Source organism: Vogesella perlucida, assembly GCF_979366545.1.
The window spans coordinates 1-54,662 of the sequence record NZ_CEETRO010000014.1 but is presented as its reverse complement, the minus strand read 5'-3'; the positions used below and the strand labels follow the sequence as shown (position 1 = coordinate 54,662).

Annotated in this window: 57 protein-coding genes and 1 other RNA gene (1 of these 58 running past the window's edge); 17 read left to right on the top strand and 41 right to left on the bottom strand. The window is 61.6% G+C overall.

All coding sequences use genetic code 11. From position 1 onward, the window contains the following. The 21 genes from ACZ9XP_RS16820 to ACZ9XP_RS16720 all read right to left on the bottom strand — a co-directional run. Positions 1-449: the 5' portion of a DUF2163 domain-containing protein gene (locus tag ACZ9XP_RS16820; RefSeq protein WP_147687945.1), read on the bottom strand. It extends 406 nt beyond the left edge of the window; 449 of the gene's 855 nt are visible here — the first part of the coding sequence; it begins with the start codon at positions 447-449; its stop codon lies beyond the left edge, outside the window. Positions 450-452: 3 nt separating this feature from the next. After that, positions 453-1,049, bottom strand: a complete 597-nt coding sequence (locus ACZ9XP_RS16815; protein ID WP_465188844.1) for a DUF2460 domain-containing protein — start codon at positions 1,047-1,049, stop codon at positions 453-455. Beyond that, positions 1,046-4,339 carry a tape measure protein gene (locus ACZ9XP_RS16810; RefSeq protein WP_465188843.1) on the bottom strand — a complete coding sequence of 1,098 codons (3,294 nt, stop codon included), beginning with the start codon at positions 4,337-4,339 and terminating at the stop codon, positions 1,046-1,048. The genes ACZ9XP_RS16815 and ACZ9XP_RS16810 overlap by 4 nt, the downstream gene beginning before the upstream one ends. Then, a complete protein-coding gene (locus ACZ9XP_RS16805) occupies positions 4,336-4,764 on the bottom strand; it encodes a M15 family metallopeptidase (RefSeq protein WP_465188842.1) in 429 nt (142 codons plus the stop codon). Before ACZ9XP_RS16805 ends, ACZ9XP_RS16810 begins: the two co-directional genes overlap by 4 nt. Then, the gene (locus ACZ9XP_RS16800) at positions 4,754-5,038 is read right to left on the bottom strand and encodes a phage holin family protein (protein WP_147687949.1); all 285 of its coding nucleotides are present in this window, start codon (positions 5,036-5,038) and stop codon (positions 4,754-4,756) included. Before ACZ9XP_RS16800 ends, ACZ9XP_RS16805 begins: the two co-directional genes overlap by 11 nt. Positions 5,039-5,100: 62 nt before the next feature. Next, a complete protein-coding gene (gene bamE / locus ACZ9XP_RS16795; protein ID WP_147687950.1) occupies positions 5,101-5,379 on the bottom strand; it encodes an outer membrane protein assembly factor BamE domain-containing protein in 279 nt (92 codons plus the stop codon). Positions 5,380-5,427: 48 nt separating this feature from the next. Then, positions 5,428-5,568, bottom strand: coding sequence for a hypothetical protein (locus tag ACZ9XP_RS16790; protein WP_465188841.1), 141 nt, complete (start codon positions 5,566-5,568; stop codon positions 5,428-5,430). 92 nt (positions 5,569-5,660) lie between these two features. Continuing rightward, positions 5,661-5,981, bottom strand: coding sequence for a hypothetical protein (locus ACZ9XP_RS16785; protein WP_147687952.1), 321 nt, complete (start codon positions 5,979-5,981; stop codon positions 5,661-5,663). 3 nt (positions 5,982-5,984) lie between these two features. Further along, entirely contained in the window at positions 5,985-6,758 is a 774-nt protein-coding gene (locus ACZ9XP_RS16780) for a hypothetical protein (RefSeq protein ID WP_147687953.1), read from the bottom strand. 63 nt (positions 6,759-6,821) lie between these two features. Further along, positions 6,822-7,253: a hypothetical protein gene (locus tag ACZ9XP_RS16775; RefSeq protein ID WP_147687954.1), complete on the bottom strand. Its 432-nt coding sequence runs from the start codon at positions 7,251-7,253 to the stop codon at positions 6,822-6,824. Continuing rightward, complete coding sequence (locus ACZ9XP_RS16770; RefSeq protein ID WP_465188840.1) at positions 7,250-7,735, bottom strand: HK97 gp10 family phage protein; 486 nt, start codon at positions 7,733-7,735, stop codon at positions 7,250-7,252. The genes ACZ9XP_RS16775 and ACZ9XP_RS16770 overlap by 4 nt, the downstream gene beginning before the upstream one ends. Then, positions 7,732-8,253: a head-tail connector protein gene (locus tag ACZ9XP_RS16765; RefSeq protein ID WP_147687956.1), complete on the bottom strand. Its 522-nt coding sequence runs from the start codon at positions 8,251-8,253 to the stop codon at positions 7,732-7,734. The genes ACZ9XP_RS16770 and ACZ9XP_RS16765 overlap by 4 nt, the downstream gene beginning before the upstream one ends. A gap of 2 nt (positions 8,254-8,255) precedes the next feature. After that, positions 8,256-8,483: a hypothetical protein gene (locus tag ACZ9XP_RS16760; protein WP_147687957.1), complete on the bottom strand. Its 228-nt coding sequence runs from the start codon at positions 8,481-8,483 to the stop codon at positions 8,256-8,258. A gap of 45 nt (positions 8,484-8,528) precedes the next feature. Next, a complete protein-coding gene (locus ACZ9XP_RS16755; protein ID WP_465188839.1) occupies positions 8,529-10,058 on the bottom strand; it encodes a hypothetical protein in 1,530 nt (509 codons plus the stop codon). 69 nt (positions 10,059-10,127) lie between these two features. Further along, positions 10,128-11,018, bottom strand: coding sequence for an HK97 family phage prohead protease (locus tag ACZ9XP_RS16750; protein WP_465188838.1), 891 nt, complete (start codon positions 11,016-11,018; stop codon positions 10,128-10,130). 387 nt (positions 11,019-11,405) lie between these two features. Next, positions 11,406-14,075 (bottom strand): phage portal protein, encoded by a 2,670-nt coding sequence (locus ACZ9XP_RS16745; protein WP_465188837.1) that lies wholly within the window; start codon positions 14,073-14,075, stop codon positions 11,406-11,408. Then, positions 14,048-15,529, bottom strand: a complete 1,482-nt coding sequence (terL, locus tag ACZ9XP_RS16740) for a phage terminase large subunit (protein WP_465188836.1) — start codon at positions 15,527-15,529, stop codon at positions 14,048-14,050. Before terL ends, ACZ9XP_RS16745 begins: the two co-directional genes overlap by 28 nt. Beyond that, a complete protein-coding gene (locus tag ACZ9XP_RS16735) occupies positions 15,519-15,953 on the bottom strand; it encodes a hypothetical protein (RefSeq protein WP_465188835.1) in 435 nt (144 codons plus the stop codon). Before ACZ9XP_RS16735 ends, terL begins: the two co-directional genes overlap by 11 nt. A 22-nt stretch (positions 15,954-15,975) precedes the next feature. Next, the gene (locus ACZ9XP_RS16730) at positions 15,976-16,245 is read right to left on the bottom strand and encodes a hypothetical protein (RefSeq protein ID WP_465188834.1); all 270 of its coding nucleotides are present in this window, start codon (positions 16,243-16,245) and stop codon (positions 15,976-15,978) included. A 193-nt stretch (positions 16,246-16,438) separates the two neighbouring features. Then, positions 16,439-17,257, bottom strand: coding sequence for a hypothetical protein (locus ACZ9XP_RS16725; protein ID WP_465188833.1), 819 nt, complete (start codon positions 17,255-17,257; stop codon positions 16,439-16,441). Positions 17,258-17,322: 65 nt separating this feature from the next. After that, positions 17,323-18,372, bottom strand: a complete 1,050-nt coding sequence (locus tag ACZ9XP_RS16720) for an HNH endonuclease (protein ID WP_465188832.1) — start codon at positions 18,370-18,372, stop codon at positions 17,323-17,325. Positions 18,373-18,543: 171 nt separating this feature from the next. On the opposite strand from ACZ9XP_RS16720, the gene ACZ9XP_RS16715 reads away from it, so the two are divergent. After that, complete coding sequence (locus ACZ9XP_RS16715) at positions 18,544-18,969, top strand: LexA family protein (RefSeq protein ID WP_465188831.1); 426 nt, start codon at positions 18,544-18,546, stop codon at positions 18,967-18,969. Positions 18,970-18,971: 2 nt separating this feature from the next. Beyond that, a complete protein-coding gene (locus ACZ9XP_RS16710; RefSeq protein WP_465188830.1) occupies positions 18,972-20,234 on the top strand; it encodes a Y-family DNA polymerase in 1,263 nt (420 codons plus the stop codon). A 165-nt stretch (positions 20,235-20,399) separates the two neighbouring features. Here the strand turns inward: ACZ9XP_RS16710 and ACZ9XP_RS16705 are convergent, their stop codons facing one another. From ACZ9XP_RS16705 to ACZ9XP_RS16665, 9 genes are all read right to left on the bottom strand, one after another. Further along, positions 20,400-21,485 carry an HNH endonuclease family protein gene (locus ACZ9XP_RS16705; protein WP_465188829.1) on the bottom strand — a complete coding sequence of 362 codons (1,086 nt, stop codon included), beginning with the start codon at positions 21,483-21,485 and terminating at the stop codon, positions 20,400-20,402. Further along, positions 21,485-22,585 (bottom strand): adenine-specific methyltransferase EcoRI family protein, encoded by a 1,101-nt coding sequence (locus ACZ9XP_RS16700; RefSeq protein ID WP_465188828.1) that lies wholly within the window; start codon positions 22,583-22,585, stop codon positions 21,485-21,487. The genes ACZ9XP_RS16705 and ACZ9XP_RS16700 overlap by 1 nt, the downstream gene beginning before the upstream one ends. Positions 22,586-23,112: 527 nt before the next feature. Beyond that, on the bottom strand, positions 23,113-23,352 hold the full coding sequence (locus ACZ9XP_RS16695; RefSeq protein ID WP_465188827.1) for a hypothetical protein: 240 nt from the start codon (positions 23,350-23,352) through the stop codon (positions 23,113-23,115). Next, positions 23,349-23,726, bottom strand: coding sequence for a hypothetical protein (locus tag ACZ9XP_RS16690; RefSeq protein WP_465188826.1), 378 nt, complete (start codon positions 23,724-23,726; stop codon positions 23,349-23,351). Before ACZ9XP_RS16690 ends, ACZ9XP_RS16695 begins: the two co-directional genes overlap by 4 nt. Next, positions 23,723-24,151: a RusA family crossover junction endodeoxyribonuclease gene (locus tag ACZ9XP_RS16685; protein WP_465188825.1), complete on the bottom strand. Its 429-nt coding sequence runs from the start codon at positions 24,149-24,151 to the stop codon at positions 23,723-23,725. The genes ACZ9XP_RS16690 and ACZ9XP_RS16685 overlap by 4 nt, the downstream gene beginning before the upstream one ends. Continuing rightward, on the bottom strand, positions 24,148-24,753 hold the full coding sequence (locus tag ACZ9XP_RS16680; protein WP_465188824.1) for a hypothetical protein: 606 nt from the start codon (positions 24,751-24,753) through the stop codon (positions 24,148-24,150). Before ACZ9XP_RS16680 ends, ACZ9XP_RS16685 begins: the two co-directional genes overlap by 4 nt. Further along, entirely contained in the window at positions 24,737-25,636 is a 900-nt protein-coding gene (locus ACZ9XP_RS16675) for a hypothetical protein (RefSeq protein ID WP_465188823.1), read from the bottom strand. The genes ACZ9XP_RS16680 and ACZ9XP_RS16675 overlap by 17 nt, the downstream gene beginning before the upstream one ends. A gap of 5 nt (positions 25,637-25,641) precedes the next feature. Further along, positions 25,642-26,103 carry a phage regulatory CII family protein gene (locus tag ACZ9XP_RS16670; RefSeq protein ID WP_465188822.1) on the bottom strand — a complete coding sequence of 154 codons (462 nt, stop codon included), beginning with the start codon at positions 26,101-26,103 and terminating at the stop codon, positions 25,642-25,644. A gap of 54 nt (positions 26,104-26,157) precedes the next feature. Further along, positions 26,158-26,382, bottom strand: a complete 225-nt coding sequence (locus ACZ9XP_RS16665; RefSeq protein WP_465188821.1) for a hypothetical protein — start codon at positions 26,380-26,382, stop codon at positions 26,158-26,160. A 43-nt stretch (positions 26,383-26,425) separates the two neighbouring features. On the opposite strand from ACZ9XP_RS16665, the gene ACZ9XP_RS16660 reads away from it, so the two are divergent. Next, positions 26,426-26,896 carry a helix-turn-helix domain-containing protein gene (locus tag ACZ9XP_RS16660; protein ID WP_465188820.1) on the top strand — a complete coding sequence of 157 codons (471 nt, stop codon included), beginning with the start codon at positions 26,426-26,428 and terminating at the stop codon, positions 26,894-26,896. A 25-nt stretch (positions 26,897-26,921) separates the two neighbouring features. Here the strand turns inward: ACZ9XP_RS16660 and ACZ9XP_RS16655 are convergent, their stop codons facing one another. The 5 genes from ACZ9XP_RS16655 to ACZ9XP_RS16635 all read right to left on the bottom strand — a co-directional run bounded on the left by ACZ9XP_RS16655 (position 26,922) and on the right by ACZ9XP_RS16635 (position 29,270). Next, positions 26,922-27,095, bottom strand: a complete 174-nt coding sequence (locus ACZ9XP_RS16655; protein ID WP_465188819.1) for a hypothetical protein — start codon at positions 27,093-27,095, stop codon at positions 26,922-26,924. A gap of 84 nt (positions 27,096-27,179) precedes the next feature. Next, on the bottom strand, positions 27,180-27,500 hold the full coding sequence (locus tag ACZ9XP_RS16650; protein ID WP_465188818.1) for a helix-turn-helix domain-containing protein: 321 nt from the start codon (positions 27,498-27,500) through the stop codon (positions 27,180-27,182). A gap of 245 nt (positions 27,501-27,745) precedes the next feature. After that, positions 27,746-28,030: an XRE family transcriptional regulator gene (locus ACZ9XP_RS16645; protein ID WP_465188817.1), complete on the bottom strand. Its 285-nt coding sequence runs from the start codon at positions 28,028-28,030 to the stop codon at positions 27,746-27,748. A 30-nt stretch (positions 28,031-28,060) separates the two neighbouring features. Continuing rightward, the gene (locus ACZ9XP_RS16640) at positions 28,061-28,690 is read right to left on the bottom strand and encodes a hypothetical protein (protein WP_465188816.1); all 630 of its coding nucleotides are present in this window, start codon (positions 28,688-28,690) and stop codon (positions 28,061-28,063) included. A 49-nt stretch (positions 28,691-28,739) separates the two neighbouring features. After that, complete coding sequence (locus tag ACZ9XP_RS16635) at positions 28,740-29,270, bottom strand: hypothetical protein (protein WP_465188815.1); 531 nt, start codon at positions 29,268-29,270, stop codon at positions 28,740-28,742. A 503-nt stretch (positions 29,271-29,773) separates the two neighbouring features. On the opposite strand from ACZ9XP_RS16635, the gene ACZ9XP_RS16630 reads away from it, so the two are divergent. The 8 genes from ACZ9XP_RS16630 to ACZ9XP_RS16595 all read left to right on the top strand — a co-directional run bounded on the left by ACZ9XP_RS16630 (position 29,774) and on the right by ACZ9XP_RS16595 (position 35,084). Next, complete coding sequence (locus ACZ9XP_RS16630) at positions 29,774-29,974, top strand: hypothetical protein (protein ID WP_465188814.1); 201 nt, start codon at positions 29,774-29,776, stop codon at positions 29,972-29,974. Between the two features lie 8 nt (positions 29,975-29,982). Then, complete coding sequence (locus tag ACZ9XP_RS16625; protein WP_465188813.1) at positions 29,983-30,261, top strand: hypothetical protein; 279 nt, start codon at positions 29,983-29,985, stop codon at positions 30,259-30,261. Positions 30,262-30,352: 91 nt separating this feature from the next. Then, the gene (locus tag ACZ9XP_RS16620; protein WP_465188812.1) at positions 30,353-30,679 is read left to right on the top strand and encodes a hypothetical protein; all 327 of its coding nucleotides are present in this window, start codon (positions 30,353-30,355) and stop codon (positions 30,677-30,679) included. Next, positions 30,676-31,518 (top strand): RecT family recombinase, encoded by an 843-nt coding sequence (locus ACZ9XP_RS16615; RefSeq protein WP_465188811.1) that lies wholly within the window; start codon positions 30,676-30,678, stop codon positions 31,516-31,518. The genes ACZ9XP_RS16620 and ACZ9XP_RS16615 overlap by 4 nt, the downstream gene beginning before the upstream one ends. Then, positions 31,505-33,148, top strand: coding sequence for a YqaJ viral recombinase family protein (locus ACZ9XP_RS16610; protein WP_465188810.1), 1,644 nt, complete (start codon positions 31,505-31,507; stop codon positions 33,146-33,148). The genes ACZ9XP_RS16615 and ACZ9XP_RS16610 overlap by 14 nt, the downstream gene beginning before the upstream one ends. A gap of 30 nt (positions 33,149-33,178) precedes the next feature. Beyond that, positions 33,179-33,664 carry a hypothetical protein gene (locus tag ACZ9XP_RS16605; RefSeq protein ID WP_465188809.1) on the top strand — a complete coding sequence of 162 codons (486 nt, stop codon included), beginning with the start codon at positions 33,179-33,181 and terminating at the stop codon, positions 33,662-33,664. 44 nt (positions 33,665-33,708) lie between these two features. Continuing rightward, a complete protein-coding gene (locus tag ACZ9XP_RS16600; protein ID WP_465188808.1) occupies positions 33,709-33,918 on the top strand; it encodes an excisionase in 210 nt (69 codons plus the stop codon). Beyond that, positions 33,876-35,084 (top strand): Arm DNA-binding domain-containing protein, encoded by a 1,209-nt coding sequence (locus tag ACZ9XP_RS16595; RefSeq protein WP_465188807.1) that lies wholly within the window; start codon positions 33,876-33,878, stop codon positions 35,082-35,084. Before ACZ9XP_RS16600 ends, ACZ9XP_RS16595 begins: the two co-directional genes overlap by 43 nt. A gap of 150 nt (positions 35,085-35,234) precedes the next feature. Here the strand turns inward: ACZ9XP_RS16595 and ssrA are convergent. Then, positions 35,235-35,596, bottom strand: a transfer-messenger RNA (tmRNA) gene (gene ssrA / locus ACZ9XP_RS16590). A 54-nt stretch (positions 35,597-35,650) separates the two neighbouring features. Further along, positions 35,651-36,508: a hypothetical protein gene (locus ACZ9XP_RS16585; protein ID WP_147687989.1), complete on the bottom strand. Its 858-nt coding sequence runs from the start codon at positions 36,506-36,508 to the stop codon at positions 35,651-35,653. A 115-nt stretch (positions 36,509-36,623) separates the two neighbouring features. Here ACZ9XP_RS16585 and typA point away from each other — a divergent pair, with 115 nt between their 5' ends. Continuing rightward, the gene (gene typA, locus ACZ9XP_RS16580) at positions 36,624-38,438 is read left to right on the top strand and encodes a translational GTPase TypA (protein ID WP_147687990.1); all 1,815 of its coding nucleotides are present in this window, start codon (positions 36,624-36,626) and stop codon (positions 38,436-38,438) included. 240 nt (positions 38,439-38,678) lie between these two features. Here the strand turns inward: typA and ACZ9XP_RS16575 are convergent, their stop codons facing one another. The 4 genes from ACZ9XP_RS16575 to ilvA all read right to left on the bottom strand — a co-directional run bounded on the left by ACZ9XP_RS16575 (position 38,679) and on the right by ilvA (position 44,198). Further along, positions 38,679-40,277 (bottom strand): diguanylate cyclase domain-containing protein, encoded by a 1,599-nt coding sequence (locus tag ACZ9XP_RS16575; RefSeq protein ID WP_147687991.1) that lies wholly within the window; start codon positions 40,275-40,277, stop codon positions 38,679-38,681. Between the two features lie 2 nt (positions 40,278-40,279). Continuing rightward, positions 40,280-41,848, bottom strand: coding sequence for a FecR family protein (locus ACZ9XP_RS16570; protein ID WP_465188806.1), 1,569 nt, complete (start codon positions 41,846-41,848; stop codon positions 40,280-40,282). A 104-nt stretch (positions 41,849-41,952) separates the two neighbouring features. Continuing rightward, a complete protein-coding gene (locus ACZ9XP_RS16565) occupies positions 41,953-42,600 on the bottom strand; it encodes an HAD-IA family hydrolase (protein WP_147687993.1) in 648 nt (215 codons plus the stop codon). Between the two features lie 68 nt (positions 42,601-42,668). After that, entirely contained in the window at positions 42,669-44,198 is a 1,530-nt protein-coding gene (gene ilvA / locus ACZ9XP_RS16560; RefSeq protein WP_147687994.1) for a threonine ammonia-lyase, biosynthetic, read from the bottom strand. A gap of 216 nt (positions 44,199-44,414) precedes the next feature. Between ilvA and ACZ9XP_RS16555 the strand changes: the two genes are divergently transcribed. From ACZ9XP_RS16555 to ACZ9XP_RS16535, 5 genes are all read left to right on the top strand, one after another. Further along, positions 44,415-45,557: a D-alanyl-D-alanine carboxypeptidase family protein gene (locus tag ACZ9XP_RS16555; RefSeq protein WP_147687995.1), complete on the top strand. Its 1,143-nt coding sequence runs from the start codon at positions 44,415-44,417 to the stop codon at positions 45,555-45,557. A 56-nt stretch (positions 45,558-45,613) separates the two neighbouring features. Beyond that, on the top strand, positions 45,614-45,892 hold the full coding sequence (locus ACZ9XP_RS16550; protein WP_026107877.1) for an HP0495 family protein: 279 nt from the start codon (positions 45,614-45,616) through the stop codon (positions 45,890-45,892). Between the two features lie 3 nt (positions 45,893-45,895). Further along, a complete protein-coding gene (gene lipB, locus ACZ9XP_RS16545; protein WP_147687996.1) occupies positions 45,896-46,519 on the top strand; it encodes a lipoyl(octanoyl) transferase LipB in 624 nt (207 codons plus the stop codon). Next, positions 46,516-47,487, top strand: coding sequence for a lipoyl synthase (gene lipA, locus ACZ9XP_RS16540; protein ID WP_147687997.1), 972 nt, complete (start codon positions 46,516-46,518; stop codon positions 47,485-47,487). The genes lipB and lipA overlap by 4 nt, the downstream gene beginning before the upstream one ends. Before the next feature lie 374 nt (positions 47,488-47,861). Beyond that, positions 47,862-54,662: two-partner secretion domain-containing protein (locus tag ACZ9XP_RS16535; protein ID WP_465188805.1), on the top strand; the 6,801-nt coding region annotated here is incomplete at its 3' end.

Here is a 54,662-nt window from a genome sequence, read left to right as displayed (position 1 = left end):
AGCGTGAGCAGCGCGTTTTTCACTGTCAGGCTCAGCTCTGTACGCCCGGTGTCTACCTCGGCTACCACGCCCTGGAACATGGCGACACTACCGCCGTTGCTGCCGGCCCAGTCGTCCAGAAACAGCCGGTCCAGCCGCACGCTGGCCCCGTCCAGTGCACCGCTGCGTGCGGCCTGCAGCCAGGGGGTCTCGCGAATCAGGTGGTGCTCGTTGGCCAGCAGGGTGATATCCAGCGTGTCCACCTCCAGCCCCAGCGTTAGCCGGGTACGCCCGCGTTTGATCAGCGGGCCGTCGTGTACGTAGGTCAGGCCGTCCACGGTTAAGGACACGTCTGCGCTGGTATAGCGCAGCGTGGTGCCATTGGTGAGCGTGAAGGTATACAGGTCGGCCATATAAAACGTCCGGCTGGTTTCCAGCAGGGCGCGCAGTGCAGGGCTGGCAGTTTTCATGGTTCATACCTTGTTGCCGGTGGCGCCGATCAGCTCCAGCCGTTTCATGTCCCATAGCTCGGTCATGAATTTGTTGTACTCGGTCACATCCGTGGTAAAGCGGCAGCGGTAGTAAAAGCTGCCACTCCAGCGCACCTCGGCACCGAGTAGCGGCGCACTGCGAAACAGCAATATGCCGGTGGGGCTCAGGTTGTAGTGCGTGCCGGGGTACTGGACGACGCCGCCGGCGGTGACAGTGGTGATGGCATTCACGTTTTCCACCGGCTCGACAAAGCCGCCCAGGGTGCGCAGCAGCTGGAACCGGGTGCGGTTGCCATCGCCGGTGCCCAGCAGCTGGTTGCTGGCGCGATTGTCGTCCGGGTCGGTAAACAGGAAGCTGTCCCAGCTGCCGCGCCGTGCCAGGAAAAAACCCAGCAACTGCTCGTACTCCTGGCGGCGCAGTACCTCGTAGGCCAGCTTGAAGGTGTACTTGGGGTAAGCGCTGAAATTGGCGCGCAGCTCGCGCCCGCTGGCGGCCACCTGCACCCGCGTGGTGAACTGTGGTGCCTTGCTGACGCCCCAGGCCAGGCCGGGGAACATGGGCAGGATGGCGTTGCTCATGCCGGTTTCCAGTTGTGGCGGTGCAGCCGGCTTAGCTCTTCGGCAATGGTGCGTGCGTTGTCACGGATCTGCTCGCGCGACAGGCGGCCGCTGTTGTCGTTGTAATGCACGGCGTAGCTGTCACCCGCGTTGCCGTTGCTAGCGGTGCCGGCCTCGCCGCTGCGGCCGGCGGCCATGTCGCGGATGGCGTTGGCGTAGGGGCGCGGCAGCACCATTTCTTCTTCGTGCAGCTGGGTGATCGGGTTAAGTCCGCGCGGGATGCTGTAGCCGCCGGAGGCGGATTTGATACTGGACTTGGCGCCCATCACCATGGCCATGGTGGCGGCAAAGACACCGGCCGCCATGGCCCAGCCCACGTAAGGGATGGCGGCGACCGAGGCGGCGGCACCGGAGGCGGCTTCTGCAGCGTTGGCACCGACAACGACGGTGGCTTCGGCACCCTTGATAGTCTTGGTTGCACCGGAGGCCGTGGCAACGGCGCCTGATCGGGCAGTTTCCCCGGCGACCACGGCACCTGTTTTGGCTAATTCTGTTGCCGTGGCTTCCGTGGCTTCCTTCTTGAGTAGCCCCAGCTTTTGTGCCAGTTCACGCCCTAGCCACCCTTGTTTGATGGCAAACATCGCTGCCTGGTGCACGCCTTCCTGTGCTACCTCGCGGGTGTACTTCGCCGCCAGCTCGGCGGCAGGGCGCAGCACCAGATGCTGCAGCATAATGCGGCCGATCTCAGCCCATACCTGCTGTACCGCTTGCTTGAATGACAGGGTGCCTTGCAGCATGCGCTCCAGCCCTTGCTGGTACAGCTGACCGGTGTCGCCCTCGATGCCTTCCCAGCGCTGCTGGCCGGGTGCCGCCTGTTCGGCGCCGCTTTGCCCGCGTATCGCGGCCAGCCGTGCCTGGTGTTCGCGTTCGGCTTCCTCCAGGCTGGCATCCAGCCGGCGTTTCTCGGCGATATTGTGATCGGGGTCGCGTTCCATCTCGGCGATACGGGCCTCGATGGCGGCTTTCTGGATGGCCAGGCGCCGTTGTTCAAAGCCGATCAGCGCGGCCTCCTGCTGGCTGTGCGACAGGCCGTTTAGCGCTGCCTCGCGCTGCAAGGCGGCCTCGTCTGCGGCCAGCGCATCGTGATTGGCGCGGGTCTGGATGTCGATCTCGGCCAGCGCCAGCTCGTGTGCGTTTTTGGCCCCGTCTCGCGCGATGGCCAGTTTCACGCGCTGGTGCTGGCGCAGTACCTGCTCGTATTCCTGGCTGCGCGGTTTGGCGATGGCCAGTTTTTGCGCCCAGAACTCGGCTTCCTGCTGCTGCGACAGCTGGCCACCGCTGCTTTCCGCGTCCAGCCGTTGCTTGTCCAGCTGGGTTTGCCAGTTGCCAAAGCGCGAAGTCTCGGCACTGCCCTGGCGGCCACCGCGGCGGCCGGTAGCTTTACCACCGGACAGGGTGAGTTTGGGCGCTGACGGCAGGGCACTTTTTGGCACGGCGCTACGCTGGCCACCCTCGTTGCTGTAGCTGGCGCCTGGGGCGGTGGCGGCCTGTGCCGCTTTTACATCGTCCAGCCCCTTTTGGTACTGCAGCATGCGCCCTCGGGCATTGTCCACGGCCTGAGTCAGTCCGTGCTGGTTACGCGTTAGGTTTCCGCCGGTTGTTTGCTCCTTGAGTTTCAGCCGGTTGTATTCGTCGGTGGCCTCACGCAGGCCCTGTCGCATGCGCGACACGTCGATATCATTGAGCGATTGCTTGATGTCTGCCGCCGCCTGGCGCGATTTGGCCGCCGCATTACCCGCCGCGGAGGCGACAGCATCCCAATGCGTTACCAGTGCAATCAGGCCGATGATGGCAATGCCCAGCGGCCCGCCCAATGCCGCCATCACGGCGGCAAACCCGCGTGCGGCCAACCCTGCCAGTGTGGTAGCACGCTCGAAAGCGATTTGTGCGGTTGCCGCTGCGGCGGTACTGGCCGCTGCGTTGACGGTGGCAGTATTCAACGCCGCAGTGGCCACGGCCGCACGGGCGGTGGCGGCCTGGCGGGCATCCAGTGCGGCGGTCAGTTCGGTTTGCGCCTGGGCGGTCAGGCGGGTACGGGTAGCCAGGTCGGTTTCGGCCTGAGCCTGACGTAGCGCTGCCTGCCATGATTCGACTTGTGCGGCGGCGCGGCGCAGTGAGGTCTGCGCGGCCACGTGCTCGCTCTCTGCCAGCAGCTGCGTTTGCCGTGCGGCCACGCTAGCGGCATTGGCTGCCGCGAGGTCCGCTGCGGCTTTCTCCTTGGCGGCGGACATGGCGGCGACGCGCTTCTGCATTTCCTCGGTGAGCTGCCCGACGATCTGGCTACCCGCTTGCGCCGCTTTTACCGTCAGATAGGCTTCGGCGAGAAAACGCAGCTGTTCGCCGTACTCGCTGACGAACTCGGCGGTACTCATCAGCCCATCACCAACGGCTTTCAGGCTGCTGGCAATGTCGGCGGACCATTGCGCCAGCGTGCCGTTGCTGTCCAGCCGCTCAAACGCGGCATTCAGTTCGCCCAGCATCTGTTTTAGCGGTTCCAGTGCGCCGTCCTGGCGCAGGCGGTTTAGTGCGCCTTCCATATTGTCGACAAAGTTGGACCACATGCCGGACAAACTCTGCATCTGCGCCACGGCGGCGCCATCTGCGCTGCGGCCGATCTCGTCGATCAGCGCTTTGATCACGTCGCGGCCTAGCGCGCCTTTTTCGGACAGCGCCTGGATCTCGGCGGTGGTCTTGCCGGTGACCTTGGCCAGCATGTCCCATACCGGTACGCCGGCCTCCAGCAGCTGCATGGCTTCCTCGCCTTGCAGCTTGCCCTTGGTCCAGGCCTGACCCAGCGCCAGCGAAATGCGTTGCAGCGTTTCGAAGCCGCCGCCGGTCTTGGCGGCCTGGTCGGCAATGGCCTGCAGGCTGCCGTCCATCGGGTCCAGCCCCATGTTTTTCAGCAGCATGAAGCTCTGGGTGACTTCGCTGACCTGATACGGGGTGTCCTTGGCAAACTTCTGAATCCAGGCAAAGGCTTCCTGGCCTTGCGCGGCACTGCCCATGACCGAATCCAGGCGGATTTGCAGCTGCTCGAACGCCGACATGGTGCTGACCGCCTGCTGTGCCAGCGCGCCCAGAGTCAGCCCGCCGATCAGCCCCTGCAGCCGGCTGAATGTCTGGCCGATGCCGGCAAATTGCTGCTGCAGCTGGCTCATGGATTCGGCAATGACGCGGTTAGCCCGCGCCATGCCGTCCTGCAGGCCGTCGGTGCGGGCACCGATGCGGACTTCGATATCGTTCTGGCTCATGGCTTGCCTCCGGGCAGGGTTTTGCCGGCGCGGAAGTCGGCCAGCGTCAGGCCGCCGGTGTACTGGCAGTGCGCCAGCTCGCGAAAGCGGCGCCAGCGGCCGGCCCATTCCAGCCCGGCAGCCTCGGCCAGCACGCCGCAGCGGGTAAACAGCGCGGTGTCCTGCCACTGTGCCTTGCCGTTGACCAGTGGCACGAAATCGAAGGCTACGCGCCAGTTGTGCCAGCTTTCGCCCGCGCGGGCGTAGGTAACGATATTGCCGGGGGTGGTGCGGCCCTGGGCGTACAGCGCCGCCTGGCTGGCAGCGTCGCGGTAGGTGCTGGTAATCAGCACGTCAATGCCGGCAGCACGGCAGCGGGCGACAAAATCACGGCAGCGGGCGGCCACGGCAGGGTGCAGGTCGTTGAGGTCGCGGCTATTGATCATGGTTCAGGTGCTCCATACGGTGTTTCAGCCATAGCTCCATGAACTGCGCGCCGAGTATGCCCAGCCCCGAGCCGATACCCACCAGCACCGGCAGCGGCATGGCAGGGAACTGCAGCAGTGCCACGCCTGCCACCATGCTGGCGCCACTGCCCAGGATGGCGCGGCCAAGGATAAGGCGCATGGTGAGCCGCTCCGGGCCCACCAGCAGCTTGCCGATACCCAGTGCGGCGCCAATGATCAGCAGGTACAGCACGCCTTTTTCGGGTTCTTGCATACGGCCTCCAGAATGAAAAAACCCGCCTCTGGGGCGGGTTGGATGATGTGAACCGTGGGCGGTCAGTAGCCGTCCGGTATCGGTGGTACCGAGGTGGCCTTGCGGTCGGTAAAGTGCACGCTGAATGTCTTCATGCCGGTAAAGGCATTGCTATCCACCCAGACATAGACCTGTGTGTTGTTATCGCGCCAGCTGGCGGTGGTGGGTTGCCCCATGATCTCCACGACCTGCTTGGTCGTCATGCCCAGCTTTACCTGGCGGGCACTTTCCCAGCTGAAGGGCGTACCGGCACAGCCGAGCAGGGCAGCGCAAAGCGATATCAAGGCGAGTAACCGTTTCATGGCGTATTCCTGTGGGATAACAGGGTGATCGTAGCCATCATGCAGGGCTCAAGAGAACGCCGACAGCGCTTGCAATAAATCCTCCTCCGGTTTCGTTGTATCGCTTTCGCTGCGCCCGCTGCCTTTGTAGCCGACAAAGCCTTTCACCAGCAGGTGCAGCGGCGGGTTGTCCTGCCAGTAGGCGTTCATGGCGGCCAGCCTTGGCAGGTCCAGCTGTTGGCCAACGTCGTCCCAGTGCCAGCCGGTACAGGCGATGAGGTGAGCGTACAGCTCACCCCAGTTCAGGCTTCCCCCGGCGTGTCGGCCTCCTGCGCCTGGCGCTTCAGGCCGGACACGTCCATCACGGCTTCCATCACTTCGGCCATATTGGCCAGGTCTACCATCTCGGCGACCTGCTCGCGGGTGATGTTCGGGTAATTGCGGCTCAGCGCGGCGGTGGTGGCGTCCAGCACGGCTGCCACGCTGGCCGCATCGATACCGCCACTGAACTGCGCCAGCTGGTCTTGCAGCTGCTCCAGCGCGGCCAGGTTCAGCGGCGGTATCACCCAGTTGCGGCCACCCAGGTGCAGGGTGATGCCTTTCACTTTCACGGTGTCGGCCATGGTTTACTCGCTCAGGCTGTAGTTCATCACGCGGCCCACGGGGTCGGCGAAGGCGTCAAAGTCGAAGTCCGGTACCAGAAAATCGTCCTGTTTGGTGGACAGGGCCAGCTTGCCGGCGATGCAGCTGTACAGGGTGATTTTCATGCTCTTGCCCTGGTAGGGCAGGAACAGGTCGGCGGTGAAGGTGGGGGCAGAGCCCATGGGCAGGTTCATTACGGTGGACTGGGTCGCGCCACCGGCGCTGGCGCCGGCCACGGTGTACTCGTAATTGATGAAGACGGTACGGCCGGTATCGGCGGCGGCAAAGGTGTACAGGCCGGCAGGGGTCACGCTGTACTGGCCGCTGGCCGGTGCATTGGCCACACGCGCCAGTGGTAGCCCCTTGTCGCTGATGACACCCATGTCGCGGCTGAAACTGCCGCTACCCGGCGGGGTGACGGTGAGCTGGTAGGGGCTGGCCGGTACGGTACGCCCGCTGGTGTCGTAGGCCACGGCCACCAGGCCGCTGGTGAGCGTCTGGCCAAACAGCACGCTGTTGAACAGGGCGCCGAACAGCTGGGCAAATTTGCACTTGCCGCCGATCTTGCCCTTGCCGCGCCCCACTGCCACCGGAAACTGGTTCTGGCCGTGCAGGGTCTTGTTTTCAAAGTTGATGTCGATGCTGCCTTCCTGCATCACCCCGATCATGATGGGGGTAGGGTTGGCGAGGGCGTTGCCCAGTGCGTCGGTTTGCGGGGTGGCCCAGAGCATGCCCGAGCCAAAGCCGTATTGCGCCATGGTGTTCTCCTGAAAGAAAAGCCCGGCGTGTGCCGGGCTGTAAGGGTTGGCCGCATGGGGAAGTCAGGTGGCCAGGATGCGGATGGGGACGATGGCCACGGCCTGGTCGCCCAGCGTGCCTTCGTCGGTGTCGATATCGCCTTCTATCCAGCAGTGTTCGGCCAGGCCGCCCAGGGTCTGGGTGCGCTGCAGCGGGCCGGCGGGGGCCAGTGCTGCCTCGATGGCATCCAGCAGCGGGTTGAGCTGGCTACCGGGCACGCCATGGCTGCCGGTACGCACGTACAGGTACACGTCGGCATGCAGTAGCCATTTGGTGGGCACGCCGCGTGCCGGGTCGCCGGGGGTGGCGTTTTGCCGCCCCTGGGCCAGAAACAGCGCGGGCTGCTCGCTGGGCCCCACGTCGGACCAGTGGCGCAGGCGCCGGCTGCGCGTTACCACGCCGGGTACTTGTTCCAGCAAGGCAAACAGCGCGCTGTACAGGGCTTCGCGCTTCATCGCCGCAGGCCTTGTGCCACAGCAGCCTGCAGTGTCTGGCGGATCGCCGGTGCCATGTCCTGCAGGGCGCTACGCAGGAAAGAGCGGGGCGGCACACTGATGTGGCGGCTGTGTTCGCGCACGGTGATGCTGCGCGGCGAGCGTAGCGCCCGGCCCCAGGCCTGCGTGATGGTACGCAGGTGCTGGCGTACGCTTTCACTGCCGTTAAAGCCCAGCTCGTGGCGGCGGCCGTAGGCCACATTGGTACCGACATAGCCGGCAATCTGCAGCGGGTCACGCTGTTCAAGGCGCTGGTTGATGCTGCGACGCAGCCGGCCGGTGCGGACCTGCAGCACCTGACCGCTGAGTTTGCCGGCCTTCACCTCGCGCAGCAGTTGCAGGGTCAGACGGCCGATGCTGCTGGCCAAGCGTTGCTGTACCTGCGGGTGGATGCTGGCCAGGTAGCGCCGGGCTGCTTCGTCTTCGATGCGGGCATGGATCATAGCGGTACCACGTCTCGGTAGCGGATCAGCACGGCGCGGGCGGCCGGGCTGAGTTCGCCGATGAAAAAAGTCACCGTTTCGCCGGCCAGGCTTTTGGACTGGTGGCCGATGCGGTCGCGTTCACGGTAGCGCAGCGCCACCAGGTCGATGACGGCCTGCTCGATATCGGGCGGGATGCTGGCGTAGCCGGCGCTGTAGCGCAGCTGCACCGGGCAGCCGCGTGCAAAAACGCCGCTGCGCCGGTTCAGCCAGCGCCCTTGGGTGAACACCTCGCCCGGTGGCAGGTGCTGCCCGGCCACCGTTACCGCGTACAGCTCGCATGGCGGGTAGTGCGCCAGTAGCAGCCGGTGCTGGCCGCTACCCGTGCGCTCTTCGCTGTACGTCTGCAGTCGTAGCGTGCGGCCAACCCAGCCTTCGACAAAGGCACTAGCCGCCTCGATCAGGCGGGTCAGCAGCGCGTCGTCGTCCGGGGTGGTCAGATTCAGCCACTGCTTCACGTTGCCTAGCGTGGTCAGCATGCTTACTCCGGCGCTTTGCCAGCCTCGGCCTTGCGTGGGGCCTTGGCGGTTGCTGGCGCTGTCTCGGCTTCGGCTGCTGGCCGTGCTGTCTGGACGGGAGTAAAGCCGTGCGGCAGCAGCAGCGCCGCCTGGCCATCGGGTACCGTGATCTGGCCGTTCTCGTCCACGTTGTATTGCTCGCCGCCAACGCTGACGGAAACGGTGCCTTCTGGGGTCTGGAAAGTTGCCATGATGTGCTCCAAAGCAAGATGGCCCGTTTGTGGGCCGTTGGGGGATTAGCCGTTACCGATATTGGTGATGACGCCCATGCTGAACGGGGCGTAGTGCTGCAGCACGCCATCGGCGTACACGCCGTATTCATAACGGCGGCTACGAAGGGGCCATTCGATCTGGTAGTAGTCCTGGCGCATGCGCATCTGCACGATGTTGCCCACGTTGGCCAGCGGGTAGGGCAGGCGCTCGGTAAAGAAAAACACCGTGCCGGCGGGCATATTGGGGTGCACGCGCAGGTTCACGCGCTGGCCGGTGATCTTGTTCAGGTAGTCGCCCACCACCATGCCGGCAGACAGCGTGGCGGGGTTGGCCGCATCGGTGGTCAGGCGCAGCAGGGGGGCGCCGCCGTTGGCGATGATCTTCTTGCTGATGTTCAGCAGCTCCTGCGTGCTGACGTACAGGGTGGAGGGGCTCAGGCGGTAGCGGCTGTAAAACCAGCTGAAAGCTTCTTCGAACTCCGTAATGCCGCCGGCACCGTCGCTGCTGAGTGGGGTACCGTTCATCCACTGTCCACTCGGCATGATCTTGATATAGCTACCGGAGCCGGGCTTGAAGGCCTGTACCAGCAGGCCGTCAAAATCCAGCGTGCTGGTAGAGTGATCGCCGCCGCCCAGTTCGCTGGCGGCTTGTGCGCCAGTGGGCGGGGCTGCTTTCAAGAAGGTGCAGTTGACGGTAGATAGCTCGGCCAGACGTTCCTGTCCGGGGCTGCCCAGATACCAGGCGTAACCTACGGCGCCCGGTACCGGGGTCACGCTGACACTCATCATGCCTTGCGGCGGGCCCTGGTACAGGACCGTTGCGGCTTGTGATGGCTGGGCCGAACCCCCGCCAAAGGTTTCGACGGTGCCGTCAGCGTTCTGGCGTTGAACCAGACCGGGTACGCGGCTGGTGGCCGGGTCGAATGCTTGCCCGATGGCACCGTTATTGGGGCCGGATACGTCCAGCCAGGCCTGCAGGCCCAGGGCTACGCAGATCACCGACCAGGTGCCCTGGGCCAATTCGCCCTGGCCGTAGTAGGCCACCGCAGTGGGGGTTGGCGTCACGCCCAGCGGCAGCGAGGTATTGCCGCCCAGGATCAGGCGTTCTTCTTCCACCATGGTGGCTTCCAGCGTCTGGCTTACCGCCAGTGCTTTGACGTCTTCGTAGTTCTTGCTGGCATAGTTGGCCTCGAAGGTGACGTTGTTTTCCAGGCCGTAGCCGCGGTAGGCGGCAAAGTAGTCTGCGGTCTGGTGCTGGATAACCCCGCCACGGCGCCCTTCGGACACGCCAGCGCGCTGGTTGCCGATATTGATGCCGTTGATCACTTTCCAGTTGGACTGGGTGGCGAAGCCGCCGCCAACGCGCGGGATGCTGTTACGCAGCGGGGTCATGATCGGGTACAGCTTCTTGGATGGCGCTTCCAGGTCATAGGCCTGCAGGCCGGTGGTGGGGCTGCCGGGCTGGATGAAGGCTTTCAGGATGTCGTCCGGCAGGGTTTTCATCTGCGCGGTCTTCATCAGGTCCAGGGTGTCTTGCGTGGTTTGTGCAGTCATGGCGCTAGGCTCCGGTGCATGAAAAAACCCGCCGGCGGCGGGTGTGTCGGGGTGGGGTGGCGGGGCCGCTCATGCGGCTTTGCCGGCGTGAATCATCTTGATCAGGCTGGCGGCATCGTTCACGCTGCCGTCGCCGTTTTGCACCGGGCTGACCGCAGGGGCGGCCTCGCCCAGGTCGTCGCCCTTGGCGATGGCTTTCAGCACGGCGGGGGACGGGGCGGGCTCGGCGGCCAGCTTGGCCAGCTGCTGTTTCAGGTCGTCGCGTTCATCCTGCATCTGGCGCAGGCTGCTTTTGGCCAGGTCCAGCTCGGCGGCCAGCTTGGCCAGCGGTGCGGGGGCGGGGGTGGCCAGCTTGTCTGCAGTGTCCGGTTCGTCGTCCCCGGCAGCACCCAGCGACTTCAACAGGGTAAAGATCTGGTTCAGCGTGGCCTGGTCGCGTGCGTTGTTGCGGCGGCCGGCTTTTTGCGCCTCGTCCGCAGCGGTGCTAGTCGTTTCCTTGTCGTCCGCGGGCTCGATGCCGTCGGCCTTGTAGCAGGTAATCACCGCGTCAGGGTTGGCCGGGCGGTCTACCAGGCTGATTTCGGTCAGGCGCAGGCCGGTGATGGTGGTTTTTTTCAGCTCGTCGCGCGCGGTAACGCGCCCGCCAATGCTGAAACCCTTGTACACCCCCGCGTTCACCTTGCGGATGGCCTCGCTGTCCACGATATGGGCGCAGATATTGGTGACACCGTCGTCGCCCACCTCTATGGCCAGCGCGGTACCGGCGGCCTTGGGCTGGTGCATCTCGCGTACCGCGCCAAAGCGCATGTAGTCGGGCAGGGCGGCTTTCATCGCGGTAGCGGTAATGGTTTCGCCGTCGCTGTCTTCGCTTTCGCTGGAGGCCACACCCCATACCAGCAGCGTGCCGTCCTCCTGCGCCTCGATCTTGCTGATCTCGCCGTAGCGGATTTTGTGCTTCATGTTATTGACTCCAAAGGAAAAAGCCGCCAAAGGGCGGCTTGCGGTACGGGCAGGGCTGCGCCATAATGCAATGGCTGAACATGAGACCCTCTCCAAATCTCCGAGTGGCTGCTAGGCGAAAGCCGACCAGGTGAAGCGGAAGCTGAGCTCCGCCGTGAACAGCGCCCCAAGGCCGACTATCTGTCGGCCTTTGGTTTTTCTTTCGTCCGATACGGGGATGACGGACGACTTGCAATCGCCTGCACGGTGGTCAATAATGCAAGTGAATTTGCTGAGGGTGGAACAGCCTACCACCGCGCCAGTCACCAGGCTGGTAACTAAGGGTCCGTCAGGATTCCCCAAGAGATACAGGATGGCATCTGTCACAGATTCAATACCAAAGCCCGCTTATTGCGGGCTTTTGGTTTTTCTGAGCGTGCCATTTAACAGGTGTCCATCCAGCTGGCTCTGTTTCAATCCATATGCCGATGCACCAGGGTAATCACCGTGAGTATCTTTTCCGCCGACGATAGCGATGATGATTGCGGGTTTTCCGTTACTCAGTCCGCCTACCTTTTTTACCAGCATGATCTTTCCCGGGTGCTTAGGGTGCTCGCCGATGTAATCCGGCCGGTTGATGCATGCCGCCATGTGTTTCATCACCGCTTGATAGTCGTCTGCATGTTTGGACTGCAACTTCTCGTGCATTTTCGCGCTGAAACGTACTTTGCCGGGCGTCAGGTTTTTACCTAGCGTGGCATTGATCAGCGAAACGGGCGCAGGCCCTGCAATGAATGGCCCCGTGCTGGCAAACCGCCCGCGGGCATCACGCGGCTGGCGCGGGTTGTAGCCCTTGGCCAGCAGTTCTACTTCGTCTAGCAGCAGAGGCAGTACGTCACAGCGGCAGTTGGGGTGCGCCGGTGCGGTACCGCGGCCATGGGCGAAGGTCTGGTCCAGGGCAATCTGCTCGCCGTCCATAGCGGCGCAGTCGGGGCAGCAGCCACTGGCGGTTTGCCATTGCAGCCGGCTGACCAGCCCGCTGGCGCGGTAGGCAGCCAGGTTGCCCTCGGCGTCGGCAAAGGCGCATTCGGTGCGGGCGATCATCGCGGCGCGGGCCTCGCCGAGTGCCGGCGCCGCCTGTAGCGCCTCGGCCAGCGTGTCGCTGCTCCAGCCTTCCTGCGTGGCCTGTATCACCAGTGCGTTGACGGCGCGCCGTGTGGTGCTGTCGATGCGCCAGCGCGCGTCGGGGTTGTCTACCCACTGCCCGGCGACCTCGCGCATGCCCACCAGCTCGGCGGCGCGTTGCGCGGCGTAGGCGATGGCCTCGTTGCTGGCCTGGGTCAGCACGCTGTCGGGCAGGGCGTCGGTATCCAGCTGTAGCTGGCCAAAGCCTGCCACCACGCCATCACGCGCCAGCGCTTGCAGCTGCTTGCGTACCCGCTTGCCCAGCAGGGTGCGGTAGGCGTCGCTGATGATGTCCTCAAAGCGCTGGCTATGCCGTGCAGGCCCGCCTTCTTCCTTGCCCAGCTCATCGCCGCGCGCGGCGGCGGCCAGGCGGTTTGCCAGCTGGCGGTGGCAGTGTTCAATAATCCGGCTCAGTGCCGTGCGCGCCCGAATGACCGCCGCCCGTTCGCGGGGTATCGGGCGCAGGGGCTTTTTTAGCGGGTCGGCCCGTTTGTTTGCTGCCTCGCCCGGCGGGGCGCTGCCGCGCTTGGGCGGTACCGGCTTGCCGTCCTTGTCCTTGGCGTCGGGTTTCTCACCGTCTGGCTGTGCCGGCGGCGGCTGCAGGTCGGCTTTCTGCTCGGCGGTCATTGGCGGCAGGCCAAAGCGGCGGTTACGTATCTCGTCGGGGTGCAGCACCTTGGCCTCGACATAGTTCTTGTCGATCTGCGCCTGCTCCAGCGGTTTGATGGCCTCTTCTTCCTGCCATACGAATTCCAGCCCGGGTTGGCCGCAGTGCAGCGCCAGGATCTGGTCCAGCAGTGCTTTCACCCATTGCTGCAGCGGGGCCAGGCCTTCGGCCAGCGCGGCTTCCTGCCCGGTTTGTGCCGTGGCACGGTTCATCTCCTTGACGAACGGTTGCGGGCTCACCGAAAACGCGTAGCAGACAATGCGTGCCAGCCATTCGTCCATCTCGTCTTTCAGCGCGGCGGCCTTGGTATTGAATGGCTCCACGCCCTTGGGCACAAAGCGCGTCTTGCGCCGCTCGGCGCTGTCGCCACTCAGCACGCTGTTCCACCAGTCCTCGAACTGGCGGATCTGCTCGGCCTGCCAGGTTTCCGGTACCTGGAATATCAGGTCCGGCGTGCTGCCCTCGGTATAGAACGACAGCTGGTGCGCCTGGCGCCGTAGCGCGATGTTGACGCTGACGATCACCTGCTCCACCGGGCTGTAGCCGTACACCTTGTGCGTGCGCGGGTTGCGCGGCAGGTAAAGCAGCTGCTCGCGCGTGTAGTCCACTGCGGGCAGGCCCTTCAATATCTGCTGATAGGCCGGTTGCGGTGGTAGCGGGGTACGGCCGTACTGGTCCAGCACCCGCTTGATGGTGGCACCGTCCATCGGCTCCAGCGCGTACAGCTCGCCGCCACGCGTCTGGCGCGGGTACAGCGTGGCCGCGTCGATCACCAACAGGTCTTCCAGCAGCATGCGCAGCCAGGTGTGCCAGTCGTGCTCTTTGTCCGGTGACTGGAAAAAAGCGATCAACGCCTGGCAGCGGGCATCCGGCGCGCTGGCTGGCGTGGCCGGTGCATTGGCGCTTTCGCGCGGCTTGATCGTCCATTTCAGCTTGGCCAGCTGGTCCTTGCGGCTTTCGATCACCAGCCGCATCAGGTCGTAGCTGTCTGCCAGCGCCCGCATCTGGGCAAAGCTGATGGCTTCTTCCTGGCGCGGCCGGCTGTGCAGGTTGTAGCCGGTGGGGTAGTCCAGCTGGCGGCCGGCCACCTCGGGCGGTGCCACGGCGGGCAGCGGGTCCTGCGGGCCGAACCAGTCCGGCACCTTGCCGGTGACGGCGTAACGTACCCCGGCGGCAACGCGGGCGACCAGGCCCGGCTCTATCGGGGTCTTGAGTGGTTCAGCCATGCGTTGGTTTCCTGTTGCGCTGCGTCTCCGGCCGCCCGCGTCTCGGTGTCGGCGGCCACTTGCTGCAGGTAGTCCAGCAGGCCGGTATTGCCGCCGAACAGTTCATGGAAGGCACGCGACAGCGCGTCTACCTGGTCATCGTTGCTACCGTTGGGAAACACGCGCAGCTCGCTTACCAGCGCATCGTTCCACGGTGCGCGCAGCATCATCACGTTGCCCACGTTCACCTGCGCGGCAAACGGCTCGGCGCGTGTCACCTTGTCGCCGGTTTCCACCGACGAGCTCACCGCCTTGCCAGCCAGCAGCCGGGTGAAGGCCGCCACCTGGCTTTTGCCGGCCTGGCCCGGGTCCTGCGGGATGCTGATGCGCACCTCGTTGCCGTCGCGGTTGGCCGTGTGTTTCAGCGTGGCCTCTACCTCGTGCGGTGCGCCCTGCATGCGCACGATGTCGCCAATGATGAAGCGGTTGTCCGGCGTGATACCCAGCCGCGCGCCCACGGTCCAGTCGGGCGCGTAGCCGGGCTTGGGCACGCTGGCGGCCAGATCCCAGCCGCGTACCCAGCGTGTGCCGGCCGGTACCGCGTCCACCACCGGTATGGCATCGGGGCGAAAGGTATTGCCCTCGCCAGGCGATGGCACCTGCTGGTACTGGCCGGCAAACACGTAGGCGTTGGCCTGGCGTAGGGTGGCCAGCCGCTCGGCGCTGTGTTTGGCGGGCCATAGCGCGCTGCCATCCGGCTGTAGCGCGGCCAGCTTCAGTACCGTCCAGTTTTCGCCGTTGCCGCCCTCGGCCAGCCAGCCCGCCAGGTCGCGCTCGTGCAGGCGCTGCATGATCACGATGATGGGCGTATGCGGGCTGTTGCAGCGGCTTTCCAGCGTGTTCTGGAACCAGTCGATCACCCCCGCGCGAATGGTGTCCGAGCGCGCCTCGTCCGCCTTGTGCGGGTCATCCACGATGATGCAGCCGCCAAACCCCTCGCGCAGCTTGCCCGCGCCAAAGCCGGTAATGGTGCCGCCCGCGCCGGTGGCGTACATCACGCCGCCGTGGGTGGTAGACCAGTGCGCGCCGGCATCGCTGTTCAGCGCCACGCCCGGGAACACGCCGGCGTAGGCTTCGTGCTGCATCAGCGTACGGGCGTTCACGCTGTTGTTACGCGCCAGCGGTGTGGCATAGCTCACATGGATGAACTCGCTATCCGGCGCCTTGCCCATTGCCCAGGCAACAAAGTTCACCACCGCCAGCTCGGTCTTGCTGTAGCGCGGCGGGATGTTGATGATCAGCCGCCGGCACTCGCCGCGAAACACCTGCATCAGCGCATCGCATACCGCACGGTGGTGCCAGTTGTGCTGCCAGCGGTAGCCCTTGCGGCGCTGGAACAGGTAGCGGCTGAAAAAATACAGGTCTTCCTGCGCCTCCAGCCGGATGGCCAGCTGGCGGGCGGCGTCAGAACTCATCCAGGATCTGGCTTCTGGCAGTACGGTATTCCTCAAGGGATACATCCGCATGCTGCAGCGGACCACCGCCCGGGCCCGTGAGCTCTTTCCTGACCCGATCGGCGTACTTGTCCGGGTCGCGGGCCTTCAGCAGGAAAATCAGCAGGGTGTCGCTGTACTCGCGCACCGTGCCGACCTTCACCCCTTGATAAAACACCGGCTTCAAAGTGCCATCCTTGGCACGGCGTACCGCTTCGTCCTCAAGGGCGGCAGTGCCAAGATCCACAGCCTGATGCCAGGCATCACCAAAAGCCGGATCAACCCGTTTCGCTTCATAGAGGGATTGCCGGCTGATCTTCACCCGTCTGGCAGCTGCAGACACATTGGCGGTCTCGGATAGCCGCTCAAGGAATGCCGCCTTCTTTTCAGGTGTCAGTTTTGTCATGCCAGCCATGCGCCGGGCTCCCTCAGAACTGAATCGCGCCCTTGGCCTTGAGCTTGGTGTATACCGCCCGGCCCAGCGCCTCGAAAGCGGTTTCACCTTCAGTAGGCAGCGTCTGTAGCACTTCGCGTGCCTCGTCCGCGCCCAGGTAATGCGGCTGCTGCGCTACCGGCGTAAACGCCTCGTTGGCGATAAAGCCCACGCTGACCGTGGCGGACATCGAGCCATCCGGGTTAACGCTGATCGGCATGATGTTGAACACCATGGGCTGCTCGATGGGGGTGAACTTGAACATGGCACGCTCCAAAAGCAAAACCCCGCAGGGCGAACCATGCGGGGTAGGGTAGAAGTACAGCGGGCGCAACTTGCCCGTCACACCGTCAAGATACCAGAGCCTTGGTTTTGTTGGGGCGAAGGCGGGCCGGGCGCATATATGCGGTATATCGCCAGCAAAAAATACTGCTCGAGTTTTATATTTTAAGGCCTTGTTAGGCTAGGTCGGATACATTGTAGAAGTACACCTTCCAGCGACTTTCAAGTACTATACATTCTTCTAGTAACATGCAGAGGTTTCTTGCGAATTCGGTTTTTTTGTTATGAGTGGTGATGAGTTCCTGATTATTTGGTTTATTATTATTTACTTCCCACTCTACTTCATTGGCAATTATTAGCGCTGATTGAAATGCAGCTCCATTTTTGCACTCATAGTTAAGTGGTTTTTGCAGGATTGAATAGATTTGATTTAGCTTTGATCTTGCAGGTGGGTCATTTAGGAATAGTTCCGTGCTGTTTATTATGCTGGATATAATGGCTGCGTACTTTCCATCTGCTACGATTTTTCTTTCGTCCATAAACTCCTGTCGAACTTTTTGAAATTTTAGAGTGTGTGGAAAAAGTAAAACTATTGGGGTTACGAGTGTGGCCAAGTAAATGTACGGATGACTTTTTGATAAGCTTTCAAATGCATTGGGGGCCAAATATAATGCGAGTAAGACAATCGCAAAGCCTGTCAGTTCGGCAAGATGTTCATGCGCTTTTAGTGTGATTTTCGAATGTTTATAGTTTTTGCCGCCATTTAATAACATCACCATTGCAATAATGACAAATGTATACGTGATTATATATTTGAAGAGTGGTATGTAATTATGGTTAGTTTGGGATTCATTTTCATAAACATATACTGACTCTATTGTTGTGGCGAAAAGGAGAGCTGCCATTATAATAGCTATGGGAATAATAATTTTAAATATTCTCCATATTCCCATGGTTTGCATTTTAATTCTTTTTTTTCCGGTGGAGTTTTTCATGCCTGCCTACTTTTAGTGTTGATTTTTCTTTATGTGTGAATTCAATTCGATTGCTGCTTGGCATTTCATCCAAAATGAAATTTCCGGTGGCAGTTAGGGCAAAGCGCAACAGCATTCGCCACCGTGTCTTCCCCACCTAGAGCCAATGGCACACTATGGTGTACTTCAAGATATGGTGTGTTGTCGGACTTTCGAATGAAGGGGGCGGGCGACTTGCAGCCTTCACAGTACCCGTTGGCACGCTCTAATACTTCTACCACCACATCAGGGTTCCGCCGGAAGTTCGAAGTGACTACTTGGATCGGAGCAGGTTTTTTATTTGCTAGCGCCAATCGCGCCTGGCGTTCTGCTTTTGTGCGTTGCCTTGATTCAGCGACCTCGTCAGCAAATGTCTTTGCAGTGTGTTGGCTGCTTTCAATTACCTCAGTGGCAGAATCATTCCGGACTAGGTCGAACCATTTGGTGCCATCTACCTCTCGCGTAATGTCCTTGAATTTAAAAATGCCTTGATAGGTAAATGGTCCCTCCTTGTTGTCTCTGACAAAAGTCAAGATAGGGATATTGTGATCGTTTAATATTGCGGCGTTTGTTTTGTAGTGTTCGCCGAACTTGCCGTCAATGCTCTTCAAATAGTATTTAATTCTGCGTGGTGCTTCAATCCATTCATTCGGGTAGTCACCATTGGAGAGCGTTGCTTTGATCACGACATACGATGGCTGTCCTCCAGATTCCAACACAAACATCCCTCCGGAACGGGTGTCGTAGTTTTTTGAGAAGATCAGAATCTGATAGGTATCGTATGTGTCGCCAATGATGAAGTCAGCGGCACGGGTACAGTCGTTGGCCCATAGAGAAAATTCACGCTCAAAGTCATGCACGATGTCTTCGAAGGTACGCAGACCTACTTCATGCATTGCTAGATAGATCGGATCCGAGCGATCCACCTCAAATCGCTTCAGGTACGCAAGCAAATCGCCTACACGCTCAAAGTGATCAAGCCATACATCAGAGCTTTTCACTTTGTTCTTGATCTTCTCGGGCAAGTCAGGGTGACGCATAGCGGGTTCCTGGACGTTGCTGTGGACGTAGGCGCGTGCTTTTTCAATGGGCGTCATGATAGATAGTCTGTAGCGAAGAGGATTGGCGCATTATGACAACCGGCCGAACGTATGTCATCAAGGTGGTGATTGGTATTTCTAGGCTTGGCTCTTCGATACTCCAACCTTCACCCCTTGGCTATCGATTTGAATTTGTACATAATCAAATCCTCAGCAAGGAGTACCGCCATGATCCCCATCTCGTACCAGGCCGCCAGCCGGCCGCAGCTGTTGCTGCCCCTGTTCTGTAGCCGTGTGCCGGCCGGTTTTCCGTCGCCGGCCGACGACTATCTGGAAGCCAAGCTCGACCTGGTGGAGCTGCTGGTGTCCGACCCGGCCGCCACCTTCATGGTGCGGGTGCGCGGCGACAGCATGAGCGGGGCGGGCATTGGTACCGGCGACATCCTGATCGTGGACCGCAGCATTACCCCGGCGCACGGCATGATCGTGCTGGCCATTGTGGACGGCGAGTTCACTGTCAAGCGCCTGTACAGGCGCGGAACCCGCGTGGCGCTGATCCCGGAAAACCCCCATTACCAGCCCATCGAGCTGCACGACGGCCAGGAGCTGCAGATCTGGGGCGTGATCAAGTCCTGCATCAAGCAGTTCTGCTAGCCATGCCGCTGTTTGCCCTGGTGGACGGCAACAGCTTTTACGCCAGCTGCGAGCGAGTGTTCCGCCCCGACCTGATCGGCAAGCCCATCGTGGTGCTCAGCAACAACGATGGCTGCGTGGTGGCGCGCAGCGCCGAGGCCAAGGCGCTGGGCATCAAGGGCTTTGTGCCGTTCTTCGAAATCCGCCACCTGTGCCAGAAACACGACGTGGCGGTGTTCAGCTCCAACTACGCGCTGTACGGCGACATGAGCCAGCGCATGATGCAGGTGATCTGCCGCTGGGGTATCGACCAGGAGGTGTATAGCGTGGACGAATCCTTCATCACGCTGGACGGCATCCCCGACCTGCGCGAGCACGCCACGCGGCTGCGCGCCGACGTGCTACAACGGGTGGGCATCCCCACCTGTGTCGGCATCGGCCCCAGCAAGACGCTGGCCAAGCTGGCCAACCACGTGGGCAAGGTCTACCCGCGGGCGCAGGGCGTGTTTGCCTGGCACTGGCTGACGCCGGAATGGCAAGACAAGCTGATGGCGCGCATCGCCGTGGGTGAGGTATGGGGAATAGGGCGCCGCATCGCGGAAAGGTTTGCCGCCATGGGCATCCACACCGCGCTGGACCTGAAGCACGCCGACCCGCGCGACATCAAGCGCCAGTTCAATGTGGTGGTGGAGCGCACCGTGGCCGAGCTAAACGGCGTCAGCTGCCTGGCAATGGAAGACGTGGCGCCGGTCAAGCAGCAGATCATCGCCAGCCGCAGCTTTGCCGAGCTGGTGCACGACTTCGACACCCTGGCCAGCGCCATCAGTCACCACGCCTGCCGCGCCGCCGAAAAGCTGCGCCGCCAGCACAGCCACGCCCGGCTGGTGGCAGTCAGCATCCGCACCAACCGCTTTCGTCAGCAGGATGCCCAGTACGCCGGCTGGGAGGTCTACCCGCTGATCCACCCCTCATCCGACAGCGCCACCATCACCGCCGCCGCCCTGGCCGGCCTGCGCCGGGTCTACCGCCCGGGCTACAGCTATAAGAAAGCAGGCGTGGTGCTGCTGGAAATTGGCCCCGCCGACCGCGTGCAGCCCGACCTGTTCGCCCCCACGCCCGACCCACGCCGGGGCAGGGTGATGGCAGTAATGGACCACATCAACCGCGAATACGGCCGCGGCACGCTACGCCTGGCCAGCGAGAAGCTGCACAGCGGCTGGGCGATGCGGCAAGAAAAAAGGTCGCCACGATGGACGACCTGTTGGGGGGAGTTGCCGGTGGTGTAGGAAGTTGCTTATTGCGGCAAAAAACAGACGATTATAGGCACCATGTCAACGCCAGCTCTCTAGCCGATGCAGCTTTTAGCACGAAGGAAGAGTAGACAGTCAATGCACCGGCTCAGCGGCGGGCAGCGAAGGGGATCGTCCGCTGCAACCGATTGTTAGACTACGTCATTTCCCGCCTTTTTTTCGATTGTCCTCGATGCAGAGCATTTGACAGTTATCTGCTTCAGTCTTGCCACCCGCGTGCCACGGCGTGATGTGATCAGCTTCCATCTCCTCGATCTTGAAGGTCTTGCCGCAGTCCGGACACACACCCTTCTGTCGTTCAAATGCTGAGCGGCGCATTCTCTCATCGAATTGGCGAATGTTTAGATGCTTCTCCTTGCCGTCCAGCACGTAGTGATAGATACCACGATGGTTCGTTACGTCTGGGTCTTGGATAAGCGCTGAGATGCGTTCCTCAAGGTAGTCAGGGTCGAGGGTTACGTCCTTGTATTTGTTGTAGAGATCACCCCACGGTTGGCCCTTCATCTCCTTCTTGCGCTCGATGTAGAACGTCGCTTTCACCCATGCGATCACTTTTTGGAAGTACAACCACAACTCGTGCGCCTTCGAGTCGTGCTGGTGCTTTCCCATGTACTCCCGAATGTTGCCATCGCTAATCCAGTCGAGTACGGTTTCAAGGTAGTCTTGTCGGATCGGCGATCCTTTCATGAGGTCGCCGCCAACAGCATAGGCAGGGCATCCCGTCTTGCTGAAGAGCTTCTTCGCGTCCGAGAGCCACGGACCTGCGTAGGTAGCGTTGCGTAGCTCCTGTTCGGTAAGAACCTTGCCTGCTATGTTGATGGTCTCGAACCATGCTAATCGCTCGCTATCGGTGCCTTTGCAAAAATAGACCATCAACTCATAGTCGAGGATTTGCTTTTGTTGGTCGTCGGTCAGGTTATGAAAGTAAAGGTCATTCCACGCGAACTCGCCATCAACGTACTGGCAGATGGATATGGTTCGCTGTTGGCCGTCGATAACTTCATAGGTTCCATCGTCTCGCACAGACCAGTACATGACATTCAGTGGGAAACTTTGGGTCAGCGTATTAATGACCTTATTGCGTTCTTTGGCGTCGTAGACAAATTCACGTTGGTAGGGCGGACGAATGTCGAGCTTCCCTCTGTATCCGCGTACACCGCCCTCGGCGTCATCCTCGTAACCTGTGACTAAGTCTACGACGCGAATCTTTTTGAGAGCGATTTCCATCAGGCTTCTACCTTCTTATTGCGGATTAGGATGCGAGGATATGTCTGAGTGAAGAACTCACCGTCTACTCTGTAGTAGGTCTTGCCAATGGGAGGTGTTGCCACCTTGATCACTGCACCATCGTTCAGTTTCCCCACGAGGCTAACCTCGCCGTTCGCGCTCACTTGCTCTTGCTGTGGATAGGTCTTGGTTGCGATGCCGAACCACGTCTTGGTGATACCGACAATCTCGAACTGGTCTGGGTTGTGCTTCGCGAAAAATCCGGGAGTGACGCCCATGACACCTTCGTAGTCCTTGGGAATGTTAGCGACTGTACCGACTTCTATGGCATTGAAGTTGTCGTAAGCGGGGTATTCGTCAGGGCTGTAGGTTTTATAGAGAATCAAATCCTCGTGGCGTTTCTTGTAGTCCAAGTTTGTGAACCAGCACATGTTTCCAAAACTCCGCCACTTCTGCCCCGTTTCATCAATCCAGAAACGAGTTGCACGTTCCCTGTAGTGGTCTGGAACTCTGAAACTCATCTCCCCGCTGTTGGCACCCAACCACATCTTCTCGTCCTTGAGGAGTGGGAAGATCTCTTTCAAGGTAATGGCGTTTTGGTTAGCCAGAATGATGAACTTCTTATCATGCTCAATGAGCTGTGCGATATATTCCCGAAAGAGGGAGAAAGGCGGATTCGTTACCACGATGTCCGCCTGCTTCAAAAGTTCGATAGCTTCCGCGCTGCGGAAGTCTCCGTCGCCTTCCAAGAAATTGACAGCGATCTCGGCATCTCCTGGGATGCGGTCACCGTCCTTGTCGCCCTCGTACTCCAAGAAGATCGCACGCTTACTTTCATGTTCGCTAAATAGGTCACGCTCCTGGTTCTTATAGCAGGTTGCGATCAACTTCTTGAGACCAAACTTCTCGAAGTTGTAAGAGAAGAAGTGGAAGAATGCGCTGACCCTAGGGTCATCGCAATTGAGGTAGACGACCTTGCCCTCGAAGTGCTTCCGATAGTGCTTGAGTTCCCGCTCGACATCTTCCTGCTGCGTGTAGAACTCATCTTCCTTATTCGCCTTCGCCCTACTCAGACTTGCGTTCTGCGTCTCTGCAGCCATCCCATTGTTCCTTACATCAACTATCTTGTTTCAGGCATATTCACTTCATAGTCAAAATTTGACTATGCAAACCTATCGGTCAGGATGGCAATTAATATGAATTTAGCATATTTCACGGCTCAAGCCCGCATCCAGTCTTGATATTCCAGCGGCTGCGTCCGTATAACAACAGCCATCGCTATTATATCCCCAAGAACCTCTATGTAGGATTCGTGGAGGCTCTCAACGGAGGCTTTGCGACCTCACTCTCAACCGTCCGCTTTTGGCAAACAGTTCCCATATCGGGACAAGAAGAATTTTTAACCCTCAGCTGCTATTCAGACCCCCAATCAATCACCCCTGCGCCCGGCACCCAAACCATCCCACACCGCTTACACTCAAATATAAGTTCGAACTCAATTGTGGGCGGAAGGCGTTTCCACTGATGACGACGCAGAAGCCTGCATAACACAAAGGTCTTGAACTTCATCTCGGCACCCTCCGCGTTCGTTGTTTGCACAACTCAGCCAACAAGCTAGTTTGGCCTGCTAGTCTCCAGCCGTTACCAGGGCATACCCCTTCGCCACCTTCGGCCCCGGCCCTTGCCTTGAGCGCAGCGTGCTGGTCACCTTGCCTTGCGCCTGCAGCTTCACCAGGACGCTCATGATCTCGGCCTTGTCGTAGGCAAATTCCAGCGCGGCCTCGATTTCACCCAGAAACAGCGGCCTGGGGGCTACGGCCAGTACGTCGCACACCTTGGCCGGTAAGGGCTTGTCTGCGTTGTTCATGCCGCCCCCTGTTGCCACTGCAGCCAGTATTGGCCGAAGTGCAGGTGCGCGGCCAGCAGCAGGGTGTCCAGGTTGCGGGCTGGCAGGCCCAGGCGGCGGGCAATCAGCTCGTCGGCCAGGTGCGGCCAGGTCACGTAGCGGGCGCGTAGCACGCGCCGTTCGTGGCCGGGCAGAGTGTTGACCAGGGCTTCTACCGTTTCGCCTATATGCTGATCGTATCGGAAACGCTGCGCCCGCGCTATGTCATCAGGATGTAAATGTCGATGGCGCTGGGTCAGGTAGTGGCGTTCCATGCTGGCGCAGGTTAGCCGCCAGTTGCCGGTATCCACGGCCCAGCGGCCCCAGTGCTGCAGGGCGGTGGTGGCGGGCATCATGCGGTATCGGCGCCGCCCAAGCTGCGAACCGTTACCCGCACCCCGGGCTCGGCGGCGTAGCACTTGCTGGCTTGCAGCGTGACGACCTGGGCGTCGTCGTGCCACAGCACGCGGTTCAGGCCGTCCAGCAGGGCCTTGGCCACGTTGTCGATGTCCGGCTTGCCCGTGGGGTAGCTGCGGCCGGTCAGGGCGTCGGTGCGGCGTTGTCTGGGCCAGCTGGCCGGTACCGGCAGGCGGATCTCCAGCTGCACCTGCAGCGCCCCCTGTAGAAGCGGCCGCCCGGCCAGTGCCAGCCGTGCCATGAGTGCCACGGTTTGTTCGTAGCGCACGGTGGTGGCGGGGGTGTAGACCCGCTTGTAGCCCAGCCGTGGGCGGGCTTTGCCACGCGGCAGGCCGGGTACGGTAAAGGCGATGGTCGGGCTCATGCTGCGGCCCCGTCGTCGTGATCGTTGGCCGGTGCGGGCAGGTAGGGTACCAGCGCGGGCGGTATCGGCTGGCGTGCCGCCAGCAGGGCCTCGGCAGCGAGCCGGGCGCCGTAGTGGCCGCCCTTGTAGTGGCCGGTGGCCACCTGGCGGGCTATGCGCTCGGCCCAGTCAATGCGTAGCCGCGAGGGCGGCATGGCCAGGCGTTTGACGGTGCCGGCCACGGTGGCCAGGTGTTTGGCGGCCAGCTCGCGCTCCAGGGCGTCCGGTGGTGCCTGGGTCAGTGCGGGCAGCACGTTGGCCGGGTGGGTGCTGTAGTCGCGGTTGCAGCAAGCGGTGATGAACTCGTCGGCGCTGGGCGGGTACTTGAAGCGGCTGGCCAGGCCGTGCCGGATATCGGCCTGGCTGAGGTGGCGCAGCTCGTAGGCCCACACGTCCATGGCCTCCAGTAGCCCGGTGTCTTTGCCGGCGTGCGGATGGCCTTCCGGCACCGTGCGGCCGGTACGGAATTTGTCGATGAAGGCGTTACCGAAGCGGCCACGCAGGCTGCGGAAAACGGCGGCCACCAGCTCGCGTGGCAGCGCGGTGTCAGGGGTCGATGGCATGGGGCGGCTCCGGCGGTTGGGTGGCGAGATACTGGCTGCCAACACCCAGGGTGTCGGCGGCGGCGCTGCGGGCATCGGGTGGCGGGGTGGCACGCTGGGCGGCGTCTACCCGGGCCTGGGTCACACGGTGGCGGTCGGTGTTGTACTGGTGGGCATCCAGCAGCCACTTGCGGAACCTGGCCTGCCAGGCTTTTCTGTCCGCCAGCATGGTGCCCTGTGCCTCGTAGTGGGCAATGAACTTGGCCAGCTCGATGGCGGGCTCCACGTTCAGGGTTTGCATGCTGGCCACGGTGCTGCGGTCTGGCTGCAGGTCGGCGGGTACGGGCACGCTGTCGTGTGTGGGGTTTTCTCTCTCCACTACCGAACGTAGTGAGGTAGTAGTAGATGAAGATGTAGATGGACGTCCGCCCGCGTGTGCGCCCGCACGAGAGGGTGAGGGGTTGGGTGTGTCATCAAAGCCATCACCATTGCCCCCCTTGGGTGACGGGTTGGGTGATTCATCCTTGCCCCCGCGGACCAGCCTTTTGTACTCGTCTATCACCATGCGCGACGAGTACCAGAGCGGGCCTTGGGTGACGTCGATCAGCATCACGGTAGGGCCCTTGCGGCGGCCGGATACGGGGGTGTAGGTCAGCGCCTCGTCAAGCATCGTGTCGCTCCCCTTGAGAACACCCTTGGTAATCAGGCATTTGAGCTCGGCCGGTTTGCAGCCGATGGCAGCGGCAATTTCCTTGAGCGACCAGCGCAGCACGCCGTATTCCTCGGAGTCGTGCATCAGGCACATCACGTCAATCCATACGCCTTTTTCAGCATGGGTACACCGACGCAGGTTGGCGTTTCCAAGCCAGTCAGAGGGGTAGAACTGGAAAGACGGGCGCTTCATGGTGCTTATCCCTCCACCTGCATCAGCATGCTGGCCGCTACCGATAGCAGCTGCCGCAGCTCGCCGGCAATGCGCTTGCGCTCGCCCGGGCTGAGCCGCTCGCCCCATTCGCTGTCGGCCTGCCCGGCAACATAGACTTCATTCCCCACATCACCCAGCTCCTTGGACAAGCGGCACAGCTCGCGTGACAGCTCGTGCAGGGACGGGTGGCCATCCGGTAGCGGTACCGTTACCCGGTTCAGCAGCGCGGCCAGCGCATCTGCAATGGCGGCTTGCTGTGTGCGGTCGGTGATGTCGGCGGCTTCTTCCAGTGTCAGCTGGTTGCTGTCGCAATGGGGGTTCAGCTTGTTGGCCAGCACGATGGGGTTCTTGTGCATGGCCAGCGCCAGGCCGGCTATGCCGTTGTGAAACTGCTTGGCGATGCCCTGGGCTGCGGCGGTGACGTGCTGGTACGGGTTGCGGTTCATGATTGGCCCCCATCTCTTATGGCGTATGCGTTGCGCGGTGGCGTTATGCTTTTCTCAAGCAGACTTGGGGATGCTGCTTTCCATGCAGGCAGCCTTGCGTTCTAGTAGCCGGATGGTTCGCAGGTTGGCCAGCACTACCGAGGCCGGAATGCCGCGGCGCTTCCAGTTGTTTACACGCTGGGCGCTACCAGGCTTGGCCGTGTCCAGCCCGATAAGCTTGGCAAAGGCAGCGTCGCCGCCAGCAAGCGCAATGATGCGGGCACTTTCCTGTGGGTCCATGTTGGCCAATCCTGATTAAACGTATCGATCGCAATTAAACGCCATGTTTACAAATAAATCAACATTTCGTGAAACAACAGTTTGTTTAGCTGCTGTAGCCTTGCGCGATATGGAGACTGCATTTGACAGGCTGCTTAATGCGGCCATACAGCTGAAGCCTGGCGTAATTGCCGGGAAGAGTGACCTTGCCAAGTTTTTGAACGAGTCACCACAGACCATCACCAACTGGCAGTCTCGTGGCTTGCCGCGTGCAAAAATCCTGGATGTGGCCAAGGCGATAGGTGTCACGCCGGAATGGCTGCTGGATGGCAGCGGGCCGATGACGCCTCAGGAACGTGATGGCTATGCTACCGATGCCGTGGCGGACACTAACACGGCCACGGGGGAGAGTTTCTATATCCATGCCAGCAGCCCGGAGGATCTTGCCGTCAAGCTGGCCGAGAAGGGTAACGAGGAAATTGCCCGCATCATCCAGCTGTTGCTCACGCACAAGGACAAATTCGACGGCCGCTAGGCCGTTTTTGTGGTTGCGGCCAGGCTCAGGCAGCCTCGCGCGGAGTCTCCGGCGGCACGGTCTCTTCGGTTGCCATCAGGTAGGCCCACAGCTGGGCATGTTCGCCGTGCATGTAGATATTCATGCTGCCATCTGTCAGCAGCTCGATCAGCAGATAAGCCCGGCAATCGGGTGATGGGGCGGGTGGTGGGCTAGACATGGCAGCTCCTGCGTGAGGCGCACTTGGGATGTGCAGGCTGTCATTCGATGGCAGCAGCTGGAAGCGTAAAAATACTGATAAAAATCAACTGCGTGGCTTGTTCAGTTGTTTTGCAACAATGACAAGGGTATTGATTTCTTCATCGGTCAGCGTGGGGATTTCGGCCATCAGCGCCTCAATTTTCAGCGTACGCGCCAAAGCCACATGGCCATTGGCCAGGTAGTCGCTACTGACACCAAGATATGCAGCCATGATGGCAATATGCTCGGGTTTAGGCTTTGCGCCAGACAGCCAGCCGTTTACCGCCTGGTTGCTCACCCCGCAAACCAGCGCGATCTCTTTCTGCGTGCACCGTTTTCTGGCCAGCAGCTGTCGCAATCTGTCTTTAAGTTCTGTCACCTGCACGAATATACGTAGTTCTACGTATAACCGCTACTCACGGCACTTGATCGGCTATCAAGTGGCCAGTGTGTCATCTGGATAGAAGGCTGCTGTTTCGATAAAGCTGGTACAAAAACAAAACCCGCCGGGTGGCGGGTTATTACGACTGCTGGCATCAGCTTGATTTGGGTTGCTTGTGATCCAGGAAGTTGACTGTGGGCAGCATCAATGGGCCGAAGACGCGCCTTGCCGTGAGGGACAGGACTTGCTCACGAATTCACGACATGCCGGTCTTGCACGGAAACAGATACGTGCTTGCCCAGCACGTAGGCAATATCGGCCAGCGTCCGCAGGGTCATGTTGGCAGAGCCATTCAGCAGATGAGTCATGCGTGGCTGGGAAACACCGAGTTTCTCTGCCAGCTCGGCCTTGCTGAGTCCTGCGTCATTCAGCGCTGCCCAGATCTCTTCTGACACATCCACGATCAGCTCCTCTTCGGCGAGGCTGCGTGCGTGGCCAGGCTGGCTGGTCAGCCTTTCATTCAGTATGTTCATGTGTCACTCCTGTATGTACCTGTTCAAGTTCTACTCGGCCATCGCTTTCCTGAGCTTTCTCCATGTTCCTTCCGGCGTCAGCCTCACCGGAACCTTGCCCGATAGAAATTCGATCTGCTCAGACAGCATGGCTCGTAGCAGCTTGTTGTCTATTTCGTAAAGCGCTATCTTCTCAACGACCCATGGGGCCACAAAGGGGTCATCCTTATCATTCACATCAAGGACAAAAAGCCTCAATAAATAGGACAGCGCCTCGGGATGATCGCGTTGGCGCTTTAGGAGACTTTGTGCCCGACTTAGCTGGACGTTCCGATAGAGACCGAACTGGCGTGCCCGCAGATGCTCTTTTTCTTCCAGACACCACTTGTCCTGCTGTGATTCTTCTGCAGTAGGCATATGTTGTGCAAGGGGCAATGAGCTTATCGCTGGCGTAGCTTTTTGCGTCAGCTTAGCGGTCCGTACAGCCAAACGGTGTTGCTCAGTCTTTCGGCGGGATGCTGCCAATAAATACCCGATCAGAAGGACCGGCAGCCCCAAGCCACCGACGAGCCACAGCACGGCCAGTCCAAAGCCATCCCCCTTAAGGATGGCAATCGCTACCAGTCCGATGACAAATACCACCATACCCTGTGCGAGGGTGCCGCCACTTTTATTAGCCATTTATCCCCCGTATGGATATCGCGTTGCCAAGTTTTACGGTTCGGTTGTCTCAGACCGCCGCGCGCAACACTGTCCGCACGGTCAAGCCGGGGCCTTCTGTGGTGGCGTAATCCTCCGGCAACTTGCCTGCGGCATCGAAGCGGGATGGTGATGCACCGTATTTCAGTAGCACGCAAACACAATCCAGCGATTGTTCAGCCGCCGCATGGTGTAGAAGGGTTTGCCGCTGTGCATCTTCGCCCTGGATCACCGCATCGTTTTGTCGAAGCAAGGCGCGCAGGCCATCGGCATCATCAGCACGAATCAGCCGCAAGGCTTGTGCATACTGCTCAATAACCTGCGTTTTTTCCTGGGGCCCACCTTGTTGTACGTCTTCTGGCTGCGGTCGGTATTTCAGCAGCAGGACGACACCCGTCACGAATGCCACCCCCGCCACCCACAGCAGTGCGTTCTGCCGCTGCATCAGGCCAAAGTTGTGAACCCGGTCACCGCTCTCGGATAACACGGTGGTATCCATTCCCAGTGCATACAAACCAAGTATGACAGCAGCTGCCACCATAACCTTGCCTATGTCTTTCATCCTTAGTCACCCAGTTATTTCTGTTGTCATTCATTGTCGGTGGACGTGCCAGTCTGCATAAAAGGCTTCTTGATTTTTGTATTTCAGCCACAGGGGCGTGGATTTTTTACACACAGTGTTTACACATTGCGTTGACTTGTGCATAAACGCCGTGTTTAATTGCATCACCAGCACCCCACCAGTGCACCGCTCTTTACACAAGCCAGACGGTCCCCGGCCGGCGCAGCACTGCAGGCAAGCAGTCTGCCAACCGGGGCGGCCAGCAGTACACCACCAGATACGGCCAGCGGGTCGGCGCAGTGCGCGCCGGCAGCGGGGGGGCTCGGGGAGCCAAGACGTAGGGGAGGGTGGCGTGATACTGCCGGCCAGTGTGCCGCAGACGACAGCGGCAACACGAATGGGCACTGACTACAGCGGCCATTCGTCTTGATGTCGTGAGCAGCCTTCCTTGGGCAGCCTTTTACCCCGCCTTGTGCGGGGTTCTTTTTTTCAGGAGTACCGCCATGAACAACATCCTGCTTTTTCCTGGCTGCGCCAGCAGCCCCGACGATATCGAAGCGTGTGAACAGGAAACCGGCCTGGTGGCGGTACGCAGCCAGGGCAGCACGGTCATCCGCATGGTGCCGGCGCTGCAGCTGCGCCTGCGCGAGGAGGGCACTGCCACCCGTGTCAGCCTTTGCCCTGAACTGCCGGGGGTGGCGTGATGGATGCCATGACCCAGCTTGACGCCGAGCGCGCCAGCCTCTTCGCGGAAAACCAGCGCAAACAGCAGCTGGAACAGCAGTGCGCCCAGCTGCTGGGCACCCTGACCAGCCTGGTGAACGAGGTGCAGGGCTTGATGGAAGAAAGCATCGGCGTGGCCGGCTTCCACATGAATGGCGATATGGCGCCGTGGCATGCGCTGGCACCTGGCGGCCAGTTCGAGCGGCTATCCAGCCTCGACGAAGCCGCAGCGCTGATCGACCAGATGAAAGGCCACTTTCCATGCTGAAACACCTTGCCATTGCCACCCTGCGCGGCCTGCTGGCCGTGGCGGCCTTCTACCTGCTGCTAGCCGTGACCAACTACGTGGAGCACCTGACATGACAGACCCCGTTATCACCGACCTGGCCGCGTACCAGACCGCCCAGAACAGGGCAGAGCTGAACCAGCTGGCGCACGAACACGCGCTGGCGCTACAGCTGGCAGACACCGTAGGTATCGGCACGCTGCTGCTGGAGCGCATCGGCGACCGAGACACACCGGAAAGCGTGCGCGAAAGCCTGGCCGGCCTGTTGGGCAGTGCAGTGCGCGCCGCGCATGAGGGCAAACCGCTGGCTGAGGTTGGCCGCACGCACCCCGTTTTTTGTGGCTGGGCGCTGGCGCAGGTAGACCAGCGTGTGGCCGGTCTTTTGAAGGAGGCAGCATGAACAGCATCATCGAACGACCGGCCGCGCCGGATATGGCCAGCAGCAGTGCGCTGCGCTCACCCACCGCCATGGTATTGGACACCGCCACTATCGATAGCGTGATGCGGGTGGCCGAGATCATGGCCACCGGTAAATCCACCATTCCGCAGCACCTGCGCAATAACCCGGGTGACTGCATGGCCGTGGTCATGCAGGCCATGCAATGGCAGATGAACCCGTTTGCCGTGGCCCAGAAAACCCACATCGTCAACGGCACGCTGGGCTACGAGGCGCAGCTGGTCAATGCGGTGGTGTCTTCTTCGCCGCTGCTTATCTCGCGCCTCAGCTACGTGTGGGAGGGCGACTGGGCAGGCTGCAGCAACGGCAAGAACGACAAAAGCCCGAATCTGACGGTAACGGTATCCGCCCAGCTACGCGGCGAGCCAGCCCCGCGCAGCCTCACTATCAGCATGGCGCAGGTTGGCGTGCGCAACTCGCCCAACTGGGAGCATGACCCCAAGCAGCAGCTGGCCTATCTGTGCACCAAGCGCTGGGCACGGCTGCACGCGCCGGATGTGCTGCTGGGCGTTTACACCCCCGACGAACTGCTAGCACCGCGCGGCGAGGTCAACATCACCGCCGAGGCCGAGGTCATCGCCGAGCCACAGCCGCTGGAGACCTACCCGCAGGACAAGTTCGACACCAATTTCCCGGAGTGGCAAGGCCTGATCGACAGCGGCCGACGCAAGGCAGCAGACATCATCGCCACCATCAAAACCCGCTATGCCCTGACCGAACAGCAGGAAACGCAACTGCGCGCCTGCGACGGCGAACAAGGAGCTGTCTATGAAAACGCTTGATCTGAGACAGGGCACGCCAGAATGGCTGGCCGCCCGCGCCCGGCACTTCACCGCCAGCGAGGCCGCCGCCATGCTGGGCCAGAGCGACAAGGTGGGGCGCACCGAGCTGCTGCACATGAAGGCCACCGGTACCGAGCGCGAGTTTTCCGACTGGGTGCAGAAGAACCTGCTGGACAAGGGCCACGAGGTGGAAGCCGCCACCCGCGTGATCATCGAGGGGCGTCTGGGTGAAGACCTTTACCCGACCACCGGCGCTGCCGAGGTAGAAGGCCTGCCGCTGCTGGCCAGCTTTGACGGCATCACCATGCTGGAAGATACCTGCTGGGAAAACAAGCTGTGGAACGCCAGCCTGGTGGCGTACATCCAGACCCATCAGGACGCACCGGCCACCCACTGGCCGCAGCTGGAGCAACAACTGCTGGTAAGCGGCGCCACGCGCGTGCTGTTCACCGTCAGCGACGGTACCGACAGCCGCCTGGCAGAGCTGTGGTATGAGTCCAGGCCGGAGCGCCGCGCCCAGCTGATTGGCGGCTGGAAGCAGTTTGCCAAAGACCTGGCCGAGTACAAGCCGGACGCCGGGCAGCCGGCCAACGTGACCGGCAAAGCACCGGATACGTTGCCGGCGTTACGCATCGAGGTCACCGGCATGGTGACGGCGTCCAACCTGGCCGAATTCAAAGAGACGGCGTTGGCCGCCATCCGCAGCGTGAACCGCACGCTGGATACCGACCAGGATTTTGCCGACGCCGAGCAATCGGTGAAGTGGTGCGAAGATGTAGAAACCCGCCTCAAGGCCGCCAAAGAGCACGCCCTCAGCCAGACCGCCAGCATCGACCAGCTGTTCAAGGCCATCGACGACATCAGCGCCGAGGCGCGCAAAGTGCGGCTGGATCTGGAAAAGCTGGTCAAGCAGCGCAAGGAAACCATCCGCGACAGCATCATCCTGGATGCGAAGAACCAGCTGGCCGCCCACGTCGCCAGCCTGAATGCCACCATCGGCAAGGCCTACATGCCCACCATGGCCGGTGACTTTGCCGGCGCCATTAAGGGCAAGCGCACGCTGGCCAGCCTGCGCGATGCGGCCAACACCGAGCTGGCCCGCGTGAAGGTGGAAGCCAACGCCATTGCCGACAAACTGGCGGCCAACCTCAAGACGCTGCATGCGCTAGCCGCCGACCAGCTGTTCCTGTTCGCTGACGAGGCCCAGATCGTGCACAAGTCGCCCGACGACCTGGCCCTGTTGATCAAGTCACGTATCGACAGCCATCTGCAAGCCGAGCGCGAACGGCAACAGCAAGAGGCTGCCACCGCCGCGGCCAAGCTCGAGCCGGCCACCCCGGTGGTGCTGTTTACCGATACCGGCGAAGCGCCGACCGCCGATTTGTTTGCCGCAGTACCCGCAGCGGCCAGCGTCACCGCCGCACCACGCGGCGTACCCACCCTGCGCCTGGGCATGATCAACGACCGTCTTGGCTTTGCCGTATCGGTACAACTGCTGGCCAACCTGGGCTTTACCGCCACACAGGAAGGCTCGGCACGGCTGTACCACGAGGCGGACTTTATCCCCATCTGCCGCGCACTGATGGCCCACATCCGTACCGTGGCCACCGGCGAGCAGCAGGCTGCATGAACAGTTTTCCCTTATCTGGAGACCGCATGAATGGCTGATAGCAACACTACTCTGGTGATCATGAGTGCCACCCAACTGGCTGAAATCACCCGCAAGCTGCAACAGATGGAATGGCGCGCCGCCGGTTACGAGCGTATCAAGGCGGTTTGCGCGCAGCAGAAAGGCCGCATCGTCGAGCTGGAAAACCGCGTGGCCAGCGCAGACGAAACCAGCCGGCATTACTGGACCCTTATCCAGAATGCTCGTGCCGAGGTACGCGACCTCACGCAGAAGCTGGCCATCTACCGTGATGTGGATCGGGAGTATGCCGCCATCGAGCGACAAAGCGAGGTGCAGCAGGAGGAAAACGCCCGCCTGCGCACGGCAGCTGACGCCCTGGATGAGCGCGTAACACTGCAAGAGCAACAGCTGGAAGCCGCCGACAAGCGCATCAAGGAACTGGAAGCGGCCCTGGTGCTAAGGGGGCTACCGTCCGGCAGTCTGGACAATGTGCTGCAGATGGCCAAGGTGGCTTGATGGCGGCATCAGCCTGTCATGACAAATGCAGAAAGGAACGTGACATGATGATCATGCTGAAGTGGGTAAAGCTGGAAAAGTATTGCGAGCTGTCAGGAGATAGCCCTGATGCCGTAGAGAATAAACGCCGGTCCGGAAAATGGGTCGAGGGCGTGCACTGGCGCATTCCGGCAGATGGCCGTGTCTGGGTAAATATGGAGGAGGTGCAGAAATGGGCAGAGACAAGCCAGCCATTGAAACGCCGCGCGGCATAAGCATTCGGCAGTACAGCACTGGTGCGCAAAGCCTCGTCATTCACTTCCAGTTTCGTGGCGTGGAATGCCGGGAGACGCTTAAAGGCTGGGAGGTGACCAAGGGGAATATCAAGGCCGCTGCGGGTCTCAAGGCTGAGATCGAAAAGAAGATCGCTTTCGGCACCTTCAGCTATCCGGAGTACTTTCCAGACTCCAAACGGGCGGCGATTTTCGGGCAGGCGAGGGCGACTATCACGGTGGGAAAGTTGCTGGAGGAGTACCTTAAACTGGCAGAGAGGACGCTAAAGGCAAGCACGGTGAATGACTACCGCAAGTCTATCCAGGGTGATCTGCAGGCAGCCTTTGGTGCAAAACGGATTGTTGACCTGACTGCGGCGGACATACGTGATTGGGTGGTATCCAAGGCCGTGACCGCCAAACGCATCCGAAACATCCTTACTCCGCTGCGCAACGTGCTGGAGCAGGCCATCGTCGATGGCCTTATCCAGAAGAGCCCGTTAGACCAGGTGGTGATCAACAAGCTGATTAGCCGGGAAACGGCAAAAACCGATTACGAGGTAGACCCGTTTAATGAGGCTGAGATCGTGGCCATTCTGGAGCAATGCGGAGACGGTCAGGGTGGGAACCTTCTGCAGTTTGCTTTCTACTCGGGCTTGCGTACCAATGAGCTGATTGCGCTGGAATGGCAGGACATCAACTGGATTGACGGGCTGATTCGCGTGCAGCGCGGCCAGGTCATGAAAAAGGTGGATACCCCCAAAACCAATGCCGGTGTGCGTGATGTGCTGATGCTTGAACCTGCGCGGCAGGCGCTGCTACGACAGAAGGAACACACCTTTCTGGCTGGCGGGCGTGTTTTCTACAACCCCAGGACCGGCGAGCCATGGGAAACGGATGCCCAGATCCGCAAAACGCTATGGACGCACGCACTGAAGCGGGCCGGTGTGCGGTACCGGAATCCCTACCAGACGCGGCACACCTATGCCTCGATGCTGCTGTCGCGCGGTGAGAACCCATGGTGGCTTGCCACGCAAATGGGGCATGTAAACATTGAGATGATCATGCGGCACTATGGCCGCTGGATTCCAGACTCGTCCAAGACTGGTTACAAGCTGGTGAATGACTGGGCGCTGCCGCAAGCCCCAGGTACAGAAAAGAGTGCGTAATCGCACGTGCGATAAAAGTGCGATGCGAGTGCGAAAAACGTGCGGAAATTGAAACGCCCCGAAACGGTCTTAGACGGTTTGCAGTTTGGCTAAAACTTTGCCTGTGCTGCGTTTGCTGCCGTCTATCGCCGTTTCAGGGCGTTGGGTTTCTGGTGGAGGCGGCGGGAATCGAACCCGCGTCCGGAAATCCTCTACGAAGAGATCTACATACTTAGTCGTGTCATTTGGATTTAACCGCTACCACGCCGACGGACAGGCTGGGTATTGGCGAGTTACCTTAAGTTTAGCCCCTGATCAAGTAACCCGGTCAAAGGCGATCTGATGTGAAATGACTCTACCGGGGTTGCCCCCACAGCCCATCAGCAAGCTGCTGTAGAGTCTAGCGGCGATTAAGCGGCTAGAGCGTAAGTTTCGTCGTTTGCGACTAAATAAATTCAGTGTTTAACGGGATGACTGAAATCCCGGTATGCCCTCATCCGCTTCGCAACCCCCGTCGAAACCAGGTCGCCCCCAGATAAGAGTGCAGAGTATAGCGCTATTCCCGCGCCGGCGCTAGCGTGCGGGGCTTATTGTACGGGGGACAGCGCTTCGATCAGGGCGACTTCCTGGGTGTAGCTCAGGGCTTTCAGGCGCTCTAGTAGGGCGTCGCCGTCGGCCTGGTGCTTTTGGTCCAGCTCGTCGTGCAGGATGCGGCTTTCTACGGCCAGCCACAGGCCGCGGCACGATTCGGCGGTTTCAAAGCGGGTGCTGCGCAATACTTCGGCCACCAGGCGCAGCTCGTTGTCGCTGAAGCGGCGCGACAGCATGGCTTGCTCGCGGCGGATGATTTCGGCGTAGCGGTCGCACATTTCCTGGATGCGCGCGTCGAGCGGCGGTTCGGCGGGGGCGTCTTCCAGTGCTTCGGCGTTGTACCAGGCGGCGGCGTCCAGGGTGATGCTTTCGGCGGCTTCTTGCCAGGCTTGCTGCAGGGCCTGGGTGAACTGCGGGTTGGCCGCAAAGCTGAGATTAAAGGCCATGGCGGGTGGCTGCTCGGGGTGGAGCAGGGCACCGTTGGCGGCCAGCTCGCCGTCTTCGGTGCAGCCAACTTCGGCGCGCCAGATGCCTTCTTCTTCGGTGGCCAGGTTGTCTACCAGTACTTCAAGGTAGGGCAGGGCCAGTGCCTGGCCTTCGTCGGCGGTGACCAGGCGGATGGCGATGTCGAACAGGTGCTGCTTGGCCAGCGTCATGATCTGCAGGCCGTTGTCGTGGCGCAGCAGGGTGTAGCTGCTGCCGGTGTCGTACACGGCGAGGTCATGCGCATCGCGCGCGCTCTTGCTGAGTATGCCGTTTAGCTGGCTGGCCAGCTGGTTTATGTCGGTGTCTGGCGCACCGTAGCTGGTGCGATAGTCAAGGTGGGCGTGCCACAGTGCGTTCCAGTCGTACATATGTGTTCTTTCTTGCTAGAAAACGGCGCCAGTGTACAGAAAAAATCACGTGAGAACTGTAGAGTTGGCCGCGGCATGGTAGAATCCGCGCGACTTTTTAAAATGACGTATCCCCATGACCCGACAAATTCGTAACATCGCCATTATTGCTCACGTTGACCACGGCAAGACCACGCTGGTTGACCAACTGCTGCGCCAATCCGGCACTTTCCGCGAAAACCAGCAGGTTGACGAGCGCGTAATGGATTCCAATGATCTGGAAAAAGAACGCGGCATTACCATTCTGGCCAAGAACACCGCCATCGAATACGAAGGTGTTCACATCAACATCGTTGACACCCCGGGCCACGCCGACTTCGGCGGTGAAGTAGAGCGCGTTCTGGGCATGGTGGATGGCGTACTGCTGCTGGTGGATGCTGTAGAAGGCCCGATGCCGCAAACCCGCTTTGTGACCAAGAAAGCCCTGGCCCTGGGCCTGCGCCCTATCGTGGTCATCAACAAGGTAGACCGCCCGGGCGCACGCCCTGACTGGGTGGTGGATCAGACTTTCGACCTGTTCGACAAACTGGGTGCGACCGACGAGCAGCTGGACTTCCCGATCATCTACGCTTCCGGCCTGAACGGCTTTGCCAAGCTGGAGCTGGAAGAAGAATCCGACAACATGCGCCCGCTGTTCGAAACCGTGCTCAAGCACGTGCCTACCCCGCCGGGTAGCCCGGACGCGCCGCTGCAGCTGCAGATTTCTGCACTCGATTACTCCACTTATACCGGCCGTCTGGGTGTGGGCCGCGTACTGAACGGCCGTATCAAGCCAGGCCAGGCTGTGGTGGTGATGAACCATGACGACCAGGTGGCTTCGGGCCGTATCAACCAGGTGCTGGGTTACAAAGGCCTGGATCGCGTGCCGGTAGAAGGTGCCGAGGCTGGCGACATCATCATTATTTCCGGTATCGAAGATATCGGTATCGGTGTGACCATCTGCGACAAAGAGCAGCCAGTTGGCCTGCCTATGCTGTCGGTGGATGAGCCTACCCTGACCATGGACTTCATGGTGAACTCGTCCCCGCTGGCCGGTACTGAAGGCAAGTTCGTGACCAGCCGCCAGATTCGCGACCGTCTGACCAAAGAGCTGCTGACCAACGTGGCTCTGCGTGTGGAAGATACCGAAGATTCCGACGTGTTCCGTGTATCGGGCCGTGGCGAGCTGCACCTGACCATTCTGCTGGAAAACATGCGTCGCGAAGGCTTTGAAATGGCTGTGGCCAAGCCGCGCGTGGTGTTCAAGGAAGTGAACGGCGAGAAGTGCGAGCCGTACGAGAACCTGACCATCGACCTGGAAGATTCGCACCAGGGTGGCGTGATGGAAGAAATCGGCCGTCGTCGTGGCGAGCTGACCAATATGGAATCTGATGGTCAGGGTCGTACCCGTCTGGAATACCACATTCCTGCACGTGGCCTGATCGGCTTCCAGTCCGATTTCATGACCATGACCCGCGGTACCGGCCTGATGAGCCACGTATTTGACGACTACGGTCCGGTAAAAGCCGACCTGCCAGGCCGTCACAATGGCGTGCTGATCTCGCAGGATAACGGCGAAGCCGTAGCCTACGCACTGTGGAACCTGGAAGACCGCGGCCGTATGTTTGTGTCCCCAGGCGACAAGCTGTACGAAGGCATGATCATCGGTATTCACAGCCGTGATAACGACCTGGTGGTGAACCCGCTGAAAGGCAAGAAGCTGACCAACGTTCGTGCCTCCGGTACTGACGAAGCCGTGCGCCTGACTACCCCGATCAAGCTGACGCTGGAATCGGCCGTAGAGTTCATTGACGACGACGAACTGGTGGAAATCACCCCGAAATCCATCCGTATCCGCAAGCGCTTCCTGCAAGAGCACGAGCGTCGCCGTATGTCCAAGCAAGAAAGCTAAGCAGCGTTTAGCCTGCTGACCATGCCGCCCCGGTGCAAGCCGCGGCGGCATTTTTCATGCTGTGGCAGGCAAAAGGTTGGCCGCAAGCAGTGGTTGGGTGGGTGAGGGCTTGTTAAGGCTAATTTGAATGTGGCGGTGCTTGTCAGGCTTGCGTGGGTCGCCACCCGGCGCATTCTCCTCCGCCTGACATTGGAAAACTTCTCGAGCCTGCGCCTTGGCAAGCAATAGTGTTAACAGGCCCTAAACGCGGGTGGCCAGCAGGCCGTCGGCTACGCAGGCTTGGTCGCGACCATTGCGTTTGGCCTGGTACAGGGCCTGGTCGGCCTGTTCGAAGATGCTGCGTACAGTGGCATCCGGCTCGGGTGTGCCGGCATAGATGCCGATACTGCAGCTGACGCGGCCTAGCGGGCTGCTGTGGTGGGGGATCTGGCGGCCCAGCAGGCGAAAACGCAGCTCGTTGGCCATGGCCTCGGCTTGTTTTTGCGAGGTATTGGGTAGCAATAGGGCAAATTCTTCACCGCCAATCCGGGCCACGGTGTCTTGCGGGTTGCGCACCATGCTGGCGATAACCTGGGCGATCTGGCGCAGGATGTCGTCGCCGGCGGCGTGGCCGTAGTGGTCGTTGTAGCGCTTGAAGTGGTCTACATCCAGAATCAGCAGTGCCAGTGCTTGCTGCTCCAGCTGGCTGTGCTGCAGTGCCATCACAATGCGCTCGTCAAAGTGGTGGCGGTTGGCCAGGCCGGTAAGCTTGTCGGTAAACGCCAGCTTTTTGAAGTGGCTTTGCAGCAGGAAGAAGTTGCTGGTGGCGGCCAGCAAGATCAGCAGGCCCAGTGTGGCAGTGCCCAGCTCGATGTGCAGCAGCTGGTAAAGCAGGGTGTCGCCCAACAGCATGGCGCCAACAAACAGGGCGGCCTGGCGGATGGGGTGCTGGCTTTTGCGGCGGCTGGCCAGTAGCTGCCAGCCTAGCGCCAGCCCGAGTAGCAGGCCGGCCCGCCAGGCGGGTGGTAAAGGGCTGGCCAGCCGGTTTTGCTGCAGGCCTTGCGCCAGGGCGGCGTTGATGAAGACGCCGCTGGTTTTGGGCTGGCTACGCTGGATGGCGGTGAAGTGCTCGTCGCCGCTGCCCGCGGCAGTTACGCCGATAAACACGGTTTTGTCTTGCAGGCGTGGATCTGGGTGGCTGGACGACAGCAGCTCTGCCATGGATAGCGTGGTAAAGGCCGTGTCGCTGGCCAGGTAGGGCAGCAAGCGTGGCTGGCTGCGGCCCCAGTCGCCTTGCCCGGTGCCGGTGGTGGCGGCAACCGGGCTGCCGGCCACCAGGGCGGCAAACGAGGGCAGCCGCGTATCGCCGGGCCCGCTCGCCAGGTAGGTGAGGCGGATTTCGCCATTGCTCTGGGCCGGGAAGTCGCTGATGCCGACACCGCGAGCCGCGTGCGCCAGCATGGGCAAGGGCAAGGTTGGCCGCAGGGTGTTGCCATCGGGCTCGGGGAAGGCGGGCAGGTAGACTTTGCCATTTTGCGCAATGGCGCGTGCCAGTGCCTGGTCGGATTCAGGGTGTTCGGAATGCTCGGCCAGCAGCAGGTTGAGCCCTACCGCCCTGGCGTGGCCCAGCTTGCTGATGGCTTCGGCAACCAGCTCGCGTGGCCAGGGCCAACGCCCCAGCTGGGCCAGGCTTTTTTCATCAATGGCCACGATCACGATCTGTTCGCTGGCGTCCGGCGCCAGGGTCTGATTGATCAGGTCCTGTGCGCGGTAGTCCAGCGTCGAGGGGGCCATGCCTAGCCAGACGGCGGCGAGTGGCAGCAGGATGCCAGGCAGGGTACGTGATGTGGGGGTGGGCATGGTTAGTCGACCTGCAGGATGTCTTCCAGTTCGGTGGCCTGGTAGCCATCCGGCGTGCTGACTTTATAGCTTACCCGGTAGCGGCCGCTATACAGGCGCTCGCTGTCTTGCCATGCGGGCTTATCGTTGCTGTAGACAAAGGCCTGGCTGTCGCGCCCCAGTAGTTGCAGTGTGAGCTGGTAGCGCGCATTGGCCAGCGGGTAGGGGCGGCCGCTTAGCTGCATGCCGCGCTGGTAGGTGGCGCGCCACAGGCCGGCATCGGCTTGCAGGCTGTAGGTCTGGCTGTAGGGGCCGGGCTTGCCTTGTTTGTCCAGGCGGGCTACCTGCCAGTACCACTGGCCACCGTCTTCCAGCTGGCGGGTGGTGTCGGGCTGGCTGATATCCCAGCTGGCAGCCAGCGGCTGCATGTCTGGCCGGCGCGACAGCGCTACGCGGTAGCGTGTGCCGGTGTCTCCACTGAAACGGAAGCTGACCTGGCGGCCCGCCAGGCGGCTGCCGTCTGCCGGGCTCATCACCAGTGGCGGGGTGGGGTGAGCGTGTACGACAAAGTCTTGCTTTGCCGGGTAGCCCTGCAGCCCGTTGGGCAGCTGGCTGCGCACGGTAAGCTGGTATTGGCCGTTTTCCAGAGCGGGGTGCCACTGTGCGGCTTTCAGCAGCTTGTCATCCACCATGCGGCGGCTTGGCTGGGTGCGCATCAGGTTAACCTGGTAGGCGGCCATGCCTTCGGCAGGCACCCATTGCAATATGGCGGGCGAAAAAGCCTGCACGGCCGGCAGCGGGCTCAGATCGGGGGCGGCGGGTAGCTTGATGCTGCCGCTGGGCGCTTCGCCACGGCGGGTTACACTGCCGAAGCCTGCCGCTACGGCCTGGCTGCCGCTGTGGCCGCTGACTTCTACCTGGCCTTCTACCACTTCGGTGGCCGAGCTGTCGCTGTCGGCCACGTTCACACGAAACCCGGTGCCACGTACGGCGGTGATGGCGCTGGGTGTCTGGATGGTATGCCGGTTTTGCATGAGCGGGTTTTTCACCACGCTATTGTCCAGGCTGCCGCTTTCTATGCTGAGCCAGGTGGTGCTGGCGCCGGTGCTGGGGAAGTGCGTGGCTTCTTTGATAACGAAGCGGGCATTGGGGCCAATGCTCACCAGGCTGCCTTCTTCCATCAGCAGCTTCAGCGCACTGTTGGGGCCGGTGCGGATAATCTTGCCTGCCTCCAGCGGATAGCGCCTGCCGGCATCCAGTGCCTGGCCGTCCAGCGTGGCCTCGCCGACCAGGTCGGTGACGGTGGCGCTGGCGCCGTGCTGGCGCATCAGCTGCAGCGGGATGCGCAGCGTGGTGTCCGGCTTGAGTGCGTACGGGTTGCGTATGGCGTTCAGCTTTTGCAGTGCGGGGGCATGCGCCAGGCTGCCCAAATGTGCACGGGCAATGCTCCACAGCGTATCGCCGGGTTTGACGGTGTATTGCCAGTCGTTGCCATCTGCATGGCTGGTGCCGGCTAGGCAGAGTGTTAGGGCTATCAGGCGTTTGGCGTGCATGGCGGGCGGTGGCGGGTGGCCAAAATTGATTCGCAGCAATTATAAAATGACAATTGTAAAACTTTTAACTGTACCGTGCAGTAAAAGCACCGGCTGGCATGGCGTGCTGCGGGTGGCGGCGTGCGAGCCGCGCCATGCCTTGCTTACAGGTGAGCCAGCAGCTCGGCTGGCTGGTTGATGGTGATGTCGGCTTGCCAGCTGGCGGTGTCGTCGCTGTCAGCAATATAGCCCCACTTCACCAGTACGGTTTTCATGCCCACGGCACGACCGGCCTGAATGTCGCGCTCGGCATCGCCCACGTACAGGCAGTGGCGCGGGTCGGTGTCGATCAGCTGGCAGGCGTGCAGCATGGGGGCCGGGTCCGGCTTGGCCACGCCTACGGTGTCGCCGCTTACCACTACGGCTGGCGGGGTGGCAAACGGTAGTACCGGTACCAGGCGGTCGGTAAAGCGCATGGGTTTGTTGGTGATGATGCCCCACTTCAGGCCGCGTGCCTCCAGCGCCAGGATCAGCTCGTTGATGCCGTCAAACAGCGTAGTGTGGCTGGAGAAGTCGTGGTCGTATTGTTCCAGAAAGCGCAGACGGTATTCCTCGAAACGCGGGTGGGTCTTGTCTATGCCAAAGCCCAGGCTCACCAGGCCGCGCGCGCCGTGGCTGGCGATGGGGCGCACCGCTTCGTAGGGCTGTGGCGGCACGTTTTCTTCGGCCAGCAGGCGGTTAAGGGCGGCGCCCAGGTCGCGGGCGGTGTCGGCCAGGGTGCCGTCCAGGTCAAACAGTACTGCCTTGATCATGCAAGCGTTCTCCAAAGAAATGCGGCCAACCTTTTTAATGAAAGGTTGGCCGCAAGTTTACGTGAGCCTCAGCGTACTGTCTTGCCGAGGAACAGCTTGTAGGCCGGGTTGTCGGTTTCTTCTACATACGGGTAGCCCAGCTGCGCCAGGAAAGTCTGGAACGCGGCGTTGTCTTCGTGCGGCACCTGGATGCCGATCAGCACGCGGCCGTAGTCGGCGCCGTGGTTGCGGTAGTGGAACAGGCTGATGTTCCAGCCAGTCTGCATGGCTTCCAGGAAGCGCATCAGCGCGCCCGGGCGCTCGGGGAACTCGAAGCGCAGCACGCGTTCGTCTTTGAGCTGTGGTGCATGGCCGCCTACCAGGTGACGGATATGCAGCTTGGCCAGCTCGTTGTCGGTCAGGTCCAGGCCGTCCAGCCCGTTGGCTTGCAGGTCGGCCACGATGCGGCCAACGTCCTCGCGGCCGGTAATCTGCACGCCCACAAATACATGCGCGGTGCCGGGGTCGGCAAAGCGGTAGTTGAATTCGGTGATGTTGCGGTTGCCAATCACGCTGCAGAACTTTTTAAAGCTGCCCGGTTTTTCGGGGATGGTCACGGCAATCACCGCCTCGCGGCGCTCGCCCAGCTCGGAGCGCTCGGACACGTGGCGCAGGCGGTCAAAGTTCATGTTGGCGCCGCAGTTAATGGCTACCAGCGTTTTGCCGCTGCAGCCTTCGCGCTCTACATAAGCTTTGGCTGCCGCCACGGCCAGTGCGCCGGCCGGTTCGGTAATGGAGCGGGTGTCCTCGAAAATGTCCTTGATCGCCGCACAGATGGCGTCGGTATCCACCAGCATGATTTCATCCAGCAGCTCGCGGCAGATGCGGAAGGTTTCTTCGCCCACCAGCTTCACCGCCACGCCATCGGCAAACAGGCCCACGTCTTTCAGCTCTACGCGGTAGCCGGCGTCGATGGACTGCTTCATGGCGCTGGAATCCACCGGCTGCACGCCGATGATCTTGATTTGCGGTTTCAGGCGTTTGATGTAGCTGGCCACGCCAGCGGCCAGGCCGCCACCGCCGATGGCAACGAATACTGCTTCGATGTCGCCCGGGTGCTGGCGCAGGATTTCCATGCCGATGGTGCCCTGGCCGGCGATTACGTCCGGGTCGTCAAACGGCGGGATGTAGGTCTTGCCGGTTTCTTCCACCAGCGTCATGGCGTGCTGGAAGGCATCGCTGAACGATTCGCCGGCCAGTACTACCTTGCCGCCACGGCGGGTCACGCCGTCGATCTTGATGGCCGGGGTGGTGGCGGGCATCACGATGGTGGCTTCCAGGCCCAGCTTGCTGGCCGACAGTGCCACGCCCTGGGCGTGGTTGCCGGCGCTGGCGGTGATCACGCCGCGCGCGCGCTGCTCGGCGGTAAGTTTGGACATTTTGTTGTAAGCGCCGCGCAGCTTGAACGAGAACACCGGCTGCAGGTCTTCGCGCTTCAGCAAAATGGTATTGCCGGTACGGCGGCTTAGGTTGGTGGCCAGCTCCAGCGGGCTTTCGATGGCAACGTCGTAGACGTTGGAGGTGAGGATGCGCTCCAGATAGTCCTTGGGGTGTGGCATGGCGATATATTCCGAGTAATTTTTTTGTCCCTGACGGGGCAGATTAACAGGAACTAAGCGAGCTGCGAAGGGTATAAAAGGCTTTGCGCGGCGGGCCTGTACCCGCTAGCGCCGGTGCAGTGCGGGCAATATTTTGTATCCCGCTGCGCAACCTCCGTTGGCCCGGCGTGTATAATGCCCGGCTGTTTTGCGACAAACCCACCGTCTATTGTTTCAATGAAAAAAACTACCTCGCTTTTGCTGACGGCAGCCTTGTCGCTGTCCACCCTTGCACACGCCACCACACCGTTTGTGCCGCCTGTACCGGAAATCGCCGGCAAGGCTTACTTCATTACCGATTTCTACAGCGGGCAGGTCGTTGCCGCCCGTGACCCGGATACCCGCATCGAGCCTGCGTCGCTGACCAAGCTGATGACGGCGTATCTCACCTTCAAGGCATTGAAGGAAAAACGCCTGACGCTGGACCAGATGCTGACCGTGTCCCAGGTGGGCTGGAAGCAGGAAGGCTCGCGCATGTTCCTCGACCCGAAAGTGCCGGTGTCGGTGGACAACCTCATCAAAGGCATGATTGTGCAGTCCGGTAACGACGCCTGCGTCACGCTGGCCGAAGCCATTGCCGGTAGCGAAGAAGTGTTTGCGCAGATGATGACGACCGAGGCCAAGCGCCTGGGCATGAGTGCTACCAGCTTCAAGAACTCTACTGGCCTGCCGCACCCCGAGCACTACACCACCACGCGCGACCTGGCCACGCTGTCTACCGCCATCATTCATGACTTCCCCGAGTTTTACCCTATCTACTCGATGAAGTCGTTCAGCTATAACAACATCACCCAGCCAAACCGCAACCTGCTGCTGTACCGCGACCCGAACGTAGACGGCATGAAAACCGGCCACACTGCCAGCGCCGGCTACAACCTGATTGCTTCCAGCAAGCGCGATGGCCGCCGTGTGGTATCGGTTGTAGTGGGCACAGCCAGCGAAGAAGCCCGTGCGGTAGAAAGCTCCAAGCTGCTGAATTACGCACTGCAGTTCTTTGAAACGCCCAAACTGTACGACGCCAAAAAGCCGGTATCGGAAGTTGCCGTTTATAAAGGTGACAGCAGCAAGCTGCCGGTAGGTTTTGCCAGTGATGTCTACATCACCGTGCCCAAAGGCCAGGCCAGCCAGCTGAAAGCCGACCTGACCACCACGCAGCCCATGATTGCCCCGGTAGCCGCCGGCCAGACAGTTGGCAAGCTGACCGTGAGCCTGGCAGGCAAAGTGGTGCTGGAGCGCCCTGTCGTTGCGCTGCAGGCAGTGGAAGAGGGCGGTTTCTTCAGCCGCCTGTGGGATAGCATCAAGCTGTGGCTGGGCTGGTAATTTGAATGGTTGGCCGCATGTATGCGGCCAACCCTTTTTGTATTCAGGATGTGCATATGAGCAACCCGACAAGCGATATCAAAGACCTGCTGGAATTCCCGGCACGCTTCCCCATCAAGGTAATGGGCGAGCGCACCGACGCCTTCTTACCGACCATCTTCGAAGTAGTGCGCCTGCACGCGCCAGACCTGGAGCTGGCGCATATCGTGTCGCGTGATAGTTCCAGTGGCAAATACGTGTCGCTGACCGTGACCGTGACCGCTACCTCGAAAGAGCAGCTGGACAACATCTACCGCGCGCTGTCCGGCCACCCGCTGGTGAAGTGGGCCCTGTAAAACATGAGCCGCATCGTCAAACACCTGGGGCAGGTTGACTACACGCCCACCTGGCACGCCATGCAGGCGTTTACCGAAGCCCGTACCGACACCACGCCAGACGAGCTGTGGTGCCTGGAGCACCCGCCGGTATACACCCTGGGTCTGGCCGGCAAGCCGGAACACCTGATCATGCCCAGCAGCATCGAGGTGGTAAAGTGCGACCGCGGCGGCCAGGTCACCTACCACGGCCCCGGCCAGCTGGTGGTGTACCTGATGATCGATTTCAAGCGCATGGGTATTGGCGTGCGCGAGCTGGTGCGTCGTATCGAGCAATCGGTGATCGACCTGCTGGCCGAACTAGGCATTACCGCCTACGGCGACGTCAACGCGCCGGGGGTGTATGTCGCGGGCGAGAAAATCGCTTCGCTGGGGCTAAGAATCAAAAACGGTGCGGTGTACCACGGGCTAAGCCTGAATGTGGACATGGACCTGACACCGTTCAGCTGGATTAACCCTTGCGGCTATGCCGGCCTCAAGGTGACGCAACTCAAAAACCACGGAGCCACCCTTACCGTGGCAGAAACCGCCGCACAACTGCTGCCCCATCTGGAGCGCAACCTGACGGTGATGAAGGAGACAGCATGAAACTGGACAACCAGGCAGGCGTAAAACACAAAGGCGCCGACAAGACCGCACGCATTCCCATCAAGATCGTGCCGCTAGACGAAAAGCTCAAAAAGCCGGAGTGGATTCGTGCCAAGCTGCCCAATGGCCAGCGCTTCAACGAGATCAAGCAAATCCTGCGCGAGCAGAAGCTGCACACCGTCTGTGAAGAAGCCACCTGCCCGAACATCGGCGAATGCTTCAGCAAAGGCACCGCCACCTTCATGATCATGGGTGACATCTGCACCCGCCGCTGCCCGTTCTGCGACGTAGGCCACGGCCGCCCGAACCCGCTGGACGTGAACGAGCCGCGCCACCTGGCCGAAACCGTGGCCGCGCTCAAGCTGCGCTATGTGGTCATCACCTCGGTAGACCGTGACGACCTGCGCGACGGCGGTGCCCAGCACTTTGCCGACTGCATCAGCGAAATCCGCAAACTGTCGCCCGATACCCAGATCGAAGTGCTGGTGCCGGACTTCCGCGGCCGCCTGGACGTCGCGCTGGACATCCTCAGCAAAAACCCGCCGGACGTGATGAACCACAACCTGGAAACCGCGCCGCGCCTGTACAAGCAGGCCCGCCCGGGTGCCGACTACATCCACTCGCTGGAGCTGCTCAAGCAGTTCAAGGCGCTGTGCCCGGACGTGCCGACCAAATCCGGCATCATGGTCGGCCTGGGTGAAACCGACGAAGAAGTGTACGAAGTGATGGCCGATATGCGCCGTTACAATATCGACATGATCACCATCGGCCAGTATCTGCAGCCTACCGACGGCCACCTGCCGGTGCTGCGCTACGTTCACCCGGACCTATTCAAGGCCTTCGAGAACAAGGCTTACGATATCGGCTTCAAGCACGCTGCCGTCGGTGCCATGGTGCGCTCCAGCTACCACGCCGACGTACAAGCCCACGAAGCTGGCGTGGTGGACGCCAGCGCGATCGTCGGTTAACACCCGCTAGCCAGGGTACCGCGTAGCCGGTGCCCTGATTCACAACAGCCCCCCTCTGGCAAAGCCAGGCGGGGGCTGTTTGCGTGCGCGCGACTCTTCCCGGTGGCGCAGCGTACCGGTGTTTTGCTGGGCATGCCTGGCCTGGCGTTTACCTGCGGCCAACTCTCTAGGGCTGATTCTGCTTGTGATGCCAATAAGATATTGATGTTGTCATGGCGTGATGCGTTCTGCTACGGTGGTATTTGCTAGTTTTTCCATTAACAGATTTAGCAAAAACTATTAAATAACTATCGTTTTACCGCGATAGTCCGGCCAGGCCCGGTGATGTGTTGCCAAAGGTGCACAGCAGCAGGCCGCCGCACAGGAACGCCACCATGAACCAGCATTGCTATCGCCTTGTTTTCAATCGCCATCGCCATATGCTGATGGCCGTCGCCGAAACCACACCGGCACACGGTAGCCCGGCACGCGGGCCAGTACGCGCCGCCAGCGCCAGGCCGCTGGCGCACGCCCTGCGCCCCTTTGCCGCCTGCCTGTTGCTGGCCATGGGCATGTTGTGGCCGCTGCAGGCGCAGGCGCAAATCGTGGCTGACCCATCTGCACCGGGCAGCCAGCGCCCCACGGTGCTGAGCACCAGCAGCGGGGCGGTGCAGGTCAATATCCAGACACCGTCTGCCGGTGGCGTGTCACTTAATCAGTACCGGCAGTTTGATACCGGCACCGCCGGCACCATCCTTAATAACAGCCGCGTCAGCGTACAGACGCAAAGCGGCGGCTGGATAGCATCCAACCCGTGGCTGGCCACCGGCAGCGCCCGCGTTATCGTGAACCAGGTCAATAGCCAGAACCCGTCGCTACTGCGCGGCACGCTGGAGGTAGCCGGGCAACGTGCCGAGGTCATCATTGCCAACCCCGCCGGCCTGCAGGTGAGCGGCGCAACCTTCCTGAATGCCAGCCGCACCATACTGACCAGCGGCACGCCGGTTCTCAACGGCGGCAGCCTGGAAGGCTACCGCGTGAGCGGCGGGCAGGTGCGTATCGACGGCGCAGGGCTGGATACCAGCAGCAGTGACTACACCGCCATTCTGGCGCGCAGTGTGCAGGCCAACGCCGGTGTCTGGGCGCAGCAGCTGCAGGTGGGCACCGGCAGTAACGCCTACGCGGCAGATACCACGCGGCAAGGTGCCCTTGCCGACCGTGGCACGGCACCCGTCTTTGCGCTGGATGTGGCCGCGCTGGGCGGCATGTACGCCGGCAAGATCACGCTGATCGGCACCGAGCATGGCTTGGGCGTGCGCAATGCCGGCAAGCTGGTGGCAGGCAGTGGCGGCTTGCTGTTGCAGGCCGATGGGCAGTTGCTCAATAGCGGCACCATCGCCAGTACCGACACAGCGGCGGCCTTGCAGCTGCAAGCCACGTCAGTACGTAACGACGGCACGCTGTCGTCGGCGCAGGATCTACAGCTAGACAGCAGCGGGGCGCTGGACAACCTGGGCACTCTCAGCGCTGCCCGCCAGTTAACGCTGACGACAGCGCAGGTGGATAACGCCAGCAGTGGTGCCATTGACGCCCAGCGGCTGGCTATCACCACCGCTGCGCTGGCCAATAGCGGCCAACTGCGGCAAAGCGGCAGCCAGGGCCTGGCGCTGCAAGCAGGTCAGTTGCAGAACAGCGGCAGCATCGGGGCCATGCCTGCGGGCACAGCCACAGACGGCGGCCTTACCCCGCCAGCCGAGGGCGGCACGGGCAGTGGCGGGCAGGCAGCCGCGTTGCCGCTACCCTTGGGTGGCCAGACCGATAGCACCACCGTACAGCCCGCGCCGGTGGCAGTGTTGCCGGATGGCGCCGTGCGGGTAAGCGGCGTGCTCGATAACCGTGGCAGCATCCTGGCCAATGGCGGGGTAGATCTGGATAGCCAGGGTGGCCTGGTGAACCACGGCACACTGGCACTGCGCCAACTGCAAGTCCGTGGTGACAGCTTCGACAACAGCCAGGGCAGTATCCGTGCCCATGCGGCCAACATTGCTACCACGGCTATCAACAACCAGCAGGGCAAGCTGCAAGTGCTGGGCGACGCTACCCTGCAGAGCCAGGGCTTCATGAATCAGGATGGCAAGGTCGGTGCCGGTGGCAGCCTGAAGCTACACAGCGGCCAGTTGGATAACCAGCGCGGCAGCGTGCTGGCCGAGCAGGCCCTAACGGTACAAGCGGCGCAGCTGGATAACCGTGATGGCGTGCTGGCCAGCCGGCAGGGTAGCGCCAGCCTACAGTTGGCCGCAGTGAACAACCAGCGCGGCCAACTCTTGGCCGCCAGCGCTTTGCAGCTGACATCGGAGGGCGCACTGGATAACCGCCTGGGCAGCATGCAGGCCAGCTCGCTACAGCTGCAGGCCGCCAGCGTAGATAACCGTGGCGGCACGTTGGTCGCCGACACCTTGTCCAGCCGTAGCGGCGCGCTGGATAACAGCGGCGGCTTGATTCAGGCCAGCCAGCAACTGGCTATCGACACCCATGGCCAGGCACTACACAACGCCGATAGCGGTCACCAGCGCGGCATCCTGTCTGGCGGCCAGCTACAGCTGCAAGTGGGCGAGCTGGCCAATCTGGCGGGCGGGCGCATCCAGGCGGCGGGCAACCTACAGCTGGAAAGTAGCGGCGTACACAACCAGCAGGCCGTCATCAGCGGCGACGACGTGGTGCTGTACGGCGGCGCGCTGCACAACCAAGGCGGGCGGATTCAGGCCGGCGGCCCGCTCAGTATCGACACCCACGGTCAGGCGCTCACTAACGACACTGGCGCCAGCATCGTTAGCGCCGGCCCGCTCACTATGCGTAGCGCCGCGCTGGTCAACGGTACCGGCAGTACCATCGGCAGCCTGCAAAGCCTGCAGCTACAGGCCGATAGCGTGCGCAATGCTGGCCTGCTGGCGGGCCAGACAGCACTGCAGCTACAGGCGCAAAGCCTGGATAACCGCAGCGGCCAGGTGCAGGCGGCCACGCTGGACATCCAGCTGGCTAATGGCACGCTGGACAACCGCCAGGGCCTGCTCTTGGGCAGCCAGCGTCTGGATGTACAGGCCGGCGATATCGACAACCGTCTTACCAGCGGCACGGCGCATGGCCTGCAGGCCGGCCAGCTGGCGTTGGCCGCAGCCAGCCTGGATAACACCCAGGGCCAGCTGCGCAGCGCCGGCGATACCCATATCCGGCTGGCTGCACAGCTGGACAACTACGACGGCACGCTGGCCAGCGGAGGAAGCCTGCAGCTGGCCGCTACCGGCGTAGACAACAGCCGCGGCCAACTGCAAGCCGGGCAAGACCTGCAGCTGGTGGCAGATAGCCTGGCAGGCAGCGGCACCCTGGCTGCCGGGCGCGACCTGGCCCTGCAGCTGCAAACCGGCCTGACGCTAGCCGGCAGCACCCAGGCAGGGCGTGATCTGCGCATTGCTACGCCTGGGGCACTCACGCACGCAGGCACGCTGCGCACCGGTGGACAGGCCAGCTTGCAGGCGGCAGCGCTGCATAACCAGGCAGGGGCCGAAATCAGCGCCCAGGCACTGGCCATCACCGTCGCCAGCCGGGTGGACAACGCTGGCCTGATCGACGCCGGGCTGCTGACCATCAGCGCGCCGGATGCCATCACCAACCAGCCGGGTGGCCGCCTGTACGGCGACCGCATCGCCCTGGCCAGCGCCAGCCTGCACAACCAGTCCGACGCCAGCCGAGCCGCCACTATTGCTGCCCGCCAAGACCTGCAGCTGGGCGTGGGGCAGTTAATCAACGCAGAAAACAGCCTGATCTACAGCGATGGCAGTCTGGCTATTGGCGGCCAGCTGGATAGCCAGCACCAGGCCACCGGTAGCGCCCAGCTGGTACACAACCAGTCCGCCACCATCGAGGCCAAAGGCGATCTAGCCATCGCCGCCGACACCATTCGTAATGAGCGGCTGCGCACCAGCATCACCCAGCAAAACAGCATCGACGACACCGCCTACATGCAGGTGGCCAGCTGGCAGGGTAATGGGCATAACGGACACGACCTGCGTAGCTCGGCCAACTACCGTGCTTATGAAATCCTGTACCTGAACCCTGCCGACATCGTCAGCAACGATACCTTCATCACCCCGGATGGCAAGCAGCTGGGGCGTGCTGTGGTCAAACTTACCCCGCAAACCAGCAGTTTCTTCTTTGCCCGTGGTCGGGGCTGGAGCGCTACAGGCGAGCGCTGGCGTACCAGTGTGCCGGTTGAAACCACCCGCACCATTTACTACCTGTGGCGGCAAGATGCGCAAGCTAACCCGGATCAGCTTGCCGGGGGGGACGACCCCTTTGTCGAGCTGACGCCTACCGGTGGTGGCGGGGCACCAGCTTTTGCCTATCAGTACGACGGTGTGCAGTACAGCCCGCAATACGGTACCTGTACCAGCAACTGCGTCCAGCTGGTAACGCCTTATCAACTGGATGACCCGACCCGTACCATCGTCCACCGTCTGAACCATCCCAGCCAGGAGCCCGGTAACGAAGCCGCCCGCATCGCCCACCACACCGCCATCGACGACGTACTGGCCGCCGACGCCGGCGCCGCCGCTGTTATCCGGTCCGGTGGCAATATGCAGCTGGCCCCCGGCCAGCTACTGGACAACCGCTACAGCCAGATCGCTGCCGGTGGCAGCCTGCTGGTGGATGGCAGCAGCGAAGGGCAGGGTAGCAGCAAGGTAGTGAACACCGCCGCCACGCTGTACCGCCTGCACCAGTTCAGCAATACCCACATTACCTATGGTTTCGGCAGCTACCAGGGCGCGGCACCCGACATCCGCACCGAGCTGGGCAGCGTGGCCGCCAGCATTACTGCCAACCAGGCGCTGGTGATCAACGGTGGCGATGTCAGCAACCTGGACCAAGGCCGCCACGCGCCGCATGTCCAAACACCCGCCGCCCCTGGCGCCGGGGCGGCCAACGTGCGCGGCGGCAGCGACGGTATCATCCGCGTTACCCCGCCAGCTGGCGCCATGCCGGGGCTGGTGCAAACCGGCAGTGTCAACGTGACGCTGCCGCGCAGCAGCCTGTACCACCGCAGCGCTGCCAGCAGCCCCTACCTTATCCAGACCGACCCCGCCTTTACCCAGTACCGGCAGTGGCTGGGCAGCGACTACATGCTGCAAGCCATGGCCATCGACCCCGCCACCGCGCAGCAACGCCTGGGCGATGGCTACTACGAACAAAAGCTCATCCGCGACCAGGTCGCCCAGCTCACCGGCCGCCGCTTCCTGGCGGGTTACAGCAATGACGAAGCGCAATACCGCGCGCTGATGGACAACGGCCTCACCTTTGCCAGCCAGTACGGCCTGCGCCCCGGTATCGCCCTGAGCCCCGAGCAAATGGCCCGCCTCACCAGCGATATCGTGTGGCTGGTAGCCCAAACCGTTACCCTGCCGGATGGCAGCCAGCAAACCGCGCTGGTGCCGCAGGTGTACGTCAAGCTCAAGCCTGGCGATATGGGTGCAGACGGCGCCCTGTTGGCCGCAGACCAACTGCAGCTGAAGCTGGATGTCAACCTGACCAATCAGGGCCAGATTGCCGGCCGCCAATTACTCACTATCAGCGCCGACAACCTGCACAACCTGGGTGGCAAGCTGCAAGGGCAAGACATTGCCCTGCAAGCGCGCACCGACATCAACAACCTGGGCGGGCAGATACGCGCCGGCAGCAGCCTGCAGCTGGCCGCCGGGCGCGATATTGCCGTTAGCAGCACTACCCATAGCCAGCAATACGGCAGCGGCGGTAACCGCCTGCAGCAAACCACCGTAGAGCGCGTGGCCGGCTTGTACGTAGACGGCGGCACCGGGCTATTGCTGGCCAGCGCCGGGCGCGACCTCACCCTGGCCGGTGCCCGGCTCGTCAACCAGGCCGATGGCGGCAGCACCCACCTGCAAGCCGGCCGCAACGTTGATCTGGCCACTGTCAGCAGCGGCGAAAGCCGCGACATACGCTGGAACGCCACCGACCGCCTGCACAGCAGCCAGCACGCCGAAACTGGTACCAGCATCCGTACCACCGGCGACCTTACCCTGGTAGCCGGGCAAGACCTGAGCGCCCGTGCGGCCAACCTGGTCAGCGACAAAGGTGCCGTTACCCTGCAAGCCGGGCGCGACCTTAGCCTGGTGAACGGTGAAAATACCAGCAGCGTGGATTGGCAAACGCAGAGCAGCAAAAAAGGCACCTTCAGCCGTAAAACCACCAACGAAAGCGAGCAACGCCAGCAAACCGACATCGTTAGCAGCAGCGTGTCCGGCCACAGCATTAGCCTGCAGGCCGGCAGCAATATGGCCATCCAGGCCAGCCAAGTGGTCAGCGACCAGGCCACTAGCCTGCAAGCCGGCGGCAACATCGCCATCACCAGCGCCACCGCCAGCGATAGCTACAGCCACAGCCGCGACGAGAAAAAATCCGGCCTGATGAGCAGCGGCGGCTTGGGCGTTACCGTGGGCAAAGCCCAGCAAGGCAACGCCAACACCGTCACCACCACCCGGGCGGTGGGCAGCACTATCGGCAGCGTGCAGGGCGATGTGTCCATACAGGCCGGCAAAGACCTGCAGCTCAAAGGCAGCGACGTCATCGCCGGGCAAGACATCACGCTGGCCGCACAAAACGTGCGCATCGAACACGCCGAGCACACGCAAACCCAGCAGACATCCAGCTACAGCAAGCAAAGCGGCGTCACCGTGGCGCTCAGCGGTGGCGTGGTAGACGCCGCACAAACCGCCGTCAGCGCCACCCAGGCTGCAGGTAACAGCAACAACAGCCGCTTGGCCGCACTGCAAAGCGTCAAGGCCGGGCTGGCGGGCTACCAGGCGGTACAAACCGCGCAGCAGGGCGGCGGCAACGGCGAGGTGGCCGACCCGTCCTTTGTCGGCGTGTCGGTCTCGCTGGGCAGCCAGCGCAGCCAGAGCCAAAGCCAGACCAGCAGCAGCAACGCCAGCAGCAGCGAGCTCAACGCTGGCCGCAACGTGCACATCACCGCCACCGGCGACGGCAGCAAAGGCGCCGACGGCGTCGCCCAAAACGGCGACCTGGCGGTGATCGGCAGCAGCATCAAGGCTCAGAACGTCACGCTGGACGCCGCCCGCGACATCACCCTGCAGTCTGCACAAAACCGCAGCGACACCACCGGCAGC

What these genes read in the sequence shown, in the direction of transcription:
- ACZ9XP_RS16565 (WP_147687993.1), bottom strand. Translation starts at nt 42,600, where the DNA reads ATGATCAAGGCAGTACTGTTTGACCTGGACGGCACCCTGGCCGACACC.
- terL (WP_465188836.1), bottom strand. Translation starts at nt 15,529, where the DNA reads ATGAGTTCTGACGCCGCCCGCCAGCTGGCCATCCGGCTGGAGGCGCAG.
- ACZ9XP_RS16640 (WP_465188816.1), bottom strand. Translation starts at nt 28,690, where the DNA reads ATGGCTAATAAAAGTGGCGGCACCCTCGCACAGGGTATGGTGGTATTT.
- ACZ9XP_RS16750 (WP_465188838.1), bottom strand. Translation starts at nt 11,018, where the DNA reads ATGAAGCACAAAATCCGCTACGGCGAGATCAGCAAGATCGAGGCGCAG.
- ACZ9XP_RS16550 (WP_026107877.1), top strand. Translation starts at nt 45,614, where the DNA reads ATGAGCAACCCGACAAGCGATATCAAAGACCTGCTGGAATTCCCGGCA.
- ACZ9XP_RS16555 (WP_147687995.1), top strand. Translation starts at nt 44,415, where the DNA reads ATGAAAAAAACTACCTCGCTTTTGCTGACGGCAGCCTTGTCGCTGTCC.
- ACZ9XP_RS16785 (WP_147687952.1), bottom strand. Translation starts at nt 5,981, where the DNA reads ATGGCCGACACCGTGAAAGTGAAAGGCATCACCCTGCACCTGGGTGGC.
- ACZ9XP_RS16665 (WP_465188821.1), bottom strand. Translation starts at nt 26,382, where the DNA reads ATGGACCCACAGGAAAGTGCCCGCATCATTGCGCTTGCTGGCGGCGAC.
- ACZ9XP_RS16635 (WP_465188815.1), bottom strand. Translation starts at nt 29,270, where the DNA reads ATGAAAGACATAGGCAAGGTTATGGTGGCAGCTGCTGTCATACTTGGT.
- ACZ9XP_RS16695 (WP_465188827.1), bottom strand. Translation starts at nt 23,352, where the DNA reads ATGAACAACGCAGACAAGCCCTTACCGGCCAAGGTGTGCGACGTACTG.
- ACZ9XP_RS16600 (WP_465188808.1), top strand. Translation starts at nt 33,709, where the DNA reads ATGATGATCATGCTGAAGTGGGTAAAGCTGGAAAAGTATTGCGAGCTG.
- ACZ9XP_RS16780 (WP_147687953.1), bottom strand. Translation starts at nt 6,758, where the DNA reads ATGGCGCAATACGGCTTTGGCTCGGGCATGCTCTGGGCCACCCCGCAA.
- ACZ9XP_RS16575 (WP_147687991.1), bottom strand. Translation starts at nt 40,277, where the DNA reads ATGCCCACCCCCACATCACGTACCCTGCCTGGCATCCTGCTGCCACTC.
- ACZ9XP_RS16630 (WP_465188814.1), top strand. Translation starts at nt 29,774, where the DNA reads ATGAACAACATCCTGCTTTTTCCTGGCTGCGCCAGCAGCCCCGACGAT.
- ACZ9XP_RS16775 (WP_147687954.1), bottom strand. Translation starts at nt 7,253, where the DNA reads ATGAAGCGCGAAGCCCTGTACAGCGCGCTGTTTGCCTTGCTGGAACAA.
- ACZ9XP_RS16705 (WP_465188829.1), bottom strand. Translation starts at nt 21,485, where the DNA reads ATGGAAATCGCTCTCAAAAAGATTCGCGTCGTAGACTTAGTCACAGGT.
- ACZ9XP_RS16745 (WP_465188837.1), bottom strand. Translation starts at nt 14,075, where the DNA reads ATGGCTGAACCACTCAAGACCCCGATAGAGCCGGGCCTGGTCGCCCGC.
- lipB (WP_147687996.1), top strand. Translation starts at nt 45,896, where the DNA reads ATGAGCCGCATCGTCAAACACCTGGGGCAGGTTGACTACACGCCCACC.
- ACZ9XP_RS16810 (WP_465188843.1), bottom strand. Translation starts at nt 4,339, where the DNA reads ATGAGCCAGAACGATATCGAAGTCCGCATCGGTGCCCGCACCGACGGC.
- ACZ9XP_RS16670 (WP_465188822.1), bottom strand. Translation starts at nt 26,103, where the DNA reads ATGAACCGCAACCCGTACCAGCACGTCACCGCCGCAGCCCAGGGCATC.
- ACZ9XP_RS16585 (WP_147687989.1), bottom strand. Translation starts at nt 36,508, where the DNA reads ATGTACGACTGGAACGCACTGTGGCACGCCCACCTTGACTATCGCACC.
- ACZ9XP_RS16690 (WP_465188826.1), bottom strand. Translation starts at nt 23,726, where the DNA reads ATGATGCCCGCCACCACCGCCCTGCAGCACTGGGGCCGCTGGGCCGTG.
- ACZ9XP_RS16760 (WP_147687957.1), bottom strand. Translation starts at nt 8,483, where the DNA reads ATGGCAACTTTCCAGACCCCAGAAGGCACCGTTTCCGTCAGCGTTGGC.
- ilvA (WP_147687994.1), bottom strand. Translation starts at nt 44,198, where the DNA reads ATGCCACACCCCAAGGACTATCTGGAGCGCATCCTCACCTCCAACGTC.
- ACZ9XP_RS16755 (WP_465188839.1), bottom strand. Translation starts at nt 10,058, where the DNA reads ATGACTGCACAAACCACGCAAGACACCCTGGACCTGATGAAGACCGCG.
- ACZ9XP_RS16735 (WP_465188835.1), bottom strand. Translation starts at nt 15,953, where the DNA reads ATGACAAAACTGACACCTGAAAAGAAGGCGGCATTCCTTGAGCGGCTA.
- ACZ9XP_RS16815 (WP_465188844.1), bottom strand. Translation starts at nt 1,049, where the DNA reads ATGAGCAACGCCATCCTGCCCATGTTCCCCGGCCTGGCCTGGGGCGTC.
- ACZ9XP_RS16720 (WP_465188832.1), bottom strand. Translation starts at nt 18,372, where the DNA reads ATGACGCCCATTGAAAAAGCACGCGCCTACGTCCACAGCAACGTCCAG.
- lipA (WP_147687997.1), top strand. Translation starts at nt 46,516, where the DNA reads ATGAAACTGGACAACCAGGCAGGCGTAAAACACAAAGGCGCCGACAAG.
- ACZ9XP_RS16645 (WP_465188817.1), bottom strand. Translation starts at nt 28,030, where the DNA reads ATGAACATACTGAATGAAAGGCTGACCAGCCAGCCTGGCCACGCACGC.
- ACZ9XP_RS16680 (WP_465188824.1), bottom strand. Translation starts at nt 24,753, where the DNA reads ATGCCATCGACCCCTGACACCGCGCTGCCACGCGAGCTGGTGGCCGCC.
- ACZ9XP_RS16710 (WP_465188830.1), top strand. Translation starts at nt 18,972, where the DNA reads ATGCCGCTGTTTGCCCTGGTGGACGGCAACAGCTTTTACGCCAGCTGC.
- ACZ9XP_RS16715 (WP_465188831.1), top strand. Translation starts at nt 18,544, where the DNA reads ATGATCCCCATCTCGTACCAGGCCGCCAGCCGGCCGCAGCTGTTGCTG.
- ACZ9XP_RS16725 (WP_465188833.1), bottom strand. Translation starts at nt 17,257, where the DNA reads ATGAAAAACTCCACCGGAAAAAAAAGAATTAAAATGCAAACCATGGGA.
- ACZ9XP_RS16765 (WP_147687956.1), bottom strand. Translation starts at nt 8,253, where the DNA reads ATGCTGACCACGCTAGGCAACGTGAAGCAGTGGCTGAATCTGACCACC.
- ACZ9XP_RS16700 (WP_465188828.1), bottom strand. Translation starts at nt 22,585, where the DNA reads ATGGCTGCAGAGACGCAGAACGCAAGTCTGAGTAGGGCGAAGGCGAAT.
- ACZ9XP_RS16615 (WP_465188811.1), top strand. Translation starts at nt 30,676, where the DNA reads ATGAACAGCATCATCGAACGACCGGCCGCGCCGGATATGGCCAGCAGC.
- ACZ9XP_RS16800 (WP_147687949.1), bottom strand. Translation starts at nt 5,038, where the DNA reads ATGCAAGAACCCGAAAAAGGCGTGCTGTACCTGCTGATCATTGGCGCC.
- ACZ9XP_RS16685 (WP_465188825.1), bottom strand. Translation starts at nt 24,151, where the DNA reads ATGAGCCCGACCATCGCCTTTACCGTACCCGGCCTGCCGCGTGGCAAA.
- ACZ9XP_RS16620 (WP_465188812.1), top strand. Translation starts at nt 30,353, where the DNA reads ATGACAGACCCCGTTATCACCGACCTGGCCGCGTACCAGACCGCCCAG.
- ACZ9XP_RS16625 (WP_465188813.1), top strand. Translation starts at nt 29,983, where the DNA reads ATGACCCAGCTTGACGCCGAGCGCGCCAGCCTCTTCGCGGAAAACCAG.
- ACZ9XP_RS16805 (WP_465188842.1), bottom strand. Translation starts at nt 4,764, where the DNA reads ATGATCAATAGCCGCGACCTCAACGACCTGCACCCTGCCGTGGCCGCC.
- ACZ9XP_RS16675 (WP_465188823.1), bottom strand. Translation starts at nt 25,636, where the DNA reads ATGAAGCGCCCGTCTTTCCAGTTCTACCCCTCTGACTGGCTTGGAAAC.
- bamE (WP_147687950.1), bottom strand. Translation starts at nt 5,379, where the DNA reads ATGAAACGGTTACTCGCCTTGATATCGCTTTGCGCTGCCCTGCTCGGC.
- ACZ9XP_RS16660 (WP_465188820.1), top strand. Translation starts at nt 26,426, where the DNA reads ATGTTTACAAATAAATCAACATTTCGTGAAACAACAGTTTGTTTAGCT.
- ACZ9XP_RS16655 (WP_465188819.1), bottom strand. Translation starts at nt 27,095, where the DNA reads ATGTCTAGCCCACCACCCGCCCCATCACCCGATTGCCGGGCTTATCTG.
- typA (WP_147687990.1), top strand. Translation starts at nt 36,624, where the DNA reads ATGACCCGACAAATTCGTAACATCGCCATTATTGCTCACGTTGACCAC.
- ACZ9XP_RS16595 (WP_465188807.1), top strand. Translation starts at nt 33,876, where the DNA reads ATGGGCAGAGACAAGCCAGCCATTGAAACGCCGCGCGGCATAAGCATT.
- ACZ9XP_RS16730 (WP_465188834.1), bottom strand. Translation starts at nt 16,245, where the DNA reads ATGTTCAAGTTCACCCCCATCGAGCAGCCCATGGTGTTCAACATCATG.
- ACZ9XP_RS16605 (WP_465188809.1), top strand. Translation starts at nt 33,179, where the DNA reads ATGGCTGATAGCAACACTACTCTGGTGATCATGAGTGCCACCCAACTG.
- ACZ9XP_RS16770 (WP_465188840.1), bottom strand. Translation starts at nt 7,735, where the DNA reads ATGATCCATGCCCGCATCGAAGACGAAGCAGCCCGGCGCTACCTGGCC.
- ACZ9XP_RS16790 (WP_465188841.1), bottom strand. Translation starts at nt 5,568, where the DNA reads ATGAACGCCTACTGGCAGGACAACCCGCCGCTGCACCTGCTGGTGAAA.
- ACZ9XP_RS16610 (WP_465188810.1), top strand. Translation starts at nt 31,505, where the DNA reads ATGAAAACGCTTGATCTGAGACAGGGCACGCCAGAATGGCTGGCCGCC.